Here is a 57,450-nt window from a genome sequence, read left to right as displayed (position 1 = left end):
TCGGTGCCACAGGAGCACGCATCCTGGCGACGCTGGCATACGAACTGCGGCGCCGCGGCGGACGATTCGCACTCGAGACGATGTGCATAGGCGGCGGTCAAGGAATTGCCGCCGTCTTCGAGAATGTGGACGCCGCATGAGCCTGGACAAGGTTGTCAGTTCTGCAGCGGACGCAGTATCCGACATCCCCGACGCTTCCAGTCTCGCCGTCGGGGGGTTTGGCCTGGCCGGCATTCCTTGGTTTCTCATCGAGGCACTCGTGCACGGAAACGTCACCGATCTGACCGTCGTCTCCAACAACTGCGGTGTCGATGGTGCGGGGCTGGGGCTCCTGCTAGAACGCGGCCGGATCTCACGCGTTATCGCTTCATACGTCGGTGAGAACAAGGAGTTCGCTCGCCAGTTCCTCGCCGGAGAGCTGCACGTCGAACTCACCCCACAAGGAACGCTGGCCGAACGACTCCGGGCTGGTGGGGCAGGACTCGGCGCCTTCTACACACCCACGGGGGTGGGCACTTTAGTGGCCGAGGGGGGCCTTCCTTGGCGCTACGGACCCGACGGCTCGGTCGCCGTCGCGTCCCCGCCCAAGGAGGTGCGCACGTTCCACGGCAGACCCATGGTCCTGGAGGAGTCCATCGTTACCGACTTCGCCCTCGTGCGTGCGGCCGTGGCAGACCGGGCCGGCAACTGCGTCTTCCACGCGTCGGCACGCAACTTCAACCCCAACGCCGCCATGGCCGGACGAGTCACCATCGTCGAAGCCGAGCGAGTGCTAGAGGTCGGCGAGCTCGACCCCGATGACGTTCATCTACCAGGGGTTTTCGTGCAACGTGTCGTTGCCCTCACCGCCGAGCAGGCGGCGCGCAAGGAGATCGAGAAGCGCACCACCCGCCACCGTCCATCACCCATGACGCAGGAGAGCTGATATGCCGTGGTCCCGTGACGAAATGGCAGCGCGCGCGGCAGTCGAGCTGGGCGACGGTGAATACGTCAACCTCGGCATCGGTCTACCCACACTGATACCGGCTCACCTGCCCGAAGACTCCACGGCGACCCTGCACGCAGAAAACGGCATCTTGGGCGTCGGACCCTTCCCGTACGACGAGGACGTCGACCCAGACCTGATCAACGCCGGCAAGCAGACCGTCACCGTCCGGCCAGGTGCCGCCTACTTCGACTCCGCGCTCAGCTTCGCAATGATTCGAGGAGGCCACATTGATGTGGCTGTTCTTGGCGGCATGCAGGTAGCCAGCAACGGGGACCTAGCAAACTGGATGGTGCCCGGCGCAACGGTCAAAGGCATGGGCGGAGCCATGGACCTGGTGAGCGGCGCTGGACGAGTGATCGTGTTGATGGAGCACTCCACTCGCACCGGCCAGGCGAAACTGGTGGCAGGCTGCACCCTGCCGTTGACCGGTCGGAATGTGGTGAAACGCGTCGTCACTGACCTGGCTGTTCTCGACGTGATCGACGACAGGTTCGAACTGGTCGAGCTTGCTCCCGGCGTCACCCTGGACCAGGTTGTGCTCGCCACATCGGCGACAGTCGTCGACCGCACCGGAAGTGGTGCGAAGCAGCCCGGAGGCGCACCGACCAACGCCTGAGCACGACAGCAGGACGCAGGAACGCGCCCCGCTCGCACGGACAACTTCAGCGTGTCCACCCTGCGGATCGCGCCATGGCCGATGCGCTTGGCCTGGGGCGTCGTGCGCCAGTCACGGCGATGGAGCTGAACGGAGGGAGTCGAGGAGCTGGTCCAGTTCGGTCACGACAGTGTCAGCGCCTTCGGCAGCCAAGGTGGCGGCTCCGACGCCGCGGTCCAGCCCGACGATGAGCCCGAACAGGCCGGCACGACCAGCGCGCACTCCGGATGCGGCGTCCTCCACCACCGCTGCCTGACCTGGGAGGAGCCCAAGAAGTGAAGCCGCTCTGATGAACGTGTCCGGGGCGGGCTTGCCTGGCAGCCGCTCACTCGCGGCGTATCCTCCGTCGACGACGACTTCAAACCGGTCCGCAAGGCCCGCAGCTGCGAGCACCTCGGGGGCGTTCTTCGAGCTGGAAACGACAGCAACCTGGCAGCCTCGTTGCACCACTGCGTCTAGGAAGGCGACACTGCCCGGATAGGGAACGACGCCGCCGCTGCGCAGAACGAGATGGAACGCGTCATTCTTGCGGTTCCCCAAGCCGCACACGGTTTCCACGTTGCTCGCGTCCGATGGGTCCCCCTCGGGAATGTGCATGCCGCGACTCTCCAGCAGGGCGCGTACGCCGTCGTATCTGGGCCTGCCGTCGATGAACGAGTAGTAGTCGGCGTCCGTGTACTCGCCCACGCCCGCAGCGGCCAGGTATGGATCGAAGACTGCTGCCCACGCCCGCATGTGGACGTCGGCCGTGGGAGTCAGGACTCCGTCGAGGTCGAACAACCATCCACGGATCTCAGCCGCCGTCACCGGTGTCCGATCGCCGCTCACAGTGCTGCGTCCCAGTGTCCGACGAATGGATCCACCGGGCTTTGCCCTTGCGCGGGCTGTTCACCGAAGAGCACAGCCAGGGCCGCATCGACCGTGGAGGGGGTCGGGGTGTACCCATTGATTGCCGTGCGAATCATGGGCACGTCCTGCAAGACGTACGGGTCGGCGATCGAGACGAGCGCCGTCGGAAGGCTGGCAACATGTCGCGGCGCGTCGTGGCCCTGCCACGGAGTCCAGGCGATTCTGAGGCTGTTGCTGTTGCCAGTGAATCGAAGATTCGCGAAGTACAGGCACAGGTCATAGCGGTTGTGGAGGTGCTCAGCTGCAGCGGGGTCCCCATGCTCTGACGGCACCTTCACCACATCCACCGTGAGGCCACGCTCGCGCAGGCCCTCGACGAACCGCGGCGCGAATGGGCCGCTGGGGTCGTAGAACGTGGGTTCGTCACCGAGAACGAACACCAAGACCCGGCGGTGCAGGGCGGGGTTGAGGGGCAGCAGTTCCTGCGTGTCCTTGACCAAGGTGACGGATCGGCGCGCGACATCATCTCGCGCGACGGCATCGACCTCGCTCGAGCCCAGATCGCCTGGGTCACGCGTCGCTGGCCGGTGGAGACCGGCGGACGCCTTCGTGGCCAGTACTCGCCGCACCGAGTCGTCGAGGCGTTCGGCCGGCACAGCGCCCGAGCGGGCGGCGTGGAGGAGGATCTCGAAATCCTCGACCACTGACAGGTTCCCCAAGAGCATGTCGATGCCGGCATTCAGGGCGGTGGGCAGCGCCTCTCGGCGCGTCATGACCGAAGTGAATCCGGTCATCACGGTGTTGTCGGACACGATCAGCCCGTTGAACCCCAGTTGGTCGCGCAGCACGTCGCCCAGCAGTTCCGGCGCCAGCGAGGCGGGCATGAGCTGGTGCGGCTCTATGCCGGGTCGCAGGGACCGGCTCAGTGCCGGCTGGCGGATGTGCCCGACCATGATCGTGCGGGCTCCGGCGGCGATCACGGCACGGTACACCTCACCGAAAGTCGCCTGCCAGGCATTGACGTCCAGATCGTTGTTGGACGTGACGAGGTGCTGATCACGTCCGTCGACACCGTCGCCGGGAAAGTGCTTGGGCGACGTCACGATCGAACGCTGCTCCAACGCTCGGATGTAGGCGGAGCCGAACGTCGCAACCGTCTCAACGTCCTCACCGAAGGTGCGAGTGTTGGTTATGGGGTTGGCTGGGTTGACCGCAACATCAACCACAGGCGCAAAGGCCCAGTTGATGCCCACGTCGTAGGCGATGCGGCCGCAGTGCGTGGCCAAGAGCTCAACGGYGGTCACGTCGCCAGTGGCCGCGAGCTGCATGGGGTTCGCGAACGCTTCAGCGTCGGTGAGGAAGTTGACGGCTCCAGACTCGAGGTTGGCTGCCACGAGTAACGGGATCGGGCTAAGCACCTGCAAGTTGGTGACGTCGTCACGCGCCTTGTCTGTCGTACGCGGCAGCATGAGCACACCACCCGGTTCGATCCCGTAGCCCTGCAACTGTCCCCACCAAGTCGGAACGTCGTCCGTGCGCAGGTAAAGGCACAGCAGTTGACCGACCTTCTGCTCGAGTGTCATTCCGTCGAGGGTCTGCTCGACCCAGAAACGGTCATCGACGTCGAGGTTGAAAGGTGCTTCACCAAGGTCGACGGGGCGGTGCGTCATGGAGGAAGAAGTGCGAGCAGTCATTTCGTGTGATCGACCAATCGGGAGAGGGGCGGAACAGTGGGTCCCACCGGGTGGTTGTGTGGCGGTGTTGGCGCGGCGGCCGGTTCCCAGCCCGGCCGTTGCCTGTGACGTGCCTTTGCACGAGTCGTTTCGCGGTGTGGGAGCTAGAAGATCGCGATCGGGTTGACGGGTGAGCCGGTAGCCCCAGGAAGCGGAAGGGGGACAACGACGGACATGAACTCCCACGTCGACTGCGTCTCACATGCTTGGGCGATCGGGGTGAGGTTCGCCATGTCCACCAAGGGCACTCGCAGACTCGTCAAGAGCAGCACATGCCACGGCACTGGGATCCCTTCGACCTCTGAAGGTGTTCCGTCCATGCCGAAGTCGGTGACAACCACCGACGGCTCCACGCTGGCCAACCACGTCGCGCACGCGATGCTGAGCCCGGCCTCGGGCTCGTGACCCAGACTGTCGTCGGAGAACCGCTGTCGAGTCCGCCCGAACCGCAACCACAGAGCGTCACAGCGCCGGACCTGGACGTTCTGCCGTTCTAGCGCGTTGGCGATGTCGAGAGGTGTAACGACGTGCCCTGGTGGCACGGGTGAGCCAACCAGTCCAGGTACATCCACGAGCACGCCGCGCGCAACGATGGCTCCGCTAGTCAAGACCTGACCGGCATCGGTGTGCGCGGTGTTGGCAGCCTCCGAGGTTGAGGGCGCCAACCCTTTCCCCTCCTCGCCACCGTTGCCATCGCCGTCGGCGAGCCAAGCGAAGTGCGAAAAGGCGTCGATGTGAGTCATTGACGCCGAGCCATGGAGGTCGAGCTCGATTCGGTCATTGACCGAGTGCCACGCATCAGCCTCGTCGACCCATTGGACCAATCGGTAGGGTCCTCCCGGGCCGTCCGATGTCTCCCCCGGGGCGGCTGGTCCCTCACCTGCAGCCACCACCAGGCCATGACGGACCAAGCCGGCAGCGGCGACGATGGTCGAGGGGTCCGGCCGCCGGGCCGTGGAGACCCCCAAGCTAATGCGCAACCGGTCGAATTCGTCCCTCGAGAGCAGCGTGCGAGCGGGCTCAGGCATTGCGGGTCCCTTCGTCAAGCTGAGGGCGGCGGCGCGGTCGCGCCGCCGCCCTGCGATCAGCAGCCGGCGCGGTACAAGAAAGGCTTCGTAGCCGGGTCGTCCACGTTCTTGGACGTAATCACCTGGTTCGCGACGGCCTCCTTGCCGGCCGGGGTGACCGGACCGCCGTTCGGGTGCGCCTTCAGGTAGTCAACGAGGGCCTGAACGGACTTGGCTCCGATGTCGGTGGGGTTCTGCGCCACCAGTGCGGTGATCGTGCCAGCGCGCAGCGCGTCAACCTCACCCGGGACCGCATCGAAGGCGATGAGGGCGATCTTGCCGGCCTTGTCGGCCTGCTTGATGGCGGCTGCGGCCCCCAGGGCATCCGGGCCGTCCGCGGCGATGACGAGCTTGAGGTCCGAGTGAGCAAGGATCAGAGAAGAGACGGTGGTCGTCGTCTTGTTGACGTCGAAGCCGCTGTAGTCGGTGGGGAGTGCCTTCAGGTCCGAACGCTGCTTGGCCACAGCTTCAACGAAAGGCTTCGTGCGCTGCTCCAAGGGCGGGATGCCGGGGGCCCCTCCAAGGAAGACCATGGTGCCAGCACCCTGCGGGATCAGGTCAGCAACGTCCGCGGCCAGTGGGGCAGTGTCGGTGTTGCTGAAGATCGCCTTGAACTCGCTCTGCGGGTCCGTGCTGGACTGAGTGACGACCGGCACGCCCTTGGCCATCTGCTGCTTGTACTGGGCGATGAACTGATTGTTGTTGAACGGGCTTACGAGCACGCCGTTGGGCGACCCAAGGAGCGCGGTCTGGAAGTTGGACGACATGGTGTTGGCGTCTGGGGTCGTCGAGTTGTACGTCTTCAGCTCGACGCCGAGCTCCTTCGCCTTGTCCAGCGCCCCACACGAGATCGATGCGAAGAACGGGTCTGAGGTATTGGGCAGAACGGCTGCCAAGCGAATGCTCTTGGCGGCGCTGGTGGATCCGGATCCTGCGTCGTCGCTGCCGGCGCAGGCACTGACGGTGAGCCCGAGGGTCGCGACGGCCGCGACGACGCCGGCACGCCGCCAGGTGTGAAGGTTGTTCATGAGAGTCTCCAAATGTGGTGTGAGAGGGGGTGGGCGAATCAGACAGCGGAGCGGTTACGTCGGAGCGTGGCGATTCGGTCGAGGAGAACGGCAAGGAGTAGGACGGTGCCGACGACGATCAGCTGCCAGAAGGCAGAGACGCCGAGGATGACCAGGCCGGCCTGCAAGATCACGGCCAAAGCGGCGCCCCATAAGGTTCCAACGACCGAGATGTACCCGCCCTCAAGCAGCGTCCCGCCAATGACGGCAGCGGTAACTGCGCCGAGCGCGTCGTTGCTGTGTCCGGCGATCGACGTGGAGCCGAATCTGGACAGGTCGATGAAGCCGGCGATACCGGCGAGGCCCCCGCCGAGAACAGTCAGCGTGATCAGGTACCCGCGGACACGGATACCCGCTCGCTCGGCTGAGGTTCGGGCCGATCCGATGGCACGGACGCGCATTCCGAAGCGAGTGAACCGGACAACCGCCCACAGGGCCGCGAGCGTCAGGATGGCTGCGATGGCAGGCACAGGCACGGGGCCTAGGGTCCGCAGTCCGATATCGGTCTGCAGCGCGACGGGCAGGGCGCCGATGTCGGTACCTCCGCTGAGCAGCAGGGCCGTTCCGGTGCCGATGCCCAGCGTTCCCAGTGTCGCGATCAGGGAGTTGATCCCGCCGACAGCGATGAGCAAACCGTTGATCAGCCCGAAGAGCATGCCGGTGACGACTGCCGCTGCTAGGCCCACGAGGATGGCCAGCCAGGGTGAGTCGTAGGACGAGGCCGCGCCGGGAGTGCTTTGAAAGTTGTGCATCACCTGAGCGCCGATCACCGACGAAAGCACGAGGTTCGCGCCCAAGGACAGGTCGAAGATCCCGGCACCGAGCATCATGGCCAAGCCGAGCGCTAGCAGGAGTGTCTGGGAGATGCTGAGCATGAGTGCTTCGGCGTTCGCTTGGGACCAGAACACGTTGTCAGGGGACAATGCCGTGAAGATCGCCACGAGCGCGACGTCGAGCAGCAGGATCCAGGCTGCGCGGGTGCGCAGCCAGGTGGCAACGCGGGATGTCTGCGCTCGCGCTCGGTCATCTGCCGTAGTGGCAGCGGGGGCGGGCGTTGCGCTCATGCGACGTCCTCTTTTCGGTAGCCGACCATGGTGGCGACCAGGTCGGGCACGGTGAGTCCGTTGGCTGGCGCGTCGAGGACGGTCTCCCCGCGCCAAAGAACGGTGATGGTGTCGGCGGCCTTGAGGATGCGCGGCAAGTCGTGGGAGATCACCAGCACTCCGAGGCCCCGGGCGGCTACCGTCCGCATGAGCTCGGCGATGATCTCGGACTGGCGTGCGCCCAGTGCGGCGGTGGGCTCGTCCATCAGCACGGCGACACGAGCCCACATGACTGCGCGGGCTACGGCGACGGCCTGCCGCTGTCCACCCGAGAGCTCACGCACCGAGACGGTCAGCGACGGTAGCTTGATGCCCAGCTCTGACAGGGCGACATCGGCACGTTCTGTCATCTCGCGTCTGGAGAGTGTGCCAAAGGCCGGCCCGGTCAGTTCGTGTCCGAGGAACATGTTTTCCACGACCGACAGGTGGGGCGCGAGCGCGAGGTCCTGATGAACCGCCTCGAGGCCGAGAGCCTGTGCGTCCCGAATGCTGTGCAGTCGCACCGGTTCGTTGTTGATGATGACGTCGCCGTGATCGGGCTTGTTGATGCCGAGCAGCGTCTTCATCAGCGTCGACTTTCCTGCGCCGTTGTCGCCGACGAGGGCGACAACCTTGCCCGCGGGGACGATCACGTTGGCATTGCGCAACGCCTCGACGTGACCGAAGCGCTTGGCCACGTTCTGGCATCCGACTACGCAGTCGTCGGCTGCCATGGAAGTCCTTGTGAAGAGGTGAACATCGTTGGTCTCCATTTCACGCACCGCTTCAGTGCGATGCCCGTACGCTAACATGAAAACTAACGCATGTGTAGGTTTTCATTTTGAGAATCTGTCAGCCACCGCGCAGGGGGCCGCGGCCGCACGGCGTGAAAGGATCACGGCGCACGGGAGGACCAACACCTGGGAGGTCGGATGGGCAGCGGACGGCCCCGGCATTACGCACCAGGCATCGCGCGGCGCGAGGCGATCATGGTGGCTGCCTTCGAAGCCTTCGGGAAGATCGGCTACTGGAACACGACCATCGCCCAGATCGCGGAGGACTGCGGTGTGACTCGCGCGGGGCTGCTACACCACTTCCAGACCAAGGAAGCCTTGCTCGAGGCTGTGCTGCAACGTCGCGACGAGCTGAACCGTGGGCAGATCTTCCACGGCACCCTCGACCCGCGTGGGAATCCGCGCGACTTCTTGCAACGAATGGTTCGCCTGGTCGAGCGCAACGCGTCACAACCCGGAATCGTCAACCTCTTCGCCGTCCTCGCGGCGGAGGCCACACACCCAGAGCACCCAGCGCATGCCTACTTCGTCGCCCGGTACTCCACTGTCCGCGGGTGGCTGCGAGATGCCCTCGAAGCCCTTCAGTCCAGCAACCAGATGCGCGAAGAAGTTGACGTCGAGCGCGTCGCGATAGAGCTGACAGCCCTCCTGGACGGACTGCAAGTTCAGTGGCTGTATTCCCCTGACGTCGTCGACATGCCCTCGCAGTTCCGAGTCAGGGTCGACGAACTCCTCAGCGAACCACTTGACGTGTCACTCCCGCCTCGCGACTAGGTGTCCGAAGTTCGCCCCATAATCGCCGCCTTACAGGGACGCTCCGGAACTCCGGAGTCGAACGGCCTGTCGAGGAGCAGGCAGCGTCGTCGAAGAAGCCCGCGAACTGGTGGCCGATAGTGGCGGAGTCGGTCTGCGGCGGCGGTGGAGAGGATGTTGTTGAACTGCTTCCTCGGCCCGGGGTGGGTCGGGACAGGTGCGGCACGACTGACGCACTGCAGGCAGCTGCCGCGCATCTGCGGGGACGACTGGACGACCCACTATGGGAGAGAGACGATCCGATGGGTCGGGCAGCCGCCGCCTTCGAGGGGAGTAGGGACATTTGATGACTCTTCAAGGCCATCGCCGCACCGCTGGCCGAGGCGCTGGAGCGTGGAGTGGCCCGCGGGTAATGGACCTGATGGACCCGCTCGACCGGCCTGAGGAGTGAACTGGGCTGGCTCGTCCGTAGGTGTTCATATAACATCTCGACGTATCGGAACGGAAAGTAGTTATATTCGGAAGTAAGAACACGACACACTGGAGCACCGATGACGTTGCGCGTGGCGGTAGTGGGCGGCGGGCCTGGGGGCCTGTTCTTCGCCAGCCAGTACAAGGCTGCTGACCCGTCCGCCGAGGTGACGGTGTTCGAACGCAACCAGTCCAACGACATCTTCGGTTTCGGCGTCGTCTTCTCGGACTCGACGTTGAACCAGATCAACGCTGCCGATCCCGTCCTCCGAGAGGCTCTGTCCGCGCACGGGACGCACTGGGACCGCATCGAGGTCTGGCTGAAGGGCGAGCGGCGGTCATTCGCAGGGAACGGCATGGCGGCCATCCATCGCGGCGTTCTCCTGCCGATCCTGCAGGAGAGCGCCAGGGCGAAGGGCGTGACCGTGCGGTTCGGGGTCGACGTGACACCCGACCTGCTGACGACCTTGGCTGACGACTTCGATGTCGTCGTCGGTGCGGACGGGGCCAACTCCCGCGTGAGGAGCTCGATCGAGGACCACATCTCGCACACCGTCGACACCGCTTCTGCCAAGTTCATCTGGTTCGGAACGCGTTTCATGTTCGACGGTCTGACCTTCGTCCACCGCAGGGCGCCAGAGGGCAACTTCGCCGTGCACGCCTATCCCATCAGCGCCGACCTGAGCACTTTTATCGTGGAAACCGACGATCAGACCTGGCGGGACTCAGGGCTGGACGCCTTCGACGTGACCCAAGCGCCAGGACCGTCCGACGACAGGTCCAAGGCGTTCGTAAAAGACCTCTTTGCCGCGGACATCAACGGGCGGGAGGTCGTGGCGAACCACTCACGATGGGCGTCCTTCAAAACGCGGCGCAGTGAGCGGTGGTCCCACCGCAACATCGTCCTGCTGGGAGACGCGGTTCACACGGCTCACTTTTCGGTGGGTTCGGGGACCAAGATGGCCATGGAGGACGGCATCGTCCTGGCTCACGAGCTCGCCAACAGCGGTGGCGACGTCGCGGCCGCCCTCGCGGCCTATGAGGCGGAACGCAAGCCGCAAGTGGCGCGAATACAGGACTCTGCTCGAGGTGGTCTGAGCTGGTGGGAGAGGTTCGGCCGGTACCACACGGCTTTCGAACCAACCCAGTTCGCCTTCCACTTCTTCTCCCGGTCCATCGACATCGACCGCATTGAACCGCGTGATCCCGGACTCGTCGCCTCCGTCCGCGAGGACTGGATCGCCGGACACGGGGCGCCGGCGCTGCAGACGCCATTCTCGATTGGAAGCTCGACCATGCCGGGCCGCCTGCTGGCTTGGGTGGGGGATGGCCTTCGGATCGACCAGCACGGGGAGCGCATCGGGGCGAGGACGGCAGTCCTGGACGCCTCGAAGCCCGTGCACGACATACCGTCGCTCCTGACCGACGCCGAGGTGGCCGTGATCAAGGGCGGAACGCCACTGGACCGCCTGCTCCTCAGCGAGGACGTGCGGCTGACCCACACCACACCGACCGTCGTCGTCGCCGAGCCGGGCGATCGGATGGATCCCGAGACAGTGGTCCTGGCTGGGCGGGCAGACGCGGTGGCACTCCATGGTTGAGCAGGTGATGAACCACGGCAGCCCGCCGGCCGCGGGTGTCTCGTTGTCATGCCTCCTCGAGCCCCAAGGAGTGGCTGTCATCGGGGCATCGGCCAGCCCGGGCAAGTTGGGCCACGCCATGATGACCTCGCTCTCGGGCTTCGCCGGCGTGGTCGCTGCGGTCAACCCGAGTGGCAACCACCCCTCAGCCTTCGCTTCCGTTGCGGAGGCGGCCGCGTCTCACCCGAGCATCCTCGATCTGGCAGTCCTGTGCATACCCGCCCAGCTGGTGCCGCGGGCGCTCCTCGAGTGCTCCGACGCGGGCTTCGGTGCGGCGCTTGTCTGCTCGGGCGGTTTCGCAGAGATCGGCGAGGCGGGGATTGCAGTCCAGCGCGACCTCGAGGACGCCATCGATAACAGTGGCTTGCGCGTCCTCGGGCCGAACACCTCGGGCTTCTTCCGCCCCAGCGCCGGGCTCTTCGCAACCTTCGTCCCGGGCGCCGCCTCGCTGAGGCCTGGCGCCGTCGGCCTCGTGGCCGCCAGTGGAGGAGTGAACCACGCGTTGGCCTTCCAGCTGGACCAAGTGGGTGCCGGCGTCAGCCTTGGAGTCGGCGTTGGTGCCGGCACCGACGTGCAGGCACCGGACGTGATCGACTACCTGGCACGCGATCCCTCAACGAAGGCGGTCGCGCTCCACCTCGAGAACGTCTCCGACGGGCAGCGGCTCCTGCGCTCGGTTCGCGAGTGTGCACTGCGCAAGCCCATCGCCGTTCTCGTGGTCGGGCGCAACGACATCTCCGAGTTCGCCACGTCCCACACTGGTGCGCTCGCGACCTCATGGGCGACCACGCGGGCGCTACTCCGACAAGCCGGTGCGGTGGTTGTGGACACAGAGGTTGAGCTTGTCAACGCGGCGAGCGCGCTGACTGCCCCTCGCATGCGGAAGAACGGTCACCCCGGGATCGGGCTCGTCACCGGGCAGGCGGGACCGGGCCTCATCATCGCGGACGAGCTTGCCACGCGCGGTCTCGAGCTGCCCAGCCTCGGCGACGAGACGGCCGGTCGGCTCGCGGAGCTCCTTCCGCCCCTGACCTTCCTGGGCAACCCGGTAGACACGGGACGACCGGGCGACACGTACCCAGACATCATCTGGGCCGTGGCCGAGGACCCTGCGATCGACGTGTTGGGTGTTTACGGGATCACCGAGCCCGTCATCACGTTGCCCGCGGCAGTCGCCGCTGCCGCACCGTCTGTCCCGACGGTGGTTGCCGTGGACGGTCCGGCCGACGAGATCCGGAGAGTCCGGGAGGCGGCGCACCACGACATACCGGTTCTCGGGGGTGCCACCGCCCTGGTGCAGGGCTTGTCCGCAATCACCGCAGATGCCAGGGCACGGGCCCGCGAAAGCACTCGCCTTGATGACCCGCCTGCCTTGGCGCCAGGCGCGACGAGTCCGTTGCCCCCGGGGCCGTGGCACGAAGCCGCCGCGAAGGACCTGTTGGACGCCATCGGGTTCGCGACCCCAGCCCGTCAGGTGTGTGCAGGCAAAGATGACGCTCGCCTCGCGCTCGGAACTCTCACCGCCCCCTTGGCCGTGAAGATCCTCGACGCGACAGTGCTGCACAAGACCGACATCGGCGGGGTTCATCTGGGCGTGCGCGACTCTGCCACGATGGCTGCCGCCATCGACGCACTCTCAGCCATTGGAGCCACCGAGTTCCTCGTCGAGTCCATGTCTCCGTCGGGACGCGACCTCATCCTCGGAGTCCGCCGGGATCCCGTCTTCGGCCCGATCGTCGTCCTCGGTCTCGGTGGCGTGGAGGCCGAGATCTGGGAGGACACCGCCATCTGCGGAGCCCCGTCGTCGTTGGCCGACCTCGCCGAGCTCCCCGACCGACTGAGGAGCCGCGCGCTCGTCGATGGTCACCGTGGCGGTCCCGTGCTTGACCGGACTGAGTTCGCTCGCGTGGCGCGGCGGCTGCTCGACGTACTGGTCGAGAACCCCCAGCTCTCGGAGATCGAGATCAACCCGTTGAGGCTGACGCACACGGGCCTCGTGGCGCTCGACGCCGTAGTCATTGCACAGGAGGACCAGTCATGACCCGTCCGACAGCCGAAGGCGTCGTCCCCTGGCCGGAGGAGTCCGTGCGCCAGTACCGTGCCGAAGGGCGTTGGCGGGGCCGCCCCCTCGCCGACGCCGTCCGCGAGACAGCGACAGCCAGGCCGGACGAGATCGCCCTCGTGGACGGTGCGACGCGGTTGACATATGCGGAGATGTGGGAGCGCGCGGAGGCTGGAGCCGGCCGGTTGCTCGACCTGGGGCTGCGGCCCGACGACCGCGTCGTCGTGCAACTGCCCAACTCGTGGCACTTCGTGGTCATCCTCCTCGCCTGCCTCCGCGCCGGAATCGTTCCGGTCATGGCCCTCCCCGCGCACCGCTCGACCGAGCTCACGGCCATCGCGCAGGTGTCCGAGGCGCGAGCGATCGTCGTACCGGACGAAGTGCGCGGATTCGACCACCGGGTGCTCGCCCAAGAGGTTGCCCGTGAGTGCCCCTCAGTGCAGCACATCCTGGTATCCGGAGAGGTCATGGAAGGACAGACGGCCCTGGACAACCTCCTGGCGGGTGGTGCGGTGGCGGGGGAGCTCGTGTCTCCCTCCTCTTCGGACGTGGCACTCTTCCTTCTCTCTGGCGGCACCACAGGACTCCCCAAGCTCATCGCCCGGACCCACGACGACTACGAGTACAACGCCCGCGAGTGCGCACGCACGAGCGAGATCGACGAGACGGATGTCTACCTCGTGACCTTGCCGGCGGGGCACAACTTCCCCCTCGCCTGCCCCGGGATACTCGGGGTCCTGCTGACCGGCGGACGAGTGGTGCTGCTCGGCAGCCCCGAACCCGTCAGGGCGTTCGCCACCATCGCTGCCGAAGGCGTCACGATCACCGCGGCAGTGCCCGCCGTGGCCCAGCGGTGGATCGACCACGCCGAGGAGGTGGGAGCCGGAGAGCTGGACAGCCTGAGGGTCCTGCAGGTGGGTGGGTCGCGGATGCCGGACGAGGTCGCGGCTCGGGTGCGCCCGGTTCTGGGCTGCACCCTGCAGCAGGTCTTCGGGATGGCCGAGGGCCTCATCAACATGACACGTCTGGACGACCCCGAAGAGGTCATCCGTACGACGCAAGGGAGACCGGTCTCCGACGCGGACCAGGTCAGGGTGGTCGACCCCTTCGGCCTGGACGTCCCGGCGGGGGAGAGAGGGCTCATCCTGACCAAGGGGCCTTACACGCCTTGCGGCTATTACCGTGCGCCCGACGCGAACGAGCGATCCTTCGTGGACGGCTGGTACAGCAGCGGGGACATCGTCGAGCAACGCGCCGACGGCAATCTGGTCGTCCATGGGCGCGACAAGGACCTCATCAACCGTGGTGGCGAGAAGATCTCGGCCGAAGAGATAGAAAGCCTGGCCTACCGGATCCCGGGCGTCGAGCTCGCAGCGGTGGTCGCATATCCCGACCGGGTGTTCGGCGAGCGGGTGTGCTTGGTCGTCGTCGTCAAGGAGGGCGTCGAGCTGACTCTGGACGAGGTGCGTTCAACCATGCTCGACAGTGGCATTGCCGCGTTCAAGCTTCCGGAGCGCCTCGAGCTGGTCGAGGAAATCCCGATGACGAAGGTCGGCAAGATCGACAAGCGCACCCTGCGGGTTGAGGTCGCCGAGCACGTCACGACGACAACCGAGGCCAGCCGGTGAACACCAACAACTCCCCTTACAACCGCGACGACACCGCTGGAGCAAGCCATGCATGAGACGACCCCGACCCCGGAGGCCACTCCTGAAGAGCAGGAGCGTCTGGACGACCTGTACCGGTCGTTTGAGAAGCACCACATGGTGCCCCTGTGGACCGAGATCGGCGACCTGATGCCGATCTCGCCACAGCCCTCAGCCGTCCCGTTCGCCTGGAAGTGGGCTGACCTGCTCCCGTTGGCCGAGGAAGCAGGCGACCTGGTTCCCGTCGGTCGCGGCGGGGAACGACGGGCCATCTCGCTGGCCAACCCTGGACTGGGTGGTCGGCCCTATATCTCGCCGACCCTGTGGTGCGCGATCCAGTACCTGGGGCCGCACGAGGTGGCACCAGAACACCGGCACTCCCAGAACGCCTTCCGGTTCGTCGTCGAGGGTGAAGGGGTCTGGACCGTGGTCAACGGCGACCCGGTGCGGATGAGTCGCGGCGACTTCCTCCTCACACCCGGGTGGAACTTCCATGGCCACCACAACGAGACCGACCAGCCCATGGCCTGGATCGACGGCCTGGACATCCCCTTCGTCCACTACACCGACACGGGGTTCTTCGAGTTCGGAACGGATCGGGTGACAGACGAGTCGACACCGTCGGTGTCCCGCTCCGAGCGAATGTGGAGCCACCCCGGTCTACGTCCCCTCACCGGACTCCGCGAGACGGTGAACTCACCCATCGCCGCATACCGCTGGGAACACACCGATCGCGCCCTCAGCGAGCAACTGTCACTCGAGGACGAGGGGCACTCGGCAACCGTCGGTCCGGGGCACGCGGCAGTTCGCTACATTAACCCCACGACCGGGGGCGATGTGATGCCGACGATTCGAGCAGAGTTCCATCGCCTGAGGGAAGGCACCCCGACCCCACAGACGCGCACCGTGGGTTCCGTGGTCTTCCAGGTATTCGAAGGCCGAGGCAGGTTCCACATCGCCGAAGAGGTGCATGACGTCGAGACGGGTGACGTGGTGGTCATCCCGTCATGGGTGCCGCACCGCATCGAGGCTGAAACCTCGCTCGATCTGTTCTCCTTCGGCGACCAGCCGATCATGGAAAAGCTCGGCTTACATCGCACGCTCGTCGAGGAAGGAACTCTGTGAAGCTCGCGACGCTGCACCTCCACACATCTGACCCTGGAGCACCGCGCACTGCCGCGGCGGTCCTGGACGGCGGCGGCGCCTACTACACGGTGATCGAAGGCATAGCCGATCTCGGTGCCCTCCTTGCGGACCCCGAGTGGCGGGCGGTGGCGAGCACCGCCGCGGGACGACGAGTCATGGCCGATGAGGCAGTGTTCGCGCAGCCGGTCCTCGCGCCACGCAAGGTGATCTGTGTGGGACTCAACTACCGAAGCCACATCACCGAGATGGGGCGCGACCTACCGCAGTACCCCACGTTGTTCGCGAAGTTCGCGCAGACCCTGACCGGCCCCCACGACGACGTCGAGTACGTGAACGAGGACCCAGAGCTGGACTGGGAGGGTGAGCTCGTCGTCGTCATCGGGACAGGTGGACGGAGAATTCCCGAGGCAGAGGCACACCATCATGTCGCCGGCTACACCGTCGCCAACGACATCTCGATGCGGGCATGGCAGTTCCGTACCAAGGAATGGCTGCAGGGCAAGATCTGGGAGGCGAGCACTCCTGTCGGTCCGGTGGTGGTGACGGCTGACGAGGTCGACCTGCAGACAGCTCGCCTCACCACGACGGTGAACGACGAGGTCATGCAGGACCACGCGATCGCGGATCTCCTGTTCACCCCCGCCCAGCTCGTCGCCTACATCTCCACGATGGTGACCCTTGATCCCGGCGACATCATCCTGACCGGCACGCCTGGCGGTGTCGGCCGCGCCCGGAACCCTGCCGTCTTCCTCGCCGTGGGCGACCGGGTCAGGGTCCACATCGACGGCATAGGGGGACTCGACACCACCATCGCCCCAGCGGTCGGCTGATGCCAGAGCGTCACGACCTGGCCACCGACCCGACGCTGCTCGAGCAGCTCCTCGTGGCCCGCCGTGGGACGGCATACTTCAGTCGCCTGCTCGAGCGGCTCGGCGACGACGACCTCGACGAACCCTCGCTGTTGCCCGGGTGGAGCAGGCGTCACGTCGTCGCCCACGTCGGGTACAACGCGAGGGCGATCACCCGCTTGGTGGACTGGGCCACCACTGGGATCGAGACTCCCATGTACGCCTCGCCAGCCGTTCGGGGTGAGGAGATCGAAGCGGGCGCCACCCAGCCCCCACGAGCGTTGCGGCATCTGCACACCCATGCGGCCATCACGCTCGACGTGGCGTGGCGCGACTGCCCACCGGAAACGTGGTTGCACACCGTCAAGACTGCCCAGGGGCGCATCGTCCCCTTGACCGAGACGGTGTGGATGCGCACTCGCGAGGTCTGGCTACACGCCATCGACCTGCGCAACGGGGGAGACGTCCAGGAGGTGCCGCGTGCAGTCCTCGAGCGTCTCCTGCGAGACATCACAGGGATGTGGGACCAGCGAGGCGACGGACAGTCCCTGCGCATCAGGGTCACCGACGATGACTCGCTGGACTGGGGAGACGGCGAATCGGTCGTCGCCGGGACCCTGCAGCAGATCGTCGGCTGGGCCTCGGGGCGAGAGCGTGCCACGACCCAGGACCCATGCCCAGTGGCCCCGCGCTGGCTCTGACGCATGGCACGGACCGTGTTGAGGACGGTCGTGCGTGCACGCGACGCGGCCCCTTCTCGCCCAGAGGTTCACTTTCCGTCCGTCCGACGACAGTACGGTGTGTAGATGGCCCAGCTCGCGACCAACGGCTTCGACCAGCCCACGATGAAACCGAGGTCCGTCATCCTGGACCTGTTCGGCGACTACCTCCGCTACAGCGGAAGTGAGGTCAAGGCCGGTGACCTCGTCGCGCTCCTGGCGGCGTTCGGCATAGAGCCGGCAACTGCTCGCGTGACGCTTTCACGCCTGCGCAAGGAAGGCTGGTTCACGACGCGACGCAATGGGCGCGAAACCATCTACATGCTGGGTGCCCACCTGCTCTCAGTCCTGGACGAGGGCCGTGCTCGCATCTTCGCCGACTACGAAGAGGAGTGGGACGGCACCTGGACGACGGTCATTCACCAGAGCGACACCCCGGACCGGCTGACCCGGGATCGCCTGCGGCGCCAACTCTCCTGGCTGGGGTTCGGCCAGCTCACGACCAGCACGTGGCTGTCGCCACGTCACGGGTCGGGCCACCTGGAGACCCTCGTCGCCGAGTTTCCTGACGTCGTCTTCACGGTCATGAGGTCGCAGACCGACGACATCCGCGCAGATCGAGACCTCGCTGGACGTTGTTGGGACCTGGGACGGATCGACGACCGGTACCGAGAGTTCCTCTCTTCCCAGCGGCACGTTGCCGACACCGCGAGCTCCCTGTCGGGGGCTGAAGCCCTCGTCGCGCGAACAACGCTCATCGCCGCATACCGGCACTTCCCCTTCGCGGACCCCTGGCTACCCCTTGAGCTGCGCCCTGACTCGTGGCACGGGAGCGAAGCGAACGAGCTCTTTCGATCAGCGCACCGTGACCTGGGCCCAGCCGCTTGTGCCTTCGTCACCGACGTGACAGGGCAGGTTCTCGACGCCCCACCGGTCTGAACGAAAGATTCGGGTGTAACACTATTGCGCCGTACTGCGATTGAGAGTTACATTTCACGCAAGGTGCAGGCGCACCCCACATTCGTCAACGTCGACAAGGGGCCATCCGGTGCAGACACAGCTGATCGTGGACAACAAGCCGCAGGACGCGGCTGAAGGGCGCACCTTCGACCGCCTCCACCCGCTGACCGGAGAGGTCGTCAGTCGTGGAGCGGCGGCGAGCGTCGATGACGCCATCCTGGCCGTCGAGTCGGCAGCGCTTGCTTTCGAGACATGGTCTCAGACCGGTCCGAGCGAGCGCCGCGCGATCATGCTCAAGGCCGCGGACATCATGGACCGACGGACGCCGGAGCTCATGGAGGCAATGGGCCAGGAGGTCGGCGCCGCAGCGCTGTGGTCGGGCTTCAACGGGTTCCTGACCTCGAACCTGCTGCGCGAGGCCGCGGGACTCGCCACGCAGATCCAGGGTGAGACCATCCCCACCGACAAGCCCGGGACCCTCTCGATGACCGTCCGCACGCCGGCCGGCGTCGTGTTCAGCATGGCTCCTTGGAACGGCGCCGGTGTCCTCGCTGCCCGGTCCATCGCCTACCCCCTCGTCTGTGGCAACAGCGTGGTCTTCCGTGGGTCTGAGTACAGCCCGCGGTCGCACCAGATCATCGCCGAGGTCTTTCACGAGGCTGGTCTGCCCAGTGGGGTCCTGAACTACATCACCACCTCGCCCGAGGATGCTGACGACGTCGTGGGAGCGATCATCGCCCACCCCGCGGTCCGACGCGTCAACTTCACCGGCTCGACTCGAGTCGGCCGGATCATTGCGCAGAAAGCGGCCGAACACCTGACCCCGGTCCTGCTGGAGCTGGGGGGCAAGGCGCCCTTGGTCGTGCTCGACGATGCTGACATCGACAGTGCGGTCAATGCGGCCGTGTTCGGATCCTTCCTCTACCAGGGCCAGATCTGCATGTCGACCGAGCGATTCGTCGTGGACGAGTCCGTCGCCGACGAGTTCGTCGCCAAGTTCGCTGAGCGAGCAGCATCCCTGCAGGCCGGCGACCCGACCACGAACGAGGCTTGCATCGTTGGCCCGATGATCGTGCCGGGCAGCGGCACCCGGATCAACTCGATGATCGATGACGCTGTCGCAAAGGGTGCCTCCGTGGTCGCAGGTGGTGCCGCCGACGGCGCGGCGATGTCCGCAACCATCGTCGACAAGGTCGCCCCCGGGATGGACATCTACGACCAGGAGACGTTCGGACCCATCACCACCGTGGTCCGCGTCTCCGGCACGGACGAGGCGGTCCGGGTTGCCAACGACACCGAGTACGGCTTGGCAGCCGCGGTCTTCGGCCGGGACACGCACCGAGCTTTCCAAGTGGCGCTCAAGATCCAGGCCGGTCACGTCCACGTCAACGGCTCGACCGTGCAGAACGAGGCTCAAGCGCCGTACGGCGGCATGAAGAACAGCGGCCACGGACGGTTCGACGGTCGGGCAGTCATCAACGAGTTCACCGACCTGCGGTGGATCACCATCGAGCCGGCGGGCCAGCAGTACCCGTTCTGAGCGGAGGCCCTTCAGGACGGGACGGGCGCGCCCCGTCCTGAAGGCTCCGCCGCCCCAGGCTCGATGAGCAGGCAGCGTGGCTCCGAGCGAGATCTCGTCCTCCATGTACGTGGGTGCCCTGAAGGCGCTCATAGGTACCTGGATAGAGCTCCCACCCACAGTGGTGAGAGCACCCCTTGGAGTCACTTCAGCCTTTTGGAGCAGATCGTATGGACAACAACGACAAGCTCGACAAGCTCGAGCGCAGCCTCATCGCCGGACGCATCAACCGCCGCACCTTCATCGCCGCGGCCGTGGCGACCGGGCTGATCACCATGGAGGCAGCCCCAGCGCTTGCCGACGAGCTCGGTGCCATGGGGCGGAACCAGGCGCGAAGGGCCAAGAACCTCAAGGCAAAGTACGACTACATAGTCGTGGGTACCGGCAGCGCCGGCTGCGCCCTAGTTGGCACACTGGCGAAGGCCATGCCCCACGCGCAGTTCCTCGTGCTGGAAGCGGGGGACTGGGACAGTGCCGAGTCGGTGCTGGATCCACGGCTGTGGTTCACCAACCTCGGCACGACACGTGACTGGGGCGATGTCTCTGTCCCGAGCGCGGGCGTCAATGGTCGGGCGATCCCCGAACACACAGGACGGGTCGTCGGTGGTGGCAGCAGCATCAATGCCACGATCTGGGCGCGTCCGTTCAAGGCCGACCTGGACCACTGGGCCGCCGAGAGCGGTGATGGTCAATGGGGTTATGCACACAGCCTTGAGCTGTTCAAGAGCATCGAGGACTGGCAGGGCAAGCCCAACCCGGAGTTCCGGGGTACCGGCGGGCCGGTCTGGGTGCAGCCCTCAGCGAATCCGCTGCCCCTCGCCACTGCCGCCCTCGCCGGCTTCCGCGAAGTAGGACTTCCGGTCGTCGACGACCTGAATGGCGAGCGCGAGATCACGGGCAACGGCTTCGGATACATGAACCAGATCATCAAGGAGGGCCGACGCAACAGCATGGCGCGGGCGTTCCTCTACCCCGTGCTGTCCCGCGAGAACGTCACGCTCCTGACGAACACCGAGGTCACCAAGGTCCTCCTCAAGGGCAAGCGTGCGGTCGGCGTGCGGGCCGTGCGCGACGGCAAGCCCGTCACCTTCGAAGTGCACCGTGAGGTCGTCCTGTCCACGGGCGGGTTCAACACCCCCAAACTCCTCATGCTCAGTGGGATAGGTGACACGTCAGAGCTGCGCAGCCACGGCATCACCGTGCACCAGCACGCTCCGGAGGTCGGCAAGAACGTCCAGGACCACATCCTCCACGGCGGGTGCCTGTATGAGGCGCCAGACGCCTTCGAGTACCGCAACAGCGCAGCCAACGTGTCGGGTTACTACAAGACCGACCCGTCCTTCGAGCTGCCGGACGTCAGTCTGGTGCAGATCGAGATCCCCTATGCCAGCGAGGTGATCGCCGCACGGTACTCACCCCCGCCGACCACCTGGGCGCTGTGTGGCGGCCTCGTCGCACCCAAGAGCCGCGGGACCGTCAGGTTGCGCTCGGCCGACCCCTCGGATCGTCCGATCGTGGACATGCAATTCCTGAGCCACCCGGACGACGTCGCCGCGCTCGAGAGGAGCATTGCGATCGCGCGTTCGGTCGCGAGTAGTGACGCGATGAAGCCGTTCGTCGTCCGTGAGGTGGCGCCGGGGGCAGAGCTGCACGGACAGGAGCTGGCCAACTTTGTCCGCGACGGGGCCACGACGTACTTCCACTCGTCGGGAGCCTGCCGGATGGGCAAAGACGACAAGGCGGTCGTGGACGGGGAGTTGCGCGTGAACGGCGTGAGCAACCTCCGCATCGCTGACAGCACGATCATGCCGCGCATCGTCGCCGTCCCCACCATGCCCGCCTGCGTCCTGATCGGCCTGCGGTTGGCCGAGATGCTCTTGGATCGCAAGGGTCACGGCCGGGGCCACTAGACATGCGCCACGGCCCGTAGTCCGGCGAGCGACTGTCTGCTGCTTTGTCTGTTGAAGGCGGCACTCCTAACCAATTCACCAGTGCCTGACGCGCCATGGCGCACATCGGCTGGGTTCGAGTGTCTGTGGGGAAATCGCGGCGAAATGCGTTGGTGCGCCATGGAACCGCCGGTGAGCGGGCGGCATACGTCGGCCTGTAAATCCATCGCGAAAGCTTCGAAGGTTCGAATCCTTCACCTGCCACCCAGTGCACCAGAGGGCGCCTGACCCGCGGAAACGCGAGTTTGGCGCCCTCTGTCATTGCCCCCCGGGGGAAACTGGCACAGGAAGATTCACGGCCAACTTGGCAGGCCTGTGACGTGCGCAAACGCACGCGGTGTCTAGGCCTGGGGGAACTGGTGGGGAAATCCAGTTCGACCGTCAGTGACAGTCGGACTCCTACGCCGGTGACCAGCCTGGACTCGTGGGCTGGGGGTATGCAATCGCAATGGAGTTGCGCACCATTGTTGATGCGGCGCGGGGCGTGCAGCGCGGCCTGCCGGCCACCGTCTCTCGCTCCGGATACGCGCCTCGGTCGGTTCTGTCGAACCTTGAAGCACGCTCGATCACTCTGGCGCTGGAAGCTCAGGTGACCTCGGCGCCCACCAGCACAGCCACACCCACCCACGCCAGGGTCATCCACAKGAACAGGCCCCGCTCCACCTCATCGTTGTGCCGGCTTCGGCGCAGCCCCACGACGAATCCGGTGACCCCGACCACGACGAGCACCCAACCGAGCGCCACCCAGCCCATGGGTCAAGAATGGGACCGCCGGTGATGCCTCGTCCAGACCTGTAGGCATTCTCCCGGGATGCTGCGACACCGGTACCCGGCGGGCGCTGGCTTCCGGGTGGTCATGGTCTGGCGGCCCGGTTGGTGAACGTGCGGTGAACAAGGCTGCGGAAGCCGTGACCACCCCGGCTGCGGGCCGTTGTCCGGGCATGATCATCACACGCAGACACCTTCTGGCCGGAGCAGGCGTTGCCGTGGGCGGGGCCGCCCTCGGACTCCCCGACACGTCGACCGCATCCGCCGCGAGCACGGTGCTGCCGGATCCGACCCACAGCGGCATCGAGCACGTCATCGTCGTCATGATGGAGAACCGGTCCTTCGACCACTACCTGGGGTGGCTACCTGGAGCACGCGGCAAGCAGGCCGGCCTCACCTACACCGACCGGTACGGGATCCCGCACGGCACCCATCACCTGACCGACTTCCAGGGGTGCGCGCACCCCGACCCGGACCACTCGTTCGAAGGTGGTCGGGTCGAGTACAACGGCGGCCGCTGCGACGGGTGGCTCAAGGCCGGCGACAACGACACGTTCGCCATCGGCTACTACACGGACGCCGACCTCGCGTTCTACGGCAGGGCCGCCCGGGACTGGACCGTGTGCGACAACTACTTCTCCGCCATCCTCGCCGAGACCTATCCCAACCGGTTCTACCAGCACGCGGCGCAGACCGACCGCATCCACAACTCCACCGACATCGCGACGATGCCGACGATCTGGGACCGCCTCGCCGACGCCGGGGTGAAGGGCACGTACTACTTCTACGACACCCCGTTCACCGCCCTGTGGGGCAGCAAGTACCTCGACATCTCCAAGCCGTACCCGCAGTTCCTGGCCGACGCGGCAGCGGGGACGCTGCCGGCGGTGAGCTTCGTCGACCCGAAGTTCCTCGACGAGGGCACCGGCTCCAGCGCCGACGACCACCCCCACGCCGACATCCGCGCCGGGCAGTACTTCCTGGACCAGGTCTACGAAGCGGTCACCTCGGGGCCGGGGTGGGACAAGACCGTCCTGGTCGTCAACTACGACGAGTGGGGCGGCTTCTACGACCACGTCGCCCCCACGACCGCCCCTGACGCCCACCCGGAATGGGGCATGCGTGGGTTCCGCGTCCCGTGCCTGGTCGTCTCGCCGCTGGCTCGACGCGGGTATGTCGCGAAGAACGTGTACGACCACACGTCGGTGCTGAAGATGATCGAGTGGCGGTGGGCACTGCCTGCGCTGACTCCGCGGGACGCGGCGGCCCGCAACCTCGCCGAGGTGCTCGACTTCACCAATGCACCTAACACCGGCGTCCCGCGGTATGCCGTGCCACCGTTCCTCGGCGCGCCGTGCCCGCCGGCCGGCACGGCCGACTACGAGGACTGGCACGCCCTCAAGGACCTCGCCACCGCTCACGGATGGAGCCTCTGATGACCCGCGCCCGCACCCCCCGCCCGGGGACCCGCCGGGCCGCTGGCACCCGCCTCGGCGCGGCGCTGACGACGGCGCTCGTCGGCATCCTCGCCGTGATGGCGGCCTCGCCGGGAGCCGAAGCGGCTCCCAGTCCGGGCCCCACGGCATACCTGCCGCCGGTCCAGCACGTCTTCGTGATCAACCTCGAGAACAAGGGGTACGACCAGACGTGGGGTCCGGGCTCGGCCGCGCCATACCTCTCACAGACGTTGCGGGCCAAGGGAAACCTGCTCGCCCAGTACTACGGCACCGCGCACAACAGCTTGCCGAACTACCTCGCCCAGGTGAGCGGGCAGGGACCCAACCCCCAGGCCCAAGCCGACTGCCAGGTGTTCAGCGACTTCGTCGGCGCAGGCCAAGTGGCCCCGGGGCAGTACGTCGGGGACGGGTGCGTGTACCCCAAGGCCGTGCCCACCCTGCCAGGCCAGCTCGACGCCGCCGGGTTGACCTGGCGCGGCTACATGGAGGACATGGGCACCCCGTGCCGCCACCCCGCCGTGGGCACTCCCGACGACACGCAGAAGGCCAAGGTCGGCGACCAGTACGCCACACGGCACAACCCGTTCATGTACTTCCACTCCGTCATCGACGACCCGTCCTACTGCGCCGCCCACGTCGTCGACACCTCGGCCCTGACCGGCGACCTCGCCTCGATCGCGACGACGCCGAACCTGACGTACATCACGCCCAACCTGTGCCACGACGGGCACGACGCGCCCTGCGTCGACGGACAGCCCGGCGGCCTCACCTCGGCCGACCAATGGCTCAAGGCCACCGTGCCCACCATCCTCAGCTCGCCCGCGTTCCGGAAGGACGGGCTGTTGCTCATCACGTTCGACGAGTCGGACGGGCCGCAGAGCGACGCAACCGCTTGCTGCGGCGAAGGACCCGGGCCGAACACCCCCCTGCCCGGTATCACCGGGCTCGGCGGCGGTCGGGTCGGCGCCCTCGCCCTGTCACCGTTCGTTCGCCCGGGCAGCCTGAGCAGCACTCCGTACAACCACTACTCGCTGCTCGCGAGTATCGAGGACCTGTTCGGGCAGGCGCCCCTGGGCTACGCAGCTCAGCCTCGCCTCAACAGGTTCGGGCTGGACGTGTACAACCGCTGACCGCGCCCGGACCGCCAGCACCCTGTCTGGTGCGCGTCTTCCGTGGGCGTCTCGAGGCGAGGCAGGATGAGGCATGTCAGCCCGGGACTTTGTGGAGAGCGAACGCACGTACCAGGTGGATGCCCTGGCCGTGGTCCCCCTGGGTGGAGGGGACACGGACCCGGTCGTGGGTGAGGTGTCCGACCTCCAGCTGGACGCCGTGTACTTCGACACCCCGGAGCTCGATCCGCACCGCCGGGGGATCACGTTGCGCCGGCGAACAGGTGGCGACGAGGAGGGCTGGCACCTGAAGATCCCGCGCCAGGCGGACACGAAGACAGAGGTTCGGCACCCGTTGGGCCGTGCTGTCCGCGCCGTGCCGCGCAAGGTCGTCGATTCCGTGCGGGCCATCGTCCGCGATCGCTCGCTGGTCCCGGTGGCAGCCATCAGCACGCACCGGACCGCCTATGCGTTGCTCGACCACGACGAGCAGCCGCTGGCCGCCTTCGAGTTCTCCGCCACGCTGTAGTCAAGTCCCCAGCGGCCGGCCCGGACGTTCGCGCAGGGCCCCTGGCTCAGACTGGTGGCGCCGCAACCGCGGCCGACACGAGAGCCGATAACATTCTTGTACATACGTATTCCAATTCGAGGCGGAGTTCGTTACTCTCGCCGACATGCAGACCACGCATTGTGTGCAAAGGTCGCGCCCGGCACCCCGTACCGGCACCTGTGCCTCTGCCCGCACCGCGTCCGCGATCCACCCAGAGAGGTTCGAAGATGGCTGAGACGTCTTACCTTCTTGAGGCTCGAGGCATCGTGAAGAGCTACGGGCGTGTGCAAGTGCTCAGGGAAGCCGACTTCCACGCTGCGCCAGGCAAGGTGACGGCGCTCATCGGTGACAACGGAGCTGGCAAGAGCACCCTCGTGAAGATTCTTTCCGGGGTGATGCCCCCTCAGAAGGGCTCGATCCTGATGAATGGACAGACCATCGAGTTCCAGTCACCGACCCACGCGCGGGACTGCGGTATCGAGACGGTCTATCAGGATCTGGCACTGGCGCCCGACCTCGGCCCCGCCGAGAACGCGTACATCGGTCGCGAGCTGCTGATGCCGGGCTTCCTCGGCAAGCTCGGCGTGCTCGACAAGAAGCGGATGCGCCGCGAGGCGTTCAAGACGTTCACCTCGCTCGGCACCGACGTCAAGGACATGGATGCCTCCGTCGCAGCGCTGTCCGGCGGTCAGCGGCAGAGCGTCGCGATCTGTCGCTCCGTGATGTGGGCCAAGGGCCTGGTCTTCATGGACGAGCCAACCGCGGCTCTTGGCGTGCGGCAGACCCATCGTGTGCTCGACCTGATTCGCCGCGTGGCCGACCAAGGTGTCGGCGTCGTCCTGATCAGCCACAACATGCCCGAGGTGCTCGAGGTGTCCGACTCAATCCAAGTCCTGCGGCTGGGCCGGCGCGTGGYCGAGTTCACGAACAGCGCCTCCGTGGATGACCTCGTCGGTGCGATGACCGGCTCACTGGACCTGGCGTCATGAGCCGGATCGAGCGGGACCCGGACTTGAGCGCCGGGAAGGGCTACGCCGCAACGACCGCGCCCGCTGAGGCAGCCATCACCACCCCCACCGCTCCCGCGGGTGGGGATGCCGGCGAAGCGCTGGACGCAGTGGCGGCCAGCGGTGTCTCGGCCCGTAGCCGCTTCGTGCGCCGCGGACTGAGCTCGTCACCGGCGTACATGTTCGGCGTACTGGTGGCGATGTTCCTCGTCTTCTCCATCCTCTCCCCGAGCACCTTCCCGACGCAGGCAAACGTCAAGAACCTGGTCGTCGACACGTCGATCGTCCTGGTCATGTCGGTGGGAATGACCTATGTCATGGTCGCGGCCGGCTTCGACCTCTCCATTGGGTCGGTGCTCGTCTTTGCCGGCATCTGCGCCGTCAAGGTGATGACGTGGGTCGGCGGACAAGGATACGGAACCGCGCTTGCCGGCCTGGTCGCTGCGCTGCTCGGGGGAGTCGCGTGGGGTCTGTTCAACGGGTTCTGCGTGACGCGGCTTCGCGTTCCCGCGCTGATCACCACCTTGGGCACGTTGGGCGCTGCCCTCGGCATCGCCAACCTGCTCACCAACGGCAACGACATCTCCGTCGCGCAGAAGGCGATGATCCAGCTACAGATCCAGAACTTCCTCGGCCTGCCAGGCATTGTGTGGCTCTCGGTCGTCGTCGTCCTCATCGGGGGGGCGGTGCTTCGCTACACCCGTTTCGGACGACACACGTACGTCATCGGCTCCAACGACGAGGCTGCCCGCCGGGCAGGGATCAACGTGGACGCCCACCTCGTGAAGCTCTACGCGATCAGCGGTGCCCTGGCCGGCCTCGCCGGCATGATGTCGCTCGTCCGGTTCTCGACGACCACCATCGGTGGACACTCCCAGGATGCTCTGACGGTCATCACTGGCGTCATCCTCGGCGGCACCAGCCTCTACGGCGGCTACGGCGTGGTCCTCGGAACCGTGATCGGCATCTTCATCCCGACCGTCCTGCAGAACGGGCTTGTGGTGCAGAACGTCCAGCCCTTCTGGCAGAACGTCGCCATCGGTTTCATCTTGATCGGAGCGGTCTACCTCGACCAGATCAAGCGTCGGGCTCGAGACAGAGCCTGACCAGCACACGCCAACTCGGCACCCGGACGCGCTGTCCGCATGCCGCGCACCGCGCGCACCCTCCCTCACCTCCAACGCAGAACACACACACCATCACCATCCCCCAGCAGTGCAAACCCTTCACCCAGCAAAGGATCACCATGACAGGCACCAGCAAGTGGATCGCCGCCGCCGCGGGCGTCGCGGCCGTCGCCTTGGTAGCAGGCTGCAGCTCCGACACGGGCGGCGCCACCACGTCAAGCAGCAGCGGCGGAGCGTCGGGCAAGCTCGGCAAGGTCGTGTACATCCCCGGCTTGACCGGGAACCCGTTCTACAACACCGTTTCCTGCGGCGGGAAGACCGAGGCGGCCAAGAAGGGTGTCGAGTTCTCCTACCAGGGGGCTCCCACGTTCGGAGTGCCGGAGCAGACCAAGATCCTCAATGCCGTTGTGGCCACCAAGCCCGGCGCGATCATGATCTCAATCACCGACCCGACGGCGATGATCGGCCCACTGACCGCGGCCAAGCAGGCCGGCATCAAGATCATCGGCATCGATGGCGACCTCGCGGACACCAGCATCATGACGACCAACATCCAGTCGGACGGGGTGCAGGGCGGCTCACTGGCTGGTGACGCGCTGGCCAAGGCTGTCGGGGAGAAGGGGACCGTCCTGATCATCGACAACGCGACCGGCTCCGTGGTCTCCAAGGCCCGCACCGACGGCTTCCAGAAGGCGATCGCCAAGTATCCCAACATGAAGGTTCTTCCAATCCAGTACAGCGCCAACGACGTCAGCAAGGCCGCCTCCATCGTCTCGACGACGGCTGCCACCAACGCCGACCTCGTCGGCGTCTTCGGGGCGGAGACCAACAACACCACCGGTGCGCTTACCGGAGTTCGCGAGGCGGGCAAGACCGGCAAGGTGAAGGTCGTGGGATACGACACCTCCGACCCGATCGTGGCCGCGCTGAAGGACGGTTCGCTTACCGGGACCGTGGTGCAGTACCCGCGAGGCGAGGGCGCGACAGGTGTCGACTCGGCCGTCGATGCGATGCAGGGCAAGTCGGTGCCGCGCAACCAGTCCGCGGACGCCATCTTCGTCACGCCTGAAACCGTGAACTCCGACCAGGCCAAGCAGTACATTTACGACGTCAACTGCTCAGGCTGATGGAGTCGGACCACGTGGAGAACGGAAAGACCCGGCAGGAGGCAGCGTCCACGGACGCTGCCTCCCCCGGCGGCCCGCCCCATCAGGCATCCAGCCCCCTGCCCGGGCATGACGGCACACGCGACGACAGTGCGACCCGGCACCCGTTCCAGGCGGCGACGTTTGGGGCGGGCAACTCCCCACGCATGATGCCCACCGATTTCAGCATCGCGGTGCGCCCCGGCACCGGCAGCGACACCGCACGGGCCGAGCGTGAGCGTGGTCCTCGAGTCCAGGCCATGAGGGGCTTCGAGGACACCTACACCGACATCGTGGACTACATCGTCCGGATCACCCACCGCATCTGGGAGGACCAGGACGTCGGCTACATCTACGACACCTACGCTCCCGGTTGCTTCGTCTACGACGACAGCGGGGCCAACTACGGTGTCGAACGGGTCGTGGAGGCGACCATGGGCGCGGTCCACGCCTTCCCGGACACGCGGTCGTGGGCCGACGAGGTCATCTGGGCGGGCGACGAGGACCAGGGCTTCGTCACATCGCATCGCTACATCACCACCGGTCACCATCTGGGCGCCTGGCGGTGGGGCCCGGCGACGGGACGCAAGGTCAACTTGTGGGGCCTGGCCAACTGCGTCGTCCGTGAGAACGAGATCTTCGAGGAATGGGTCTTGTACAACATGGCCTCGAGGTTCATGCAGCTCGGGATCGACCCGGCTTGGGCCGCACGCGAGTACGGCAACGAGCTCAACCGCACCGTGGCTGACCGTCACTTCGGGGAGGTGCAGCGCCTTGCGGGTGGCCGGCTGCCAGAACTCATGACCGCCTCCAGCGGGCGCGGGTTCGACGTCGAGCACTTCGTGCGGGCACTGTGGCACAACGTCTACAACCGTCGTGACCTCAGCGCTGTGGACAAGGCGTACGCCCCGACGGCTCGCTGGAAGGGCACGTCCAACCGTGCGGGGTACGGGCGCCAGGACATCAAGGGTATGGCGCGTGCTCTGATGGCGACGTTCCCTGATCTCGGCATGCAGGTCGACGAGGTGTACTGGATGGGCAACGAGACGGAGGGCTATCGGGTTTCGGTTCGTTGGACGGCACAGGGAACCCACCGGGGCTATGCGCTCTATCGTGAGCCGACGAACCGCCGCGTGCATCTCTGGGGCATCAACCAGCTCTACATCTCCGGGGGGCAGATCACTGAGGATTGGCAGATGTTCAACGAGTTCGACGTGATGGCCCAGATCCTCAGTGACGAACCGGCCGCCATGGTCTGAGCCCGGCAGTGATATCAGCAGAGCGTTGGGCCGCGGTCCATGACGGCCAGCCCGGTGCGGGCTGGCCGTCCTGCTTGGGCTGTACCGCGTACTGGGCTACCCATGGGCCTCGGTACAGTCTGACGACACACGTTGGGGAAGGCGGACATTCATGGCAGTGACCAGTCATGACGTCGCGCGCGCTGCCGGGGTGTCGCAGCCGACCGTGTCCAGGGCGCTGCGGGACGATCCGCGGGTGGCCGAGGCTACCCGGCAGAAGGTGCAGCGGGCTGCCACTGATCTCGGCTACGTCCCGAGCGAGCTCGGCCGAAGCCTCTCCACGCGGGCAACCCACCAGATCGCGATGGTCGCCGACCTGCGAAACGCCCTCTACCCCGCTCTCGTCGAGCCTTTGCACGACAGGTTTGCCCACCACGGGCTGCGGATGCTCCTCCTGGCCGAGCGTGGTGACGATCGGGCTACTTACGAGCGACTCCTGGACCGCTCAGTCGACGGTGTCGTCCTCACTACCACCCTGATTGGCTCGTCCCTGTCGAAAGGACTGCTCGACAAGGGACTTCCCTTCGTCGAGTTGAACCGCCTGTCCGGACGGCGGAAGGTGGACGGCGTCGCCGCCGACAACCACGCCGGTGCAGGTGATGTGGCCCGACTCCTGGTGCGCGAAGGACACCGGCGCATCGCGGCCGTGTTCAGCGGTGCTGACGCCAGCACGAGCCGCGACCGTGAGGCCGGCTTCCGGGCAGCTTTGGACGAGGCTGGCATCGACCTCCCCGAGCGTCGCGTGGCTCGCACCGGGTTCGGATTCGACGACGGTGAGCGAGGTTTCGCGGCCGTGATGAATGGGCGGCACCGGCCGACCGCCGTCTTCTGCGTCGGCGACCTCGTCGCCGTCGGTGCTCTCAACCAAGCGCAGCGGATGGGCTTGAAGGTTCCTCGCGACGTCGCCATCGCAGGGTTCGACGACATCGCGATGGCCGCGTGGCCGTGTTTCAACCTCACCACGGCTCGAGTCGACCTGTCGGGTATGGCTGTTGCCGCCGCGGATCTGTTGGTGCGCCGCCTGGGAGGAGACAGCAGCCCGCCCCGCGCCCATGTTTTTCCGACCCAGTTGGTGTTGCGCGGCACCCACCATGGTCCTGCCTCAGCAACGAACAGCCTTTCCTCGTAAAGGAAGTTGCCACAACGGCCGCCTGCGCCCCAGTTGGTGAGACACCTCTGTGCAGGCGGTGAGGAGTCTCTTGACGAGCCCTGTGCATACGTATACATTGTGCGGTGATCCAACCCCGTTCTTCCTTCGAGAGGCGTCATGATCACCTATCTCAAACAGGCTGTGACCGCTGAGTCGCTGACCAGTGGTCGCGAGGAGGTTGCCGCGACTGTCCGTGAGGTTCTCGACGACGTCCGCAGGCGCGGGGACGAGGCAGTGCGGACCTACTCGTCGAAGTTCGACAACTGGAGCCCGGAGTCGTTCCGGCTGTCCGCCGACCAGATCGCCGAAATCGTGGCCGGCGTCCCGGAGCAGGTGATCCGCGACATCGAATTCGTGCAGGCCCAGGTCCGGAGGTTCGCAGAAGCGCAGCGTGCATCCCTGACTGACTTCGAGGTGGAGACGCTCCCAGGCGTCCACCTCGGGCAGAAGAACGTGCCCATCTCGGCGGTGGGGGCATACGTTCCCGGCGGCCGCTACCCGTTGACTGCTTCGGCGCACATGACGATCGTGACTGCCAAGGTCGCCGGAGTGCCGCGTGTCGCCGCCTGCACCCCCCCTATCCGCGGCCAGATCCCGGCCGCGACCGTGGCGGCGATGTCGATGGCGGGCGCCGACGAGATCTACCTGCTCGGTGGGGTGCAGGCCATGGCCGCGCTGGCAATCGGCACCGAGACGATCGGACGGGTCGACCTCATCGCGGGTCCCGGCAATGCCTACGTGGCCGAGGCCAAGCGGCAGCTCTTCGGGCAGGTGGGCATCGACCTCTTCGCGGGACCCACCGAGATCATGGTCATCGCCGACGAGGATGCCGACCCGTTCATCGTTGCGGTCGATCTGTTGAGTCAGGCCGAGCACGGGCCTGACTCGCCGGCGGTCCTGGTGACCACGAGCGAGACTGTGGCTCTGGCCGCCCTGGCCCACATCGAGACGATCCTGGTGGACATGCCGACGCGGGACTACGCAGAGCCGGCGTGGCGCGACCACGGGCAAGTGCTCGTCGTCGAGTCCTTGGATGAGGCCTTCGCGGTCGCCGACACGTTCGCGTCCGAGCACGTGCAGGTGCTGACTGCCTCCCCGCGCCAGGCCTTGGACAAGATGCAGAACTACGGCGCGCTCTTCCTCGGGGAGGGTACGTGTGTCTCCTACGGCGACAAGGTCATCGGCACCAACCACGTCTTGCCCACCCGCGGGAGTGCTCGTTTCACCGGGGGCCTTTGGGTCGGCAAGTACCTCAAGACCGTGACTTACCAAGAGGTGACGAACACGGACTCCAGCGCCATGCTGGGCGAGTTGTGCGGTCGAGCGGCCCGGGTGGAGCTCTTCGAGGGTCACGCCCGCTCGGGCGACGTGCGCGCCGCGAAGTATGCCGGTGCGCCCCTCGAGTGGAGCGAGCACCAGTTCAGCGCCCATGCCTGAGCGGGACGCCCGAACCGCCCTGGTCACCGGCGCCGGGAACGGGCTGGGCCGCGCAATGGCCGTCGCGCTGTCCCGCGCTGGCTACCGCGTCGTCGTGGCGGGCCGCAGGGAAGCGCCGCTGCGCGAGACGGCTGCTCTGCTCAGTGACAGCCGGGTCGGCATCGTGGACGTTGCCGATGCCGACTCGGTTTCCCAGCTCCGTGACGAGCTGTCCGACGAGGCTGTGTCCGTGTTGGTGAACAACGCCGGTGTCGCCGGTCCGGTGAAGCCCCTGGTCGAGATCGAACCGGAGGAGTGGGACGAAGTCTTCGCCGTCAACGTGCGGGGCATGTTCCTGATGTGCAAGGCGTTCCTCCCAGCGATGATCGCGCGGGGCTATGGCGACGTCATCAACGTCGCTTCGGTCAGCGGCAAGCGGCCGCTCGCGATGCGCACGCCCTACACCGCGTCGAAGATGGCGGTGATCGGCCTGACTACCACGCTCGGTGCCGAGGTGGGGACCTCAGGGGTCCGGGTGAACAGCCTGTCGCCGGGGCCCGTCCGCGGTGAGCGGATGGCTCGCAACTTCCGGCTCGAGTCGCAGCGGCTCGGTATCACCGAGCGGCAGGCCGAGGAGGCCTTCGCCGGGAGAGCGACTCTGGGCCGACTCGTCGAGGAGTCGGAGGTCGGTGACGCAGTGGTGGCCATGCTCCAGATGACTGGCCTGCACTGCGCTGACATCGACCTCTCGGCCGGCATGGTGGCACGATAGCGACGTGAGCTCGATCCTTCCGCTGGGACCGGGCGTTCCCTCCTTCGCGGCACGACTGCGCCGCCGTGCCCCCTTGCTTGGTGCGCTCGTGGAGCCAGGTCAGTTGTCCACCTGGATGACCGAGGACCTTGACTTCATCGTGGTCACCAGACTGGGCGAGTATGCCGCCGCCCGCGTTCTCGTCGGTAACCGCACGCCCGTGCTCGTCATGGTCGGGACGGCCGACGAGGTCGCCGCGGCACGCGCAGCGGGTGCCGATGCCGTCGTGTCTCAAGGACCCGAGAGCGCCGCAGCGGGCGAGGCGGATGTGGTGCTGTCCGAGAGTGGGCGTGCCCGGGCGGTCACCTCACCCCAAGACGCGCGCTTCGCCTTTGCCTCCGGGGCCGACCTGGTCGTCTACGACCTGCCGGCGATGCTGGCCACGGCGGTGGCCGGCCTTGGTGCCGGACGAGCGGTCGACCCCGCGCCCACCGACCGCGAACCTCTGGTGCTCCTCAGCGGGATGCTGTGCGACGAAACGCTCTGGGACGGGATTGCCGAGCGACTCGGTGACGACGTGCTGCCCTGGCCGTGCCGCATCGACCTGGATGACTCGGTGCCCGAGATGGCCGCCAGCGTGCTGGCGCAGGCTCCACCGCGGTTCGCGCTCGGCGGCCACTCCCTGGGAGCCATCGTCGCGTTCGAGGTCGTGCGCCAGGCGCCCGAGCGAGTCACCCGGCTCCTGCTGGTCAACGCGAGCGCCCGCGGTCCGTCCGCGGCGCAGCAGGAGGCTTGGGAGCGCTGGCGTACGCGTGCCCACGACGGGGAGCTGGACCAGATCGCGCACGAGCTGTCGTCACCGTCGCTGGGGCCTGCCTCGCGCGAGGATGCGACTCTCGTCGGGGCCTTCCTGGGCATGGCACGGTCTGTGGGCACCGATGGCTTCCTCCGGCAGCTCGCCGCCCAGTCCACCCGTCCGGACAGCTTGGGCGGCCTCGGTGCCGTCAACGTCCCTGTCTTGGTCGTGTCGGGAGGGGCCGACGAGATCTGTCCGCCTGCGCTGCAGCGGGAGGTTGCCGACGGTTGTGACGGTGCTGAACTGGTGAYGGTCGCCGATGGCGGTCACATGCTCCCTCTGGAGGCGCCTGACAGCGTCGCTGACGCTGTGCGCGCCTGGCTGGCGCGCGCCGACGCCTGAAGGTCGGTCCTTCGAGGGGATCGATCGGACTCGTCCTGTCAGTAACCGCCGCCGCTGGACGGTGCGGGCCACCCTTCGTCCCGCGCGGCCGCCTCACCGCGGGTGCGCTTGAGGATCTTGGTGGCAGCGTTGCGCATGACTCCGACGTCGTTGCCCGGAGTCACCAGGTGGTAGCCGAGCTCCACCATCCGCCTGGCGCCGTCAGCATCCGAGGCGAAGACGCCTGCCCACTTGCCAGCCGCGCGGGCGGCGGCGGCGACGCGGGCCAGGGCATCGTCGACCCGGGCCGGCGGCAGCGCTTGGCCGGGCGTCTCGCCCAGCGACAACGCCAGGTCATTGGGTCCGACGTAGACCCCGTCCAGGCCAGGCGTGGCCACGATCTCCTCGAGGTTGTCCAGCGCGTGGGAGGACTCAATCATCGCCCAGGTGAGGATCGTGGCATCGGCGTGCTCGACGTAGTCGCGGCCCCCGTAGAGCAGGCCGCGCGAGGGGCCGAAGCTGCGCGCTCCGCTGGGCGGATAGTGGCAGGCGCGGACGAAGGCGGCGGCCTGGGTGGGAGTGTCCACTCCCGGGCAGATGACTCCGTAGGCGCCCGCATCAAGGAGTTTGCCGATCATGGCCGGATCATGGGAGGGACAGCGGGCCATGGGAATGGCCGGACCTGCGCTGATCCCCTGCAACATGGTGATCGCACTGTCCAGCCCGAACATCCCGTGCTGCAGGTCGACCGTTACGGCGTCATAGCCACAGTGCGACAGTACCTCGGCGAGGTACGGACTGCCGATCGACATCCAAGCCGTCACAGCCGTTCGATCCGCAGCCAAGAGTGTGCGCAAACGGTTCTCCCGCATAGGGTCCTCCATCCGTCGTAGCAAGGAATCCGGGTTGACAAGTGTGCCGTCGCACTCCATGATACATACGTATTCATAAGTCACCTTCACTGAGAAAGTGAGCGCGCCGGAAATGCCTGCCGAAGTCGTCGTCACGCAAGAAGAGCTCACCTACCGGACGATCCTGCGCAAGGACCTCAAGGAAGACCGTGCTGCCTTCCTGGACACGAAGATCCCGGGCTCCGAGGCGAAGATCAACTACCCGCTCATCGGGCCAGGTGTCTCCGAGAACGCCGACCAAGTCATCCCCGTGACCGAGCCACACGGCTTCAACCTTGGCGGCGCAGTGATGCCGGCTGGGGTGGTCAACAACCTCCATCTGCACTTCACCGCCGAGGTGTTCGTCTGCTTCGCCGGCGAGTGGCAGTTCCGGTGGGGCGTTGACGGGGCTGACGGCGAGGCCGTCGTCTCCGATGGCGACGTCATCTCGATCCCGACGTGGATCTTCCGGGGCTTCACGAGCAAGACGGATGACGCGTGGCTCTACACCGCGCTCGGCCGCGACCACAGCGGCGGCCTGATCTGGGCGCCCTCGGTCATCGAGAAGGCCGCGCAGTACGGGATGCACCTGTCCGCGGACAACAAGATCATCGAGACGGAGCCCGGCGTGACGCCGGAGGGCGTCGAGCTCGTCAAGCCGCTCTCGGCAGACCAGCTCAGCGCGTTGCGCCGCTACTCCGTCGATGACATGCGTCAGCGCCTGGCCAAGCCGGTCGACCTCGTCTGGAGCGACGAGCCGTTCCTTGACTCGACGATCGCTGGGGGAGGAGCGCAGCTGGCCCTGGTGGTCGGCTACGGGCTGACCGAGGATCGTTTCCAGGTCCCGCGACTGACGGACCCGCACGGGCTGTCCCTCGCGTGGCTGCGCGCCGAGCGCGGCAGCGGCATGCTGCAGCACCGGCATGATCAGTCACAGGTGCTGATCGTCAAGACGGGACGCCTCAAGGTGACGCTCAACCGCGACGACCCCGTCTCGGTGGAGCTTGGCCCCTATGACACGCTCTCCATCCCCGTGGGGGCGTGGCGCAGCTTCGAGTCAGTGGGTGAGGAGCCGGCCCAGGTCGTCGTGCTCACCGAGGGCGACGGTCGGGTCTACCTCGAGTGGGCGCCAGAGGTCGTGGCCCAGGCCGAGGCCAATGGGGTCACGCTGGATCCCAACTCCTATCTGGCGCCAGCCAGCCTGCTCGCCCGCCGGACACCCTGAAGCCCGCCGCTAGACCCTCGTCGTCGGACGCCCTGCCTCGGGCATGAGATGGCGCAGCGAGTGTCGGGCGAGCGCGATCATCTGCCGGGTGGCGGGGGAGAGCACCTGCCCCTCTCTCTGGACGAGCGCGACGGTGTCGTGCAGCGGCTCCGCGAAGGGGAACGTGCGCAGGTGGGAAGGGAATGACGGAGAGCGGACGATCGAGCTGCTGACGATGGTGGCTCCGACGCCTTGGCCAACCAGCCCGAGGGCCGTCTCCACCTGTTCGACTTCGATCACCGGCACGAGCTCCACGCCGGCCCGGGTGGCGCGCTCCCGGAGCTGGCGTCGCGTCGGGTCGTTCCAGCCGACGTGGGCGTCGTAGAGCACCAAGGAGGCAGCGGCGAGCTCGCCGATCTCCACCGGGCCTGCGGACGCCGCACGGGTGGTCGAGCACCACAGCACCGGGTCGTCGAACAGGGGGGTGACGACCAGCCCGTCCTCCTCGACGGGGAGGACGACCAGACCGGCCTCGAGCTCACCCGTGCGAATCGATTCCGCCACCAGCGCCGAGTTGAGGCCCACCATGCGCAGCTGCACCCCCGGATAGCGGGAGTGGAAGCGGTGCGCCAGGTCGGCGAGGTCGTAGTAGGCGGCATTGCGCAACACTCCGAAGGTGCACACCCCTGAGGTGAGGGAGCGCATGGACCGTAGGGCATTGCGACCGCTCTCGACGGCGGCTGTGGCCTGCAACGCGTGCGTGCGCAGCTCGGTAGCCGCCGGCGTGGGCGCCAGCTGCCGTCCTCCCCGGGTGAAGAGCGACAGGCCGAGCTCGTCCTCGAGCCGGGATACCAGCTCACTCACCGAAGCCTGGCTGGTGTCGAGGCGTCGTGCGGCGCCCGTGAACGAACCGGTCTCGAGGACCATGAGGAAGGCGCGGAGCTGAGCCAAGGTCATAGGCATACCCTATAGCGCCTATCGTTCATCTATGGGTTGTCCTATCAATCCGAAGTCCGTAGGTTCGGCGCATGCACATCGGAAACAGCGACAGGCCAAGGATCACAGGACAATTCGAGACCCTGAAGAAGGGTGACGTGGGGGGTGTTCCCGCGCAGCGGCACCCTGCCGTCATCGAGACAGTCTCCGGGATGTTGAGCGACATCGAGACCAACGGTCTCGACGCAGTCCTGCGCTACTCGCGCACCCTGGACAAGTGGGGCGGTGGCGAGCTGGAGCTGTCCGAAGCGGCCCTCGCCCGAACGGGGGACCAGCTCTCTCCCGAGTTGCGCGAGGCCCTCGAGGTCGGTGCCGACCGCACGAGTCGGTTCGCCCGCGCGCAGCGGGAACGCCTGACGAACTTCGAGGTCGAGCTCGAGCCCGGACTGGTGACCGGCTTCCGCTACCTCCCGGTGCCGAGGGTCGGCGCCTACCTGCCGGCTGGCAACTTCCCCATCCTGGCCAGCGCCTTCATGACCGTGGGCGTGGCCAAGGCTGCCGACGTGCCGACGGTGCTGGTGTGTACCCCGCCGGTCACCCCCGAGGCGGGCCACCCCGCGGTGCTGTATGCCGCGTACCTGTCAGGAGCGGACCGCGCCTTCGTCCTCGGCGGAGTCCAGGCCCTGGCCGCGCTGGCTTTCGGGCTGGTGGGTGAGGCGCCTGTCGACATGATCGTCGGCGCTGGCAACGCCTACGTCACCGAGGCGAAGCGGCAGCTGTTCGGCCGCGTGGGCATCGACCTGCTGGCGGGGCCGTCCGAGGTCGCGGTGATCGCGGACGAGACCGCAGACCCCGAGATGGTCGCTGCGGACCTGCTCGGGCAGGCGGAGCACGGCCTCCAGTCGCCGGCGTCGCTGGTCACGACGTCCAGGGCCTTGGGGGAGGAGGTCATCGCGGCGGTCGACCGCCAGCTCGAGACGCTCTCCACGCGGGAGATCGCGGGGCCTGCGTGGCGGGACTACGGCACGGTCTATCTGGCCGACACGCGCGAGACCGCGGTCGAGCTCATGGACCTGCTTGCCCCCGAACACCTCGAGGTGCTCACTGCGGACGACGACTGGTACCACGACCATCTGACCAGCTACGGCTCGATCTTCCTTGGACCGTGGTCGACGGTCGCATACTCGGACAAGGGGATGGCAGGCACCAACCACGTGCTGCCCACCGGACGAGGAGCTCGCTCCAACGCCGGGCTCTCAGTGTCTCGCTTCCTTCGTCCACTGACCTACCAGCGATCGACGCGTGAGGCGACGCCTGAGCTCGCGCGCTATGTGGAGCGAATCGCGCAGTTCGAGGGCATGGAGGCGCACGAGCGCACGGCCACTCTTCGGCTGCGGAGCTACAACGCCTGACCCTGCTCCACCCTCCCCGTACATCCCCCTGAACGAATGAGGAACGTCATGCCGCATCGATCTCCGGAACACGTCGAAGAATTCACACCCGGACTGCTTCGGCGCGAACTTCGCGTCGTCGACGCGGCCGCGTTCTCGGTCGGGCTCATCGGCCCTGTGGGTGCGATGGCCCTGCTGGGTGTCGGCGCGGCCAGCCTCCTCGGGCATGCCGCGACCTGGGCATTCATCTTCGCCATCGTCGGTGTGGTTCTCGTCGGCTACGGGTTCATCAAGATGTCGGGCTACATCGCGCACACCGGGTCGGTCTACGCCGTGGTGGGCCGCACCCTCGGACCACGGGCTGGTTTTGTGGCGGGTGCCGCCTTGGCCATGGCCTACACCACGATCGGCACCGGGTCCACCATCGAGATCGCCCTGTTCTTCAACAAGGTGCTCTCGGGTCTGCACATCGTCCCGGCGGGCACCAGTGAGTGGGTCTGGACGGCCGTCGTCGCGCTGGCGATCGTGGTGGCCCTGGCGCTCACCGAGGTCCGGGTGCTGACCAAGGTGCTGCTGGTCTCAGAACTGGTCGGCGCTGCGTTGGTGGCGTTGCTCAGCCTCGTGATCCTCGTGCGCGTAGGCACGGGACACGCCCCGGACGGTCAGACCTTCAGCTGGGACATTTTCGCACTGCCCCACGGCGCCGATGCCGGCACCATTGCAGGTGCCGCAGTCTTCGGCTTCCTCGCCTTCGCGGGTTTCGAAGGCGCCGCCGCGCTCGGCGAGGAGACCATGGATCCGAAACGCGGCATACCACGGGCCTTGAAGATCACCATCGTGGTCGTGGCCGTCTTCTTCTTGTTGACCATCGTCGGACAGGTGGTCGGGTACGGCGGCAGCGCCGCGCAGGTGAAGGCCTTCGCTGGTGCTGACGACCCGTACGGCGACCTCGCAACGGCCTACCTCGGCAGCGCCATGGCGGTCTTGCTCAACCTGATGGCCAGCGTCAGCCTGTTCGCGATCACACTCGGCACGGTCAACGGTGCGGCGCGTGTCACCTACGCACTCCTGCGGGACGCCGGGGTTGATGGGCCGCCCGTGCGCCTCTCGCGTCGCGGCGCTCCCATCGGGACCATAGTCATCGTGACGGCCCTCATCCTGTGCTTCTCCGTGGGCCAGCGCCTGGCCGGCACCGCCGTGCTCGACGCGACGTTCTACTGGCTCACTCTGGGCACGATCGCGCTGCTCGTTGCCTATGCGTTGGCCACGGCCGGAGCCTTCCGGTTCCTGTTCATGAACGACCAGGGGCGGGCTCCTCGGTGGCAGGCCGTCGTGCCGATCCTGGCCATGGCGTTCGTGCTGTACACGATCTACAAGAATGTGGTCGGTGTCGAGGGCCCGTACCGGATCTTCCCGTGGGTGGTCCTGGCGGTGCTCGCCATCGCGGCCCTGGTGGTCACGGGGGTGCCGGGACTGGCGGGCCGGGTAGGTGCGCGGATGGTGGAGCACGACGATCACCCGGTGGCTGAGATCTCCGCGCTCGAAGAGTTCGCGTGACGTCGCTGGTGTGCCGGCAGCTGGCTCCCCGGGTCGGGGAGCCAGCGCACAACCACAGCCAGATCCTCGACGCCATTTCGGACAGCGGAGATGCGGACCTGCTGGTGCTGCCCGAGCTCGCCTCGTCCGGATACGTCTTTCAGGACGCGCAGGAGACCCGGCGGCTGGCGCTGAGGATCACCGGCGACGCTGTCAGTGAGTGGATCGCAGCCGTTCCCAAGGACACGATCGTCGCGTGCGGCTATGCCGAGCTCGGTGAGGACGACCTGGTCTACAACAGCGCGCTGCTGTTCGACCGCCGAGGTGTCATCGCGAACTACCGCAAGGTCCATCTGTGGGACAAGGAGAAGGCCGTCTTCCAGCCCGGTGCCTCCGCGGCCCCGGTGGTCGACACACCTCTGGGGCGGCTTGGTCTCATGGTCTGCTACGACCTTGAGTTTCCCGAGTACACCCGCAGCGCGGCGATGCGCGGCGCGGACGCCCTCGTCGTGCCGACCAACTGGCCGCTCGTCCCGAGACCGGACGGCGAACGACCACCAGAGGTCGTCATCGCCCAGGCCGCCGCACGAACCAACAAGATGGCCATCATTTGCTGCGACCGCAGCGGAACCGAGCGTGGCCAGGACTGGACCGAGGGCACGACTGTGATCAACCACGACGGTTGGGTGGCGGCCCAGGCTGACGACTCAGGCGTGGCCCGATGCGAGCTGGATCTCCGAGCCGGCCGTGACAAACAAATCGGCGAACACAACCACCTCTTCCACGACAGACGCCCCGACTTCTACTGATAGGTGTGTACGGCCCGCTCCGACAACAGATTCCAGCACCCGCCGCGGGTCGGATCTAGTTTTCAGTTGTCGTGCGCGGCTGCGTCGCATGACTCCGGTTGCCATCGAGTCTCTGTGGCGAATTCGCGGCGTAAGTGCATTCGTGAGCCGAGAAGCTGCTGGTGGGCGGACGGCATACGACGGTCTGCAATTCCATCGCGAAAGCTTCGARGGTTCGAATCCTTCACCTGCCACCCAGTGCAAGAGGAGCCCCTGATCAGCGGAACGCGGGTCAGGGGCTCTTGTTGGCGTCCGTGAACGTGTCCGGCTGGCAGCGGCCCAGACCTGCGCTCTGCGGGGTACGCGGGAGAATGCACGGAGAATTCTGGGTTCATGGCCTGCCTTGGACTGTCGCAGCCCCTTTGTTGAGGACCGCGTCCACGCGGCCCTGTCAACCGCCTCTTGGCCGCAGAACCTTTGGCACAGCTGCCCAGTCACACGCCATTCAGTACCTCTTCCGTATCGCGACTTCGACTCATCAGAGATGGAGAGCCATCGGACTCCGACGAGACGTGGGTGGTCACCGACCTCGTCCCCAAGGTTTTACGGCCCTGAGTGGCTCAATGGTGACCGACCACCCCTGTCAACGCTCGCTTGGGCTGCCCTCTCGCTGGCGTCCTATCCCGCCACCACGACGATGAGTGTGCGGGGGCCGTGGACGCCTTCGACGCGGTCGAGCTCGATGTCGCTGGTGGCTGAGGGTCCGCTGATGAAGGTGAGGGGGCGTTGGGGGTCGACTCGCTGCAGGCCTTCGGGGACGGTCTCGACGATGTCCGTGACGCGCACGACGCAGACGTGGGTGTCGGGCACCAGGGTGATCGCGCGTCGCCCACACAGCTCACCACCGTCGAGGACGATGGTGCCGGTCTCGGCGATGGTCACGACGGACCCGGTGACGACGGCGGGGACGCGGTCGAGGCCGCGTGCGTCGAGCGAGCCGTCGTCCACGATGACGTCGGCGAGCCAGGCGGCCCACTTCCGCGGCGTGCCGGCGGGGGTGATCGCTTGTCCGATCTCACGAGAGGCCAGGGCGTCGGCAACGGCGCGTCCGATGGAGTCGTCGTCGTCCGCGCCGATCCGGACGACGGTGGCGCGGTAGTCCTCGAGCCGGTCGACGAGCTGGAGGACGAGCTCGGGCGCGCCCGCGGCATACCTCCCCTGTTGGCGGTAGGCGCGGGGGACCGGCGGCGCGGACGGGTCCTCGCCGAGGGCGCCGCGGATGCGGGCCAGCACCTCCTCGCGGGCGCTCACGACGAGGCTCCTCGGGTGCGGGTCCACCAGTCGCGGAACGACTCGGCTGCCGGGGTCGGTGCGTCGCGCGAGGCGGTCCAGCCGTTGAGTGGCGGCGGGAGCGGGATGCGCGGCTTCCCCCTCCGTATGCCGTGTCGTGCCACCGCCGCGGCACGGCCGGCTTTCGCGAAGCGCCCCTCGTCGGCCATCGCCCAGGCGGCCGCCTTCATGGCGGCGGCCTCGGGGCTGGGCAGCCGGTGGGTGCTGGCGCGTGCCTCGGTGTGCTCGGCGCGCAGCTGGACGAGCAGGTCGGGGATGTTGATCTTGACGGGGCAGACGTCGTAGCAGGCGCCGCAGAGGCTGGAGGCGTAGGGCAGGGAGTCGTTGGGGTCGTCGCCGCCGGTGAGCCCGGTCAGCAGGGGGGTGAGGATGGCGCCGATCGGTCCGGGGTAGACCGAGCCGTAGGCGTGGCCGCCGGTGCGTTCGTAGACGGGGCAGACGTTGAGGCAGGCCGAGCAGCGGATGCAGTGCAAGGCGGTGCGTCCCAGCTCGTCGGCCAGGGCTCGGGTGCGGCCGTTGTCGAGCAGCACCAGGTGGAAGTCCTGCGGGCCATCACCGGGGGTGACCCCGGTCCAGGTGGACGTGTAGGGGTTCATCCGCTCACCGGTGGATGACCGCGGCAGCAGCTGGAGGAACACCTCCAGGTCGCGCCAGGTCGGGACCACCTTCTCGATACCCATGACCGTGATGAGCGTCTCGGGCAATGTGAGGCACATCCGTCCGTTGCCCTCGGACTCGACCACGGTCAGGGTGCCGGTCTCGGCGACCCCGAAGTTGGCACCGGACACCGCGACCCGGGCCCGCAGGAACACCTCACGCAGGTGGGTGCGAGCGGCGGCAGCGAGCACGGCCGGCTCGTCGGTCAGGGCGGGGTCGACGCCGGGCATCTCGCGGGCGAAGATCTCACGGATCTCGGCTCGCCCGCGGTGGATGGCCGGGACGAGGATGTGGGACGGCTTGTCGTGGCCGAGCTGGACGATGAGCTCGGCCAGGTCGGTCTCGTGGGCGGTGATCCCCGCGGCCTCGAGCGCCTCGTTGAGCCCGATCTCCTGGGTCGCCATCGACTTCACCTTGACGACCTCGTCGGCGCCCGTCGCACGGACGAGGTCGGTCACGAGCTGGTTGGCCTCGGCGGCGTCACGGGCCCAGTGCACCGTCCCACCACGGGCGATGACGTTGGCCTCGAGCTGTTCGAGCAGCTCGGGCAGCCGCGCCATCGTGTCGGCCTTGATCGCCGAGCCGGCGTCGCGCAGCGCCTCCCAGTCCGGCACCTCGGCCACGACGCTGGCGCGCTTGGCCCGGATCGTCGAGGTGGCGTGGGCCAGGTTGCGCCGCAGCTGGGTGTCGGCGAGCGCGTCGTGCGCTGCGACGGGGAACGACCGCTCGCCGGTGAGGTGACCCACGGCGGTGTCAGCGGCCGGTCCGCGCACCCGACCACCCGGCATACCGAGGAAGGTGCTCATGCGGTGCTCGCGAGGATCTCTGCCAGGTGCACGGGCCGCACCCCTGTCTTGAGGCGGGACAGGCCGCCGCCGATGTGCATCAGGCACGAGGAGTCGCCGGCGGTGACCACCTCCGCCCTGGTCGTGAGCACCGCGGACATCTTGTCGGCCAGCATGGCCGTGGAGGTCTCGGCGTTCTTGACCGAGAAGGTGCCCCCGAACCCGCAGCACACGTCGGCGGCGGGAAGCTCCACCAGGTCGATGCCGCGGACCGCCCGAAGAAGCAGCAACGGGGCTTCGCCGACGCCGAGCAGGCGCAGCGAGTGGCAGGTGGGGTGGTAGGTCACCCGATGCGGGTAGGAGGCGCCGACGTCGGTCACGCCGAGCACGTCGACGAGCAGCTGCGACAGCTCAAACGTCCGTGCCGCGACCGCCTCCGCGCGGACTGCAAGCGCCTCGTCACCAGCGCGCCGCGCGATCGCCGCGTGCTGGTGGCGCACCGACCCGGCACACGACCCGGACGGCGCCACGACGGCCTCGCAGCCATCTGCGAGCGCCCGTTCGAACACCTCCACGTGATGACGCACCAGACCCACCGCATCTCGCTGGTAGCCGGTGTTGGTGTGCATCTGACCGCAGCAGGTCTGGGCCTGCGGAAAGACGACCTGGTGCCCGAGTCTCTCCAACACTGTGACGGTGGCCCTGCCGACGCCGGGGAACAGGACGTCGCCGAGACACGTGACGAACAAGGCGATCTTCACTACTTCTCCCTGGTCGGGCGCCTGCGCTGCCACGATTCAAGGATGTGTTCGTCCATGGCCTGCGCGGCCGCTTCGGCGTCACCGGCAAGAACTGCCTCGTGAACCCGCTGGTGGGCCTCATGGGTCAACCGGATGTGCTCCTTGGAGGGGTCGCCGACGAAACGCATGCTGCGATAAGCCTCGACGGTCACGGTGCGGATCATGGCTCGCCCCAGACGATTTCGTGAGGCGGCCATGATTGCGTCGTGGAAGGCCACATCAGCCGTCAGGTATGCCGTGGCGTCGTCGATGCTGCCGTCGAGCGCAGTCATGCACTCGGTGATTGCAGCGCGGTCCGCTTCCGTGGCGTTGGTGGCGGCCTGGCCGGCCATCTGGGCTTCCAGCGCCCGGCGAACGTCGACCAGGTCCTCCAGGATCGAGTTGCCAGCGTCGTGGCGAACAACGGCCGACAGCACTGTGGGGTTCAGCAGGTCCCAGTCGGCTAGGGGCCGGACTCGCGTCCCCTGACCCTGCTGGACCGTGACCAGGCGCATCGCCTCGAGCGCCTTCACCGCTTCACGCACGACAGTGCGGCTCACGCCGAAGGTCTCACACAGCACCGGTTCGGTGGGCAGGCTGTCGCCGGTCACCAGTTCGTCGCTGACGATACGGTCGACCAGCTCCTCGACCACGGCGGTGGCGAGACGACGTGGCCGGCGTGGCCACGGCGAGGACAGGCTTGCGCTCATGGCCGCAGCATAGCCAGAAAAGCGCCTTGACAGAATACGTATGACGAATAATGATTGAGCGCATTGAGAGCGTGTCATCCGTCGGGTACACGTGACCCGGACCACCACACCCAGCGCGCGGCCTGTGCCACCCGGTGGGCAAGGAGAGGCAGTACCCATGAAGTTGGCACGCATCGGGGCCGCTGGGGCAGAGCGCCCCGCAGTCCAGGACGAGTCGGGGGCCTGGCGCGACCTCGGCACCGTGATCGGAGACCTGGATGGCACCGTCCTGTCAGGGGACCTCGACACGACCGTGAGGCGGGCGCTATGCGCCGGCGGGCTGCCCGTCATTGACGGGTCCGCGCGGTTCGGCCCCCCGTTGGCCAAGATCGGCAAGATCGTCTGTGTCGGGCTCAACTACCGCGACCACGCCGCCGAGACAGGTGCCGCCGTCCCGAGCGAACCCGTGCTGTTCATGAAGGCTCCCGACACAGTGGTGGGACCGGACGACGAGGTCCTTGTGCCGCGGGCCTCGGCGAAGACCGACTGGGAGGTGGAGCTCGCAGTCGTGATCGGCCGCGAGGCGGCCTACCTCGAGAGCCCCGCCGCCGCGGCCGCGCACATCGCGGGCTACGCCATCAGCCACGACGTCTCCGAGCGTGAGTTCCAGATCGAACGCGGGGGACAGTGGGACAAGGGCAAGAACTGCGCGACGTTCAACCCGTTCGGCCCGTGGCTGGTGACCCCCGACGAGGTGGCTGATCCGCAGGCGCTCACCCTCCGGCTCTGGGTCAACGGCGAGCTCAAGCAGGACGGCAAGACGTCAGACATGGTCTACGGAGCCCACTTCCTCGTCCACTACATCAGCCAGTTCATGACGCTCTACCCCGGTGACGTGATCAACACCGGCACCCCTGCCGGAGTGGCCCTCGGCGTGCCGGGCACGCCCTTCCTCAAGGCCGGGGACGTCGTCGAGCTCGAGATCGACGGGCTTGGACGGCAGCGCCAGACCTTCGGGGCTGCGTGATGACTGACACTGCAGAGTTCGCAGGCCTCAAGGCGCTCGTCACCGGGGGCGCCTCGGGCATCGGTCTGGCGATCGCCGACCTGTTGGCTGACCGCGGTGCGGCGGTCGCAGTCCTGGACCGCGATGTCGCCCCCGTCGTTGGTGGCAGGCACCTCGCCGTCGCAGCCGACGTCAGCGACGACGCCGCTGTCCGGGCAGCAGTCACGGAGGCGGTCGCCACTCTCGCGGGACTCGACATCGTCGTCAACAACGCCGGCATCGGCGCCCAGGGCGGCGTCGATGGCAACGACGACGCAGAGTGGCTCAGGGTGTTGGACATCAACGTCCTCGGCATCGTGCGCGTGACTCGCGCTGCACTGCCAAGTCTGCGCGGGTCGGACCACGCCGCCATCGTCAACATCTGCTCCATCGCGGCGACCGCGGGCCTGCCCCAGCGAGCGGTCTACTCCGCCAGCAAGGGCGCCGTTCTATCGCTGACGCTCGCCATGGCGGCGGACCTGCTGCCCGAGGGCATCCGGGTCAACGCGGTGAATCCCGGTACGGCCGATACCCCATGGGTGCAACGCCTGCTGAGCGCCGCCGATGACCCGGTCGCCGAGCGGGCGGCGTTGGAGGCCAGGCAGCCCCACGGCCGACTTGTGACGCCGCAGGAGATCGCCCACGCCGTCGCCTACTTCGCCTCCCCTCTTGCCGGGTCGACGGCTGGCACGACGTTGGCCGTGGACGGCGGGATGGACCGGCTTCGACTGCGACCCAGGTCGTGACCTCACGTCACGGGCCTGTCGTCACCCTGTGGTCCGAGCGCGAGGACCTGCACCACGCCCTGCACACCGCAGCGTCGGAGGACCGCCATGGCGACTGAGAAGACTCGCATCTCCGAGACCACCAAAACCCCAGCGACCACCGATCGCATCGACGCCCACCACCACGTCTGGGACCTGGACGTCCGGCCTCAGGGATGGACGACGCACTTTTCCGGAATCGACCGAACCTTCACGATCGACGAGCTCGAGCCGCAACTTGTTGCCGCCCACGTCAGCGGGACTGTGCTCGTCGAGACGATCAACGTCGCGGCAGAGACGCCTGAGCTGCTGGCTATGGCCGCCAACACCCCAGTCGTCCGCGGCGTGGTCGGATGGGTCGACCTGACCTCTCCGGATGTGTCGGAGCGGATCGCCGAGCTGAAGTCCTCGCCGGGCGGGGAGCACCTGGTGGGGCTGCGACACCAGGCGCAGGGCGAGGCCGACCCGCTGTGGCTGAACCGCAAAGACGTGCGGCGTGGGCTGAGGGCCGTTGCCTGCGCGGGGCTTGCGTTCGACTTCCTCATCCACCAACACCAGCTCCCCGCCGCGATCGAGACTGCCCGGCACGCGCCGGAACTTCGGTTCGTCCTGAGCCACCTCGGCAAGCCCTCGATCGCGGCGGGCGAATTCGAGCCTTGGTCCGCCCACCTCGCCGACCTCGCGTCCTCCGAGAACGTGGCTTGCAAGCTGTCCGGGATGGTCACCGAAGCGTCGCCGACCTGGTCGGTCGCCGACCTGGAGCCGTATGCCGCCCACGCGCTGGCGGTCTTCGGTCCCGAGCGGATGATGGCGGGCTCCGACTGGCCCGTCTGCCTCATCCGTAGCGACTACGCCACGGTGTGGAGCGCGAACGAAGAGCTCGTCGCACAGCTCTCACCGGCTGAGCAGCACGCGGTCCTCGGGGGCACTGCGATCAACTGGTACGGCCTGTCGTGACAGACCTCGAAAGGCGACGGCTAGGGACAACCGATGTGGAGCTGACGACGCTGGGCTTCGGCGGCGCCAACCTCGGGAACCTGTATCGAGCCGTCGGAGACGAGCAGGCCCATGCGGTGGTGGATGCGGCGTGGGACAACGGAATTCGCTATTTCGACACGGCGCCCCACTACGGGCTCGGGCTGTCTGAGCGGCGACTGGGAGCGGCGTTGCGTGATCGGCCGCGTGCCGAGTACGTCCTCTCCACCAAGGTCGGTCGCCTGCTGGTCCCCAACGAAGACGCCACGGGGTCCGACATGGCCCAGCAGTTCGACGTCGCCGACGACCTGCGCCGTGAGCTGGACTACTCGGGCCCAGGAGTGCGTCGCAGCCTGGAGGAGAGCCTCGAGCGGCTGGGTGTCGACCAGGTCGATGTTGCGCTAGTGCACGACCCCGACGACTTCATCCAAGAGGCGCTCGACGGAGCGCTGCCCGAACTGGTGCGCATGCGTGACGAAGGGATCGTCAAGGCGGTTGGCGTGGGAATGAACCAGTGGCAGGGGCCGCTGCGCTTCGTGCAGGAGAGCGACCTGGACGTCGTCATGCTGGCCGGGCGATGGACCCTGCTCGACCGCACGGGCGGGCCGCTGCTCGACACCTGCCTGGGTCGAGGGGTCAGCGTCGTGGCTGCTGCCCCGTTCAACTCCGGCCTTCTGGCGCGCGCCGATCCCCGCGCAGAATCGCACTTCAACTACGACGCCCCGGATGCACCTCTACTGCAGGCGGCCCGTGACCTCGCCGCCCTCGCGCGTGAACACGGGTGCACCCTGCCCCAGGTCGCACTTCAGTTCCCCCTCCGGCACCCCGCTGTCGTGAGCGTCGTCGCAGGGCTCGGTCGGCCCGAACATGTCGACTCCTCCGTCGCGTGGCTGTCCGAGCCCGTGCCCGGGGCGTTCTGGGACGAGGCAGCCCGAGTGGTCGAAGGGCTTCTCTGAAGCGTCAGCCGGCAGCGGTGGTCCCGCGCGCATCCGCGGCGGCCGGCCGGCGTCGCTCCCACGACCCGAGGATGTGTGCTCGCATCGCCTGCCCGGCGCGGGCGCCGTCGCGGTGTTCCAAGGCCTCGAGGATGGCCCGGTGCTCCGCCAGCGTGATGTCGATGTTGGACCGTGTCGCCGAGCCGTGGTAGCGACCGGTGGTGCGGGCCTGGTCGTGGATGCTGGTGACAATGGCCCGGCCCAGCCGGTTTCCGGACAAAGTCATCACGGCATCGTGGAACTGCACGTCTGCCCGAGCAAAGGCCTGGGCATCCTCCGAGCCCTCCGTCATCTCGGCATAGGCCAGTCGGAGCGCACTCAGATCAGGGGCCTGCTGACCCCTGCAGGCCTCCTCTGCCATGGCCATCTCCAGCGCCGCCCGGACCGACACGAGGTCGTCGAGGATGCCGAGCGACTCGTCGTGCTTGACCATCGCGCTGAGGACCACGTCGTCGATGAGGTCCCACGCGTCCATGGAGCGCACGACGGTGCCAACCCCCTGGCGGCTTGACAGCAGCCCTTTGGCCTGGAGGGTCTTCACCGACTCGCGAATGACCGTCCGGGAGACGCCGAGCTGCTCCCCGAGCTCGGTTTCGGAGGGCAGAATCGTGCCGACGGGCAGTGCCCCGCTGACGATCTGGTCCACCAGGGTCGCGACGACCACCGTCCCCAAGCTGGAGCGCTGGGCCGGAGCCGGGGCGGTCCACCTGCTGTCCTCGGTCGTCATGGTGTCACCTTCTTCCGGTGCAAGTGTCTTGGGCGGATGGTAGCCGGATCTTCATATTGCCTAATCATCATATGTATTATATCTTAGGAGTCAGCATCGCGGCACCGGGCCGCTCAGGACCTTGCTTGACGAAGGAGTCATCCCATGGGTATCGGAATGCGGAACACCCCATCCAGAGCAGCTTCAGCGGCCGCTCGGACGCCGCGGGCCGTTGTCGCAGCAACTGCCGTTGCCTGCGCGCTCGCCCTCGCCGCCTGCGCCGGCGGGCAGAGCGTTGGCAGCACCAAGAACACTGCGGATGCCGGGAGTCCCTTCGGCTTCAAGACCGCAGCGCAGGACGCGAAGGCCGAGATCACCGTGTGGGTCGACTCGACCCGCCAGCCGGTCGCCGAGGCCTATGTCGCGGCGCACCCCGACGTCAAGGTCAAGATCGTCGCGTACGACGGCAATGCCAACGGGTCAAACTCATTCAAGACCAAGACGCAGCTCTTCGACCGCTCCGGCTCAGGCTGGCCCGACGTCGCCTTCACGACGGACAACAACTCGGCTGCGTGGGGCTCACTGAGCGGCACTGGCGCCCTCGCCCCGGTCAACAAGGGGCTGGTCCCCACCGCGACCCTCGACGGGTACTCCAAGGGCGCGCTCGATGTGTGCACCCTCGACGGCGTGGCCTACTGCCTCCGCAATGACCTGGCTCAGAATGTGCTCTGGTACAACAAGAAGCTGATGGACCAGTGGGGGTACTCAGTCCCCAAGACGTGGGCGGAGTACGAGCAGCTCGGGAACAAGGTGTCCACGGAGCACCCGGGATACCTGGTCGGCACCGCCGGCGACGCTTGGGCCCCGGAGATCTACATGTGGGCCGCCCAGTGCCCCGCCAACCAGGTCGACGGTCCCAAGAAGCTCACGGTGAACACGGGAGACCCCAACTGTGTGAAGGCGGCCAAGCTCCTCGACGGACTGATCGCCAACAAGTCCATGTCGACCCTGTCGCTGTTCGGCCCGGAGTTCGCCAAGACCAAGGCTGACAAGGTCCTCATGCTGCCGGGTCCGTCGTGGTACGGCGGCGCCGTCTTCCAAGGCACGCTCAAGACGCCGAAGGGTGAACTTGCAGTCGCCCCTCCGCTGGCATGGGATGGCGGTTCTGCGGCGACGGGCAACGTCGGTGGCGGCGCGTGGTGGGTTTCCGCCCACAGCAAGAACCTCAAGGCAGCGGCCGACTTGGCAACCTGGGTCACGAGCCAGTCCGCAGTCGGGGGCACGCTCCTCCCGACGTACCCGGCATACAGCCAGGCGGCCACGGCATGGCTGGCCGAGACGCAAAAGAGCGGGTACTACGCCGGTGACATCGCTCCTGCCCTCCAGCAGGCAGCCGGAGAGGTTTGGTCGGGCTGGGGCTCGCCGTCCTTCAGCCAGGAAGCGATCTGGGCCAAGGTCGTCCAAGCGGGTATGACCAAGGGCGAGACCATCGAGTCCCTGCTCCCCGCGTGGCAGAAGCAGATCGAGAACGAAGCCAAGATCCTCGGCTACCAGGTCAAGACCAGCTGACACCATGGCCATCCCCACTGCAACGATCCCCGGGAGCCGGCCCGTCGCCAGCTCCCGGGGGAACGGCAAGGCCGGGTACCTGTTCGTGGCGCCGTTCGCCATCCTGTTCATGTTCTTCGGGGTCATCCCGGTGCTCTACTCCCTCTACCTTGCGTTCACCACTGGATCGGGGGGTTTCGCGGGGCTGTCCAACTTCACGAAGGCCGCCACCGACTTCCGGTTCCTCCCAGCTGTGGGTCACGTCGCAGCGTTCGTCGCAATCTGGCTCCTGCTCCTTTCCGTCTTTGTCGTGACTCTGACTTTGGTCATGAACCGTTTGGCGCGACGCCGGACCAAGACCTTCGTCCGGTTCGCGTACTACATCCCCGGCGCCCTGGCAGGTGCCTCGAGTGTCCTGCTGTGGCTCTTCCTCCTCGACCCCACGGTGAGCCCGGTGGCCTGGGTGCTCAAGGCCACCGGTTCCGAGACCTTCCAGCAGGTGGTGGCGCCGGGACACCTACCGGTGATCTTCGCCCTCATCGCCTTCTGGATTGGTGCTGGCGGCTGGATCCTGGTGCTCTACGGCGCCCTGAACACGATTCCCACGGAGGTCATCGAGGCCGCCAAGGTCGACGGATGCGGTCCTGTCCGCAGCGCATTGCAGATCGAGCTGCCGATGATCCGCAAGTCGATCGTCTACATGCTGATCCTCTCCCTTGCCGCGGGAACGCAGCTGTTCGTGGAACCCCAGCTCGTCTCGCAGGCCAGCTTCGGCGTGGTTCCCAACGACTACAGCGTCAACCAGCTTGCCTACATCTACGCCTTCGGTCAGAACGACTTCAACGGATCAGCGGCGATCTCGATCATGTTGCTCGTCGTTGCCGCCCTTGCAGCGGGACTCTTCGTCGCCCGCGGCCGACTCTTCGAGACGGACTGAAGGAAACGGCATGACAACCACCACAGCACCGCACAGCCGACGCCAAGCCACTCAAGCGGTCCCCAAGAGGCCAAGCAAATCACCCACCTCCGGTACCTTCGCCGGTCGCGCGTTGATGGCCGTCGTGCTCGGCGTGTTCGCCCTGTTCTTCCTCGTACCGGTCATCTGGCTCTTCCTGGCGGCCACCAAGGGCCCGCGCGAACTGGTGAACAGCGGACCGTTCAGCCTCGGGAGCCTGTCCGCCCTGCGCGAGAACTGGAACGCCCTGATGTCGTTCCAGGACGGGGCCATCAGCACCTGGATGACCAACTCGGTTCTCTATGCAGGCCTGGCCCTGGTCCTGACCCTGTTCGTGAGCGTCCCTGCCGGGTACGCACTGGCAAAGATGCGGTTTCGCGGCAGGCGCTTGCTGCTCGTGGCGACCCTCGTCGTGATGCTGATGCCTGCGACCTCGCTCGTGCTGCCCATCTTCCTCGAGATCAACTACGTCAGCCTGGTCAACACGCCCCTGTCAGTTGTTCTGCCCTACTCGTTCTTCCCGTTCGGCGTCTACCTGGCCTACATCTACTTCTCCACGGCCATGCCCAGCGAGCTGCTCGAGGCGGCCAAGATCGACGGCTGCGGGGAGCTGCGGACCTTCACATCGATCGTGCTTCCCCTCTCCACCCCGGTGGTGGCCTTGGTGGGCTTCTTCAGCTTCGTGCAGAACTGGAACAACTTCTTCCTGCCGTACGTGATGCTCCCGGGCAGCGATGCCTACCCCATGCAGGTCGGCCTGACGCAGATGCTCGCCTCCACACCCAACTTCAACCCTGTCGTGGGTGCCAACGCGGCCGTGAGCCCCCCGGAACTCGTGCTGGCCACCCTCGTATCCGTCGCACCGGTGCTCGTGGTCTTCCTGATCGCCCAGCGGTTCCTCGTCACCGGCCTGACCGCCGGCGCCACGAAGGGCTGACATGAAGATCACTGGATACCGCAGCCTCACGACCTACCACCGGTGGGGGCGCTCCGTCGGCGACGCCAACGGGTTCATCCCGAACGCCGTGACCGAGGTGCCCATCTTGATCATCGAGACCGACGAAGGGGTCGAGGGCATCGGCCTCGGGGCACATCGCGATGTCGACCGCGTATTCGCGGCCGTCGAAGGAGAGGACCCGCGCGCGGTCGTCGCCCTGTACGACCGAATGCTCCGGCAGGTGTTCAAGACCGGGCACCAAGGCGCGACGTTCGGAGCTGTCGGGGCTCTCGACATGGCGCTGTGGGACCTCAAGGCCAAGCTCGCCGGAGAACCATTGTGGCGCCTGCTCGGGGGCAGGGATCGATTCGTTCCGGGCTACGCCTCGGGGCTCGACGCGGGTCTGAGCGACGACGAGCTGGTCGAGGTGTACGAGTCGTTCGCCGCCCGAGGCTTTACGGCCGCGAAGGTGAAGGGAGGGCTCGATCCGACTCGCGATCTCGTCCGCCTGCGGCTGGTGCGCGACGTCTTGTCGCGAGGCAACGCCTCGCCCGCGCTCATGCTCGACGCCAACGAGGTCTGGCAGCCCAAGGAAGCGATCCGTCACGTCTGCATGCTCGAGGAACACCTCGACCTCACCTGGGTCGAGGAGCCCGTACGGCGCTGGGATGCCGACGGTCATCACCTCGTGCGCCGCGGCATCAAGGCCGCGGTCGCGACCGGGGAGAACCTCACAGGGCTCGAGCAGTACCGATCACTGCTCGCGGCCCAGGGGGTCGACGTCGTGCAAGCCGGCAGTGTCTGGGGAATCACCCACTTCCTGCGGGTGGCCGCCCTCGCCCACGCGTACGACCTCCCAGTCAGTCCGGTGGGTTACCACACGAATCCCCTGGCGGCAGCATCGACGGCCCTTCCCAACGTCATCGCCATCGAGGTACAGAACCTCGAAGAGCCACTAGGGCTCAGCGTCGACCACACGGTTGCCGACGGGGGCCTGGTCCTCGGCGACCAGCCAGGAAGCGGGCTCGTCGTTGACGAGTCCGCCATCGGCGCCCCCGCGGGGGTCCCGTGGTCCACCGCCAACGGCCCCCATGTCCGCTCCGACCGGGCCGGCCTACGGCTGACCCAGCCCACGTGACTCAATCCATCACCGAAAAAGGACCACTCATGATCGACTTTGCCGACTCCAAGGCCGTCGCCAAGGCCATTCAGTACACCAACGTCAACCCTGACCTCACCCGTGATGGAGTGCTCGAGCACCTGCGTACCGCCCGGGAGTACGGGTTCGACGCCGCCATGATCGCGCCGGTGTGGGTCTCGCTGGGCAAGGAGGTGTTGGCGGGTTCCGACGTCAAGGTTGCCTCGACCCTGAACTTCCCCATGGCCAACGACACCCTGGGTATGCGGCTCGCGGCACTGCGGGAGCTTGCCAAGGCGGGGGCTGACGAGTTCGACTTCCCGCCCCACCCCGGCTACCTGCTGGGTGGCCAGCTGGAGGAGTACACCCGCGACATGAACGAGATCGTCAAGGCCGCGCATGACGAGGGCATGAAGGTCAAGGCGATGCTCGAGTTCGGCTACCTCGACGAAGAGCAGAAGGTGCTTGCGACCCGAATCGCCTACGAGGCCGGCATCGACTGGGTGAAGCAGTCCAGTGGCTGGGGTGTGGGCGGCTGCGCCGCAACCGTGGAAGATGTGGCCCTCCTCAAGGCAAACATCAGTCCACCCTGCCGCGTCAAGGTCTCCGGCAAGGTCAACTCGCTGGAGAAGATGAAGGCCATGTTCGAGGCCGGTGCCGAGCTCGTTGGCACCAGCTCGGCACCGCAGATCGTCGATGGGCTGGTGGGTGACGTCGATGCCTACTGAGGTCGCCACGCCAGCCCGTGTGGCGGTGGTCGGGAGCTACGCCAAGGCGATCGTCATCACGGCCGACCGGATCCCCACCACTGGCGAGACCTTGGTGGGCAGAGACTACCGACAGACCTTTGGGGGCAAGGGATCTGACATGGCGGTGCAGGCGGCGCGACTGGGGGCAGCCGTCGATTTCATCGGCGTCGTGGGCGAGGACCCCTTCGGTCGGGAGTTCCTCGATCTGCTGGCCGACGAGGGTGTCACGACCACGCACGTCAGGATGAGCCGGGAGCGGCCCACTGGTGTCGGCCTGATCATCAAGGACGATGTAGGGCACAACATCATCGTCGTCGACCCAGGTGCCAATGCAGTCTTCTCGACCGACGACGTGGTGGCGGCGAGAGACGCGCTCGGAGAGGCACGGGTTGTGTTGGCGCAGCTGGAGATCCCGCTTGCGACCGCCCTCGCCGGCTTGGCCGCCGCCAAACAGGCAGGTGCTCTGACCATCCTCAACCCGGCCCCTGCCGTGCCGTTGGCCGCAGTGCTGCCCCCCGGAGGTCTGGCCGGCGTTGACCTCATCACCCCCAACGAGACTGAGGCGCGGGTGCTGCTCGGTCTGGATCCCCACAGCAGTGAGGACAACCGGCTCATCGCGGACCGTCTGCTTGCGATGGGAGTGGGAGCTGTGGTGATCACCAGGGGCGAGCACGGCGCCGAGCTCTTCACCCCCGACGACCATGTCCACGTAGCCCCGCACCCCGTGGACGTCGTGGACTCCAACGGGGCAGGTGACAGCTTCAACGCTGGACTCGCCGTTGCGCTCGCCGAAGGCCGGGAGCTCGTCGAGTCGGTGCGATTCGCCAACGCTGTCGCTGCCCTGTGCTGCGAAGGCTGGGAAACCGTTCCGTCCTATCGGGACCGGTCGACAGTGGAGGCGTTCCTCGCCGAGTCAGGAGTGCGGCGATGAAGGGCGGAGCGCTCCTCCACCCGGAGCTGGCGCAGGCACTAGCGACTCTCGGCCACACCGACACCATCCTCGTCACCGATGCCGGGTTCCCGATACCTGCCGGTGCCCACCGGATCGACCTCGGCCTACGTCCCGGGTTGATCGACGTGCGTGACGTGCTGCGGGTTGTCCTCGACCAGGTCTACGTCGAGGAGGCAGTCTTCGCGCCGGAGCTCAAGTCGCACCATCCGGGGCTCTACCGAGAGGTGCAGGAGATCTTCACCGGATCCGGTGCGACGTTCAGCTCGGCCAGCCACGAGCTCCTCTGCAGCCACTACGCCCGTGAGGCCAAGTTCGTGATCAGGTCGGGCTCCTTCGAGCCGTGGGCCAACTTCTCCTTGGTCGCCAGCACTGACCCGTTCGCCTGGTTTGCCGACGATGAAGTGGAGATACTCCCGGCCTACGTCGAACGGCGTCAGCGAATCCAGCAAAGGCACGTTCCCGACCTCCCCTGAGGGGACCTGTAGCGCGCCACCTGCCGTGACATTCCCACGATTGCGGTCTCCGACTGACGTTGTCGGGCTTCGGTTGCTGTCGAGAGGCTGTGGGGAAAACGCGGCGAAGTGGGCGACGAGCCGTTAAGCGGCAGGTGAGCAGGCGGCATACCGAGAGGGGGTCCGGTTCCTGTGGCGGCACCAGGGGGTGCGCTCCAACTCGCTGATCGGTGCGCTCCAGTCGGTCGCGGGCGCCGGGTTCATGG

53 protein-coding genes (1 of these 53 only partly in view) are annotated in these 57,450 nt (G+C 67.0%); 39 read left to right on the top strand and 14 right to left on the bottom strand.

The features are described 5' to 3' along the window. The 3 genes in view from AC1DX8_RS07495 to AC1DX8_RS07485 are tightly spaced (at most 2 nt apart) and all read left to right on the top strand, a layout consistent with a single transcriptional unit that may run on beyond the window. On the top strand, positions 1-140 hold the final stretch of the coding sequence (locus tag AC1DX8_RS07495) for an acetyl-CoA C-acetyltransferase (protein WP_477629292.1). The gene continues 1,078 nt to the left of window position 1, outside the view; only the last 140 of its 1,218 coding nucleotides appear in the window; the start codon falls outside the window, past its left edge; it ends in the stop codon at positions 138-140. Positions 141-142: 2 nt separating this feature from the next. After that, positions 143-925 (top strand): CoA transferase subunit A, encoded by a 783-nt coding sequence (locus AC1DX8_RS07490; protein WP_477629404.1) that lies wholly within the window; start codon positions 143-145, stop codon positions 923-925. 1 nt (position 926) lies between these two features. Continuing rightward, entirely contained in the window at positions 927-1,604 is a 678-nt protein-coding gene (locus AC1DX8_RS07485) for a 3-oxoacid CoA-transferase subunit B (protein WP_477629291.1), read from the top strand. Positions 1,605-1,715: 111 nt separating this feature from the next. Here the strand turns inward: AC1DX8_RS07485 and AC1DX8_RS07480 are convergent, their stop codons facing one another. From AC1DX8_RS07480 to AC1DX8_RS07455, 6 genes are all read right to left on the bottom strand, one after another. Beyond that, positions 1,716-2,450: a beta-phosphoglucomutase family hydrolase gene (locus tag AC1DX8_RS07480; RefSeq protein ID WP_477629290.1), complete on the bottom strand. Its 735-nt coding sequence runs from the start codon at positions 2,448-2,450 to the stop codon at positions 1,716-1,718. Between the two features lie 17 nt (positions 2,451-2,467). Beyond that, the gene (locus AC1DX8_RS07475) at positions 2,468-4,162 is read right to left on the bottom strand and encodes a glycoside hydrolase family 3 protein (protein ID WP_477629289.1); all 1,695 of its coding nucleotides are present in this window, start codon (positions 4,160-4,162) and stop codon (positions 2,468-2,470) included. Between the two features lie 167 nt (positions 4,163-4,329). After that, on the bottom strand, positions 4,330-4,968 hold the full coding sequence (locus tag AC1DX8_RS07470) for a cyclase family protein (RefSeq protein ID WP_477629288.1): 639 nt from the start codon (positions 4,966-4,968) through the stop codon (positions 4,330-4,332). Between the two features lie 341 nt (positions 4,969-5,309). Further along, on the bottom strand, positions 5,310-6,320 hold the full coding sequence (locus AC1DX8_RS07465; RefSeq protein ID WP_477629287.1) for a sugar ABC transporter substrate-binding protein: 1,011 nt from the start codon (positions 6,318-6,320) through the stop codon (positions 5,310-5,312). A 38-nt stretch (positions 6,321-6,358) separates the two neighbouring features. Beyond that, a complete protein-coding gene (locus tag AC1DX8_RS07460; RefSeq protein WP_477629286.1) occupies positions 6,359-7,423 on the bottom strand; it encodes an ABC transporter permease in 1,065 nt (354 codons plus the stop codon). Then, a complete protein-coding gene (locus AC1DX8_RS07455; protein ID WP_477629285.1) occupies positions 7,420-8,175 on the bottom strand; it encodes an ATP-binding cassette domain-containing protein in 756 nt (251 codons plus the stop codon). The genes AC1DX8_RS07460 and AC1DX8_RS07455 overlap by 4 nt, the downstream gene beginning before the upstream one ends. 198 nt (positions 8,176-8,373) lie before the next feature. On the opposite strand from AC1DX8_RS07455, the gene AC1DX8_RS07450 reads away from it, so the two are divergent. From AC1DX8_RS07450 to AC1DX8_RS07405, 10 genes are all read left to right on the top strand, one after another. Beyond that, entirely contained in the window at positions 8,374-9,009 is a 636-nt protein-coding gene (locus AC1DX8_RS07450; protein WP_477629284.1) for a TetR/AcrR family transcriptional regulator, read from the top strand. Between the two features lie 530 nt (positions 9,010-9,539). After that, entirely contained in the window at positions 9,540-11,060 is a 1,521-nt protein-coding gene (locus AC1DX8_RS07445; RefSeq protein WP_477629283.1) for an FAD-dependent monooxygenase, read from the top strand. Continuing rightward, complete coding sequence (locus AC1DX8_RS07440) at positions 11,053-13,140, top strand: acetate--CoA ligase family protein (RefSeq protein ID WP_477629282.1); 2,088 nt, start codon at positions 11,053-11,055, stop codon at positions 13,138-13,140. Before AC1DX8_RS07445 ends, AC1DX8_RS07440 begins: the two co-directional genes overlap by 8 nt. Then, positions 13,137-14,789: a (2,3-dihydroxybenzoyl)adenylate synthase gene (locus AC1DX8_RS07435; protein ID WP_477629281.1), complete on the top strand. Its 1,653-nt coding sequence runs from the start codon at positions 13,137-13,139 to the stop codon at positions 14,787-14,789. The genes AC1DX8_RS07440 and AC1DX8_RS07435 overlap by 4 nt, the downstream gene beginning before the upstream one ends. A 48-nt stretch (positions 14,790-14,837) precedes the next feature. Further along, positions 14,838-15,932, top strand: a complete 1,095-nt coding sequence (locus AC1DX8_RS07430) for a cupin domain-containing protein (RefSeq protein ID WP_477629280.1) — start codon at positions 14,838-14,840, stop codon at positions 15,930-15,932. After that, positions 15,929-16,783 carry a fumarylacetoacetate hydrolase family protein gene (locus AC1DX8_RS07425; RefSeq protein ID WP_477629279.1) on the top strand — a complete coding sequence of 285 codons (855 nt, stop codon included), beginning with the start codon at positions 15,929-15,931 and terminating at the stop codon, positions 16,781-16,783. The genes AC1DX8_RS07430 and AC1DX8_RS07425 overlap by 4 nt, the downstream gene beginning before the upstream one ends. After that, positions 16,783-17,502 (top strand): maleylpyruvate isomerase family mycothiol-dependent enzyme, encoded by a 720-nt coding sequence (locus tag AC1DX8_RS07420; protein ID WP_477629278.1) that lies wholly within the window; start codon positions 16,783-16,785, stop codon positions 17,500-17,502. The genes AC1DX8_RS07425 and AC1DX8_RS07420 overlap by 1 nt, the downstream gene beginning before the upstream one ends. Positions 17,503-17,607: 105 nt before the next feature. Then, a complete protein-coding gene (locus AC1DX8_RS07415) occupies positions 17,608-18,459 on the top strand; it encodes a PaaX family transcriptional regulator (RefSeq protein WP_477629277.1) in 852 nt (283 codons plus the stop codon). Positions 18,460-18,568: 109 nt separating this feature from the next. Then, positions 18,569-20,020: an aldehyde dehydrogenase gene (locus tag AC1DX8_RS07410; protein ID WP_477629276.1), complete on the top strand. Its 1,452-nt coding sequence runs from the start codon at positions 18,569-18,571 to the stop codon at positions 20,018-20,020. A 209-nt stretch (positions 20,021-20,229) separates the two neighbouring features. After that, positions 20,230-21,969 carry a GMC family oxidoreductase gene (locus AC1DX8_RS07405; RefSeq protein WP_477629275.1) on the top strand — a complete coding sequence of 580 codons (1,740 nt, stop codon included), beginning with the start codon at positions 20,230-20,232 and terminating at the stop codon, positions 21,967-21,969. A 624-nt stretch (positions 21,970-22,593) separates the two neighbouring features. On the opposite strand, the gene AC1DX8_RS07400 is transcribed toward AC1DX8_RS07405, so the two are convergent. Next, entirely contained in the window at positions 22,594-22,761 is a 168-nt protein-coding gene (locus AC1DX8_RS07400) for a hypothetical protein (protein WP_477629274.1), read from the bottom strand. Positions 22,762-22,994: 233 nt separating this feature from the next. Here AC1DX8_RS07400 and AC1DX8_RS07395 point away from each other — a divergent pair, with 233 nt between their 5' ends. The 11 genes from AC1DX8_RS07395 to AC1DX8_RS07345 all read left to right on the top strand — a co-directional run bounded on the left by AC1DX8_RS07395 (position 22,995) and on the right by AC1DX8_RS07345 (position 34,984). Next, positions 22,995-24,212: an alkaline phosphatase family protein gene (locus AC1DX8_RS07395; protein WP_477629273.1), complete on the top strand. Its 1,218-nt coding sequence runs from the start codon at positions 22,995-22,997 to the stop codon at positions 24,210-24,212. Then, a complete protein-coding gene (locus tag AC1DX8_RS07390) occupies positions 24,212-25,363 on the top strand; it encodes an alkaline phosphatase family protein (RefSeq protein ID WP_477629272.1) in 1,152 nt (383 codons plus the stop codon). The genes AC1DX8_RS07395 and AC1DX8_RS07390 overlap by 1 nt, the downstream gene beginning before the upstream one ends. Before the next feature lie 73 nt (positions 25,364-25,436). Then, on the top strand, positions 25,437-25,871 hold the full coding sequence (locus tag AC1DX8_RS07385) for a CYTH domain-containing protein (RefSeq protein ID WP_477629271.1): 435 nt from the start codon (positions 25,437-25,439) through the stop codon (positions 25,869-25,871). A gap of 248 nt (positions 25,872-26,119) precedes the next feature. Further along, complete coding sequence (locus AC1DX8_RS07380; RefSeq protein ID WP_477629270.1) at positions 26,120-26,881, top strand: ATP-binding cassette domain-containing protein; 762 nt, start codon at positions 26,120-26,122, stop codon at positions 26,879-26,881. Further along, positions 26,878-28,005, top strand: coding sequence for an ABC transporter permease (locus AC1DX8_RS07375; RefSeq protein ID WP_477629269.1), 1,128 nt, complete (start codon positions 26,878-26,880; stop codon positions 28,003-28,005). The genes AC1DX8_RS07380 and AC1DX8_RS07375 overlap by 4 nt, the downstream gene beginning before the upstream one ends. A gap of 140 nt (positions 28,006-28,145) precedes the next feature. Beyond that, positions 28,146-29,153, top strand: a complete 1,008-nt coding sequence (locus AC1DX8_RS07370; RefSeq protein WP_477629268.1) for an ABC transporter substrate-binding protein — start codon at positions 28,146-28,148, stop codon at positions 29,151-29,153. Between the two features lie 185 nt (positions 29,154-29,338). After that, on the top strand, positions 29,339-30,430 hold the full coding sequence (locus tag AC1DX8_RS07365; RefSeq protein WP_477629267.1) for an ester cyclase: 1,092 nt from the start codon (positions 29,339-29,341) through the stop codon (positions 30,428-30,430). A gap of 151 nt (positions 30,431-30,581) precedes the next feature. Continuing rightward, positions 30,582-31,598, top strand: coding sequence for a LacI family DNA-binding transcriptional regulator (locus tag AC1DX8_RS07360; protein WP_477629266.1), 1,017 nt, complete (start codon positions 30,582-30,584; stop codon positions 31,596-31,598). A gap of 138 nt (positions 31,599-31,736) precedes the next feature. Further along, on the top strand, positions 31,737-33,056 hold the full coding sequence (gene hisD / locus AC1DX8_RS07355; protein ID WP_477629265.1) for a histidinol dehydrogenase: 1,320 nt from the start codon (positions 31,737-31,739) through the stop codon (positions 33,054-33,056). After that, positions 33,049-33,807: an SDR family NAD(P)-dependent oxidoreductase gene (locus AC1DX8_RS07350; RefSeq protein WP_477629264.1), complete on the top strand. Its 759-nt coding sequence runs from the start codon at positions 33,049-33,051 to the stop codon at positions 33,805-33,807. Before hisD (AC1DX8_RS07355) ends, AC1DX8_RS07350 begins: the two co-directional genes overlap by 8 nt. Before the next feature lie 4 nt (positions 33,808-33,811). After that, positions 33,812-34,984 carry an alpha/beta fold hydrolase gene (locus tag AC1DX8_RS07345; protein WP_477629263.1) on the top strand — a complete coding sequence of 391 codons (1,173 nt, stop codon included), beginning with the start codon at positions 33,812-33,814 and terminating at the stop codon, positions 34,982-34,984. A 38-nt stretch (positions 34,985-35,022) separates the two neighbouring features. Here AC1DX8_RS07345 and AC1DX8_RS07340 read toward each other — a convergent pair whose 3' ends face one another. Then, a complete protein-coding gene (locus AC1DX8_RS07340; protein WP_477629262.1) occupies positions 35,023-35,970 on the bottom strand; it encodes an HpcH/HpaI aldolase family protein in 948 nt (315 codons plus the stop codon). Between AC1DX8_RS07340 and AC1DX8_RS07335 the strand changes: the two genes are divergently transcribed. Beyond that, positions 35,933-37,078: a cupin domain-containing protein gene (locus AC1DX8_RS07335; RefSeq protein ID WP_477629261.1), complete on the top strand. Its 1,146-nt coding sequence runs from the start codon at positions 35,933-35,935 to the stop codon at positions 37,076-37,078. The genes AC1DX8_RS07340 and AC1DX8_RS07335 overlap by 38 nt on opposite strands. Before the next feature lie 9 nt (positions 37,079-37,087). Here AC1DX8_RS07335 and AC1DX8_RS07330 read toward each other — a convergent pair whose 3' ends face one another. After that, positions 37,088-38,014, bottom strand: a complete 927-nt coding sequence (locus tag AC1DX8_RS07330) for a LysR family transcriptional regulator (RefSeq protein WP_477629260.1) — start codon at positions 38,012-38,014, stop codon at positions 37,088-37,090. Positions 38,015-38,151: 137 nt separating this feature from the next. Here AC1DX8_RS07330 and hisD (AC1DX8_RS07325) point away from each other — a divergent pair, with 137 nt between their 5' ends. Genes hisD (AC1DX8_RS07325) through AC1DX8_RS07315 form a run of 3 tightly spaced genes read left to right on the top strand, consistent with a single transcriptional unit; the run spans position 38,152 to position 41,729 of the window. Beyond that, entirely contained in the window at positions 38,152-39,405 is a 1,254-nt protein-coding gene (gene hisD / locus AC1DX8_RS07325; protein WP_477629259.1) for a histidinol dehydrogenase, read from the top strand. 48 nt (positions 39,406-39,453) lie between these two features. Then, a complete protein-coding gene (locus AC1DX8_RS07320; RefSeq protein WP_477629258.1) occupies positions 39,454-40,941 on the top strand; it encodes an APC family permease in 1,488 nt (495 codons plus the stop codon). Then, positions 40,938-41,729 carry a nitrilase-related carbon-nitrogen hydrolase gene (locus AC1DX8_RS07315; protein ID WP_477629257.1) on the top strand — a complete coding sequence of 264 codons (792 nt, stop codon included), beginning with the start codon at positions 40,938-40,940 and terminating at the stop codon, positions 41,727-41,729. The genes AC1DX8_RS07320 and AC1DX8_RS07315 overlap by 4 nt, the downstream gene beginning before the upstream one ends. A 657-nt stretch (positions 41,730-42,386) precedes the next feature. Here the strand turns inward: AC1DX8_RS07315 and AC1DX8_RS07310 are convergent. Genes AC1DX8_RS07310 through AC1DX8_RS07295 form a run of 4 tightly spaced genes read right to left on the bottom strand, consistent with a single transcriptional unit; the run spans position 42,387 to position 45,932 of the window. After that, positions 42,387-43,019, bottom strand: a complete 633-nt coding sequence (locus AC1DX8_RS07310; protein WP_477629256.1) for a LutC/YkgG family protein — start codon at positions 43,017-43,019, stop codon at positions 42,387-42,389. Continuing rightward, on the bottom strand, positions 43,016-44,521 hold the full coding sequence (locus AC1DX8_RS07305; RefSeq protein ID WP_477629255.1) for a lactate utilization protein B: 1,506 nt from the start codon (positions 44,519-44,521) through the stop codon (positions 43,016-43,018). Before AC1DX8_RS07305 ends, AC1DX8_RS07310 begins: the two co-directional genes overlap by 4 nt. After that, the gene (locus AC1DX8_RS07300) at positions 44,518-45,261 is read right to left on the bottom strand and encodes a (Fe-S)-binding protein (RefSeq protein ID WP_477629403.1); all 744 of its coding nucleotides are present in this window, start codon (positions 45,259-45,261) and stop codon (positions 44,518-44,520) included. Before AC1DX8_RS07300 ends, AC1DX8_RS07305 begins: the two co-directional genes overlap by 4 nt. Beyond that, the gene (locus AC1DX8_RS07295; protein ID WP_477629254.1) at positions 45,261-45,932 is read right to left on the bottom strand and encodes a FadR/GntR family transcriptional regulator; all 672 of its coding nucleotides are present in this window, start codon (positions 45,930-45,932) and stop codon (positions 45,261-45,263) included. The genes AC1DX8_RS07300 and AC1DX8_RS07295 overlap by 1 nt, the downstream gene beginning before the upstream one ends. A gap of 214 nt (positions 45,933-46,146) precedes the next feature. On the opposite strand from AC1DX8_RS07295, the gene AC1DX8_RS07290 reads away from it, so the two are divergent. The 4 genes from AC1DX8_RS07290 (at position 46,147) to AC1DX8_RS07275 (ending at position 49,708) form a co-directional block, all read left to right on the top strand. Then, entirely contained in the window at positions 46,147-46,995 is an 849-nt protein-coding gene (locus AC1DX8_RS07290; protein WP_477629253.1) for a fumarylacetoacetate hydrolase family protein, read from the top strand. Beyond that, positions 46,995-47,759, top strand: a complete 765-nt coding sequence (locus AC1DX8_RS07285; protein WP_477629252.1) for an SDR family NAD(P)-dependent oxidoreductase — start codon at positions 46,995-46,997, stop codon at positions 47,757-47,759. Before AC1DX8_RS07290 ends, AC1DX8_RS07285 begins: the two co-directional genes overlap by 1 nt. Positions 47,760-47,846: 87 nt before the next feature. Further along, on the top strand, positions 47,847-48,734 hold the full coding sequence (locus AC1DX8_RS07280) for an amidohydrolase family protein (RefSeq protein WP_477629251.1): 888 nt from the start codon (positions 47,847-47,849) through the stop codon (positions 48,732-48,734). Positions 48,735-48,769: 35 nt separating this feature from the next. Then, a complete protein-coding gene (locus AC1DX8_RS07275; RefSeq protein ID WP_477629250.1) occupies positions 48,770-49,708 on the top strand; it encodes an aldo/keto reductase in 939 nt (312 codons plus the stop codon). A 4-nt stretch (positions 49,709-49,712) separates the two neighbouring features. Here AC1DX8_RS07275 and AC1DX8_RS07270 read toward each other — a convergent pair whose 3' ends face one another. Further along, positions 49,713-50,474, bottom strand: a complete 762-nt coding sequence (locus AC1DX8_RS07270) for a FadR/GntR family transcriptional regulator (RefSeq protein WP_477629249.1) — start codon at positions 50,472-50,474, stop codon at positions 49,713-49,715. 144 nt (positions 50,475-50,618) lie between these two features. Here AC1DX8_RS07270 and AC1DX8_RS07265 point away from each other — a divergent pair, with 144 nt between their 5' ends. From AC1DX8_RS07265 to rbsD, 7 genes are all read left to right on the top strand, one after another. Continuing rightward, positions 50,619-52,022 (top strand): ABC transporter substrate-binding protein, encoded by a 1,404-nt coding sequence (locus tag AC1DX8_RS07265; RefSeq protein WP_477629248.1) that lies wholly within the window; start codon positions 50,619-50,621, stop codon positions 52,020-52,022. Positions 52,023-52,026: 4 nt separating this feature from the next. Further along, positions 52,027-52,938 (top strand): carbohydrate ABC transporter permease, encoded by a 912-nt coding sequence (locus AC1DX8_RS07260; protein WP_477629247.1) that lies wholly within the window; start codon positions 52,027-52,029, stop codon positions 52,936-52,938. Positions 52,939-53,053: 115 nt separating this feature from the next. Next, positions 53,054-53,893 carry a carbohydrate ABC transporter permease gene (locus tag AC1DX8_RS07255; RefSeq protein WP_477629246.1) on the top strand — a complete coding sequence of 280 codons (840 nt, stop codon included), beginning with the start codon at positions 53,054-53,056 and terminating at the stop codon, positions 53,891-53,893. A 1-nt stretch (position 53,894) separates the two neighbouring features. Further along, positions 53,895-55,031, top strand: a complete 1,137-nt coding sequence (locus AC1DX8_RS07250; RefSeq protein WP_477629245.1) for a mandelate racemase/muconate lactonizing enzyme family protein — start codon at positions 53,895-53,897, stop codon at positions 55,029-55,031. 29 nt (positions 55,032-55,060) lie between these two features. Beyond that, positions 55,061-55,759, top strand: coding sequence for a deoxyribose-phosphate aldolase (gene deoC, locus AC1DX8_RS07245; RefSeq protein WP_477629244.1), 699 nt, complete (start codon positions 55,061-55,063; stop codon positions 55,757-55,759). Between the two features lie 19 nt (positions 55,760-55,778). Continuing rightward, positions 55,779-56,711: a ribokinase gene (locus tag AC1DX8_RS07240; RefSeq protein ID WP_477629243.1), complete on the top strand. Its 933-nt coding sequence runs from the start codon at positions 55,779-55,781 to the stop codon at positions 56,709-56,711. Then, positions 56,708-57,205 carry a D-ribose pyranase gene (rbsD, locus tag AC1DX8_RS07235; protein ID WP_477629242.1) on the top strand — a complete coding sequence of 166 codons (498 nt, stop codon included), beginning with the start codon at positions 56,708-56,710 and terminating at the stop codon, positions 57,203-57,205. Before AC1DX8_RS07240 ends, rbsD begins: the two co-directional genes overlap by 4 nt. The last annotated feature ends 245 nt before the right edge of the window (positions 57,206-57,450 follow it).

Source organism: Pedococcus sp. P2_A3 (assembly GCF_056405035.1).
The sequence above is the reverse complement of the archived record's forward strand: the minus strand, read 5'-3'. Positions and strand labels throughout refer to the sequence as shown.

Bases quoted from the DNA above. Each gene is read 5' to 3' on its own strand.
- AC1DX8_RS07420 (WP_477629278.1), top strand. From the start codon at position 16,783: ATGCCAGAGCGTCACGACCTGGCCACCGACCCGACGCTGCTCGAGCAG.
- AC1DX8_RS07280 (WP_477629251.1), top strand. From the start codon at position 47,847: ATGGCGACTGAGAAGACTCGCATCTCCGAGACCACCAAAACCCCAGCG.
- AC1DX8_RS07350 (WP_477629264.1), top strand. From the start codon at position 33,049: ATGCCTGAGCGGGACGCCCGAACCGCCCTGGTCACCGGCGCCGGGAAC.
- AC1DX8_RS07460 (WP_477629286.1), bottom strand. From the start codon at position 7,423: ATGAGCGCAACGCCCGCCCCCGCTGCCACTACGGCAGATGACCGAGCG.
- deoC (WP_477629244.1), top strand. From the start codon at position 55,061: ATGATCGACTTTGCCGACTCCAAGGCCGTCGCCAAGGCCATTCAGTAC.
- AC1DX8_RS07470 (WP_477629288.1), bottom strand. From the start codon at position 4,968: ATGACTCACATCGACGCCTTTTCGCACTTCGCTTGGCTCGCCGACGGC.
- AC1DX8_RS07385 (WP_477629271.1), top strand. From the start codon at position 25,437: ATGTCAGCCCGGGACTTTGTGGAGAGCGAACGCACGTACCAGGTGGAT.
- AC1DX8_RS07305 (WP_477629255.1), bottom strand. From the start codon at position 44,521: ATGAGCACCTTCCTCGGTATGCCGGGTGGTCGGGTGCGCGGACCGGCC.
- rbsD (WP_477629242.1), top strand. From the start codon at position 56,708: ATGAAGGGCGGAGCGCTCCTCCACCCGGAGCTGGCGCAGGCACTAGCG.
- AC1DX8_RS07255 (WP_477629246.1), top strand. From the start codon at position 53,054: ATGGCCGTCGTGCTCGGCGTGTTCGCCCTGTTCTTCCTCGTACCGGTC.
- AC1DX8_RS07450 (WP_477629284.1), top strand. From the start codon at position 8,374: ATGGGCAGCGGACGGCCCCGGCATTACGCACCAGGCATCGCGCGGCGC.
- AC1DX8_RS07485 (WP_477629291.1), top strand. From the start codon at position 927: ATGCCGTGGTCCCGTGACGAAATGGCAGCGCGCGCGGCAGTCGAGCTG.
- AC1DX8_RS07440 (WP_477629282.1), top strand. From the start codon at position 11,053: ATGGTTGAGCAGGTGATGAACCACGGCAGCCCGCCGGCCGCGGGTGTC.
- AC1DX8_RS07430 (WP_477629280.1), top strand. From the start codon at position 14,838: ATGCATGAGACGACCCCGACCCCGGAGGCCACTCCTGAAGAGCAGGAG.
- AC1DX8_RS07270 (WP_477629249.1), bottom strand. From the start codon at position 50,474: ATGACGACCGAGGACAGCAGGTGGACCGCCCCGGCTCCGGCCCAGCGC.
- AC1DX8_RS07320 (WP_477629258.1), top strand. From the start codon at position 39,454: ATGCCGCATCGATCTCCGGAACACGTCGAAGAATTCACACCCGGACTG.
- AC1DX8_RS07405 (WP_477629275.1), top strand. From the start codon at position 20,230: ATGGACAACAACGACAAGCTCGACAAGCTCGAGCGCAGCCTCATCGCC.
- AC1DX8_RS07445 (WP_477629283.1), top strand. From the start codon at position 9,540: ATGACGTTGCGCGTGGCGGTAGTGGGCGGCGGGCCTGGGGGCCTGTTC.
- hisD (WP_477629265.1), top strand. From the start codon at position 31,737: ATGATCACCTATCTCAAACAGGCTGTGACCGCTGAGTCGCTGACCAGT.
- AC1DX8_RS07390 (WP_477629272.1), top strand. From the start codon at position 24,212: ATGACCCGCGCCCGCACCCCCCGCCCGGGGACCCGCCGGGCCGCTGGC.
- AC1DX8_RS07455 (WP_477629285.1), bottom strand. From the start codon at position 8,175: ATGGCAGCCGACGACTGCGTAGTCGGATGCCAGAACGTGGCCAAGCGC.
- AC1DX8_RS07370 (WP_477629268.1), top strand. From the start codon at position 28,146: ATGACAGGCACCAGCAAGTGGATCGCCGCCGCCGCGGGCGTCGCGGCC.
- AC1DX8_RS07415 (WP_477629277.1), top strand. From the start codon at position 17,608: ATGGCCCAGCTCGCGACCAACGGCTTCGACCAGCCCACGATGAAACCG.
- AC1DX8_RS07465 (WP_477629287.1), bottom strand. From the start codon at position 6,320: ATGAACAACCTTCACACCTGGCGGCGTGCCGGCGTCGTCGCGGCCGTC.
- AC1DX8_RS07435 (WP_477629281.1), top strand. From the start codon at position 13,137: ATGACCCGTCCGACAGCCGAAGGCGTCGTCCCCTGGCCGGAGGAGTCC.
- AC1DX8_RS07360 (WP_477629266.1), top strand. From the start codon at position 30,582: ATGGCAGTGACCAGTCATGACGTCGCGCGCGCTGCCGGGGTGTCGCAG.
- AC1DX8_RS07260 (WP_477629247.1), top strand. From the start codon at position 52,027: ATGGCCATCCCCACTGCAACGATCCCCGGGAGCCGGCCCGTCGCCAGC.
- AC1DX8_RS07375 (WP_477629269.1), top strand. From the start codon at position 26,878: ATGAGCCGGATCGAGCGGGACCCGGACTTGAGCGCCGGGAAGGGCTAC.
- AC1DX8_RS07290 (WP_477629253.1), top strand. From the start codon at position 46,147: ATGAAGTTGGCACGCATCGGGGCCGCTGGGGCAGAGCGCCCCGCAGTC.
- AC1DX8_RS07330 (WP_477629260.1), bottom strand. From the start codon at position 38,014: ATGACCTTGGCTCAGCTCCGCGCCTTCCTCATGGTCCTCGAGACCGGT.
- AC1DX8_RS07265 (WP_477629248.1), top strand. From the start codon at position 50,619: ATGGGTATCGGAATGCGGAACACCCCATCCAGAGCAGCTTCAGCGGCC.
- AC1DX8_RS07285 (WP_477629252.1), top strand. From the start codon at position 46,995: ATGACTGACACTGCAGAGTTCGCAGGCCTCAAGGCGCTCGTCACCGGG.
- AC1DX8_RS07365 (WP_477629267.1), top strand. From the start codon at position 29,339: ATGATGCCCACCGATTTCAGCATCGCGGTGCGCCCCGGCACCGGCAGC.
- AC1DX8_RS07250 (WP_477629245.1), top strand. From the start codon at position 53,895: ATGAAGATCACTGGATACCGCAGCCTCACGACCTACCACCGGTGGGGG.